The organism is Sphingomonas sp. URJC2, from assembly GCF_059803575.1.
This window is the reverse complement of record NZ_JAPFGX010000011.1, coordinates 1-53,464: the sequence shown is the minus strand read 5'-3', so window position 1 is coordinate 53,464 and position 53,464 is coordinate 1. Positions and strand designations below refer to the sequence as shown.

58 protein-coding genes are annotated in these 53,464 nt (G+C 68.6%); 25 read left to right on the top strand and 33 right to left on the bottom strand.

Annotated elements, in window-relative coordinates:
- Nucleotides 1-120: 120 nt before the first annotated feature.
- Nucleotides 121-2,241, bottom strand: coding sequence for a TonB-dependent receptor (locus tag OPU66_RS06430; RefSeq protein ID WP_498552786.1), 2,121 nt, complete (start codon nucleotides 2,239-2,241; stop codon nucleotides 121-123).
- 313 nt (nucleotides 2,242-2,554) lie between these two features.
- Here OPU66_RS06430 and OPU66_RS06425 point away from each other — a divergent pair, with 313 nt between their 5' ends.
- On the top strand, nucleotides 2,555-3,970 hold the full coding sequence (locus OPU66_RS06425; protein WP_498552785.1) for a coniferyl aldehyde dehydrogenase: 1,416 nt from the start codon (nucleotides 2,555-2,557) through the stop codon (nucleotides 3,968-3,970).
- Between the two features lie 219 nt (nucleotides 3,971-4,189).
- On the opposite strand, the gene OPU66_RS06420 is transcribed toward OPU66_RS06425, so the two are convergent.
- Entirely contained in the window at nucleotides 4,190-4,768 is a 579-nt protein-coding gene (locus tag OPU66_RS06420; protein ID WP_498552784.1) for a helix-turn-helix domain-containing protein, read from the bottom strand.
- 92 nt (nucleotides 4,769-4,860) lie between these two features.
- On the opposite strand from OPU66_RS06420, the gene OPU66_RS06415 reads away from it, so the two are divergent.
- Complete coding sequence (locus OPU66_RS06415) at nucleotides 4,861-5,310, top strand: DUF6456 domain-containing protein (protein WP_498552783.1); 450 nt, start codon at nucleotides 4,861-4,863, stop codon at nucleotides 5,308-5,310.
- A 236-nt stretch (nucleotides 5,311-5,546) separates the two neighbouring features.
- On the opposite strand, the gene OPU66_RS06410 is transcribed toward OPU66_RS06415, so the two are convergent.
- Both OPU66_RS06410 and OPU66_RS06405 read right to left on the bottom strand, forming a co-directional pair.
- Entirely contained in the window at nucleotides 5,547-6,935 is a 1,389-nt protein-coding gene (locus OPU66_RS06410) for an L-serine ammonia-lyase (RefSeq protein WP_498552782.1), read from the bottom strand.
- A gap of 115 nt (nucleotides 6,936-7,050) precedes the next feature.
- Nucleotides 7,051-8,481, bottom strand: a complete 1,431-nt coding sequence (locus OPU66_RS06405) for a Mur ligase family protein (RefSeq protein WP_498552781.1) — start codon at nucleotides 8,479-8,481, stop codon at nucleotides 7,051-7,053.
- Between the two features lie 95 nt (nucleotides 8,482-8,576).
- Here OPU66_RS06405 and OPU66_RS06400 point away from each other — a divergent pair, with 95 nt between their 5' ends.
- A complete protein-coding gene (locus tag OPU66_RS06400) occupies nucleotides 8,577-9,422 on the top strand; it encodes an LD-carboxypeptidase (RefSeq protein ID WP_498552780.1) in 846 nt (281 codons plus the stop codon).
- A gap of 17 nt (nucleotides 9,423-9,439) precedes the next feature.
- Nucleotides 9,440-9,967, top strand: a complete 528-nt coding sequence (locus OPU66_RS06395; protein ID WP_498552779.1) for a J domain-containing protein — start codon at nucleotides 9,440-9,442, stop codon at nucleotides 9,965-9,967.
- Nucleotides 9,968-10,071: 104 nt separating this feature from the next.
- Here OPU66_RS06395 and OPU66_RS06390 read toward each other — a convergent pair whose 3' ends face one another.
- From OPU66_RS06390 to OPU66_RS06345, 10 genes are all read right to left on the bottom strand, one after another.
- Nucleotides 10,072-10,494 carry a SufE family protein gene (locus tag OPU66_RS06390; RefSeq protein WP_498552778.1) on the bottom strand — a complete coding sequence of 141 codons (423 nt, stop codon included), beginning with the start codon at nucleotides 10,492-10,494 and terminating at the stop codon, nucleotides 10,072-10,074.
- 79 nt (nucleotides 10,495-10,573) lie between these two features.
- Entirely contained in the window at nucleotides 10,574-10,813 is a 240-nt protein-coding gene (locus OPU66_RS06385; protein WP_498552777.1) for a hypothetical protein, read from the bottom strand.
- 24 nt (nucleotides 10,814-10,837) lie between these two features.
- Nucleotides 10,838-11,092, bottom strand: coding sequence for a hypothetical protein (locus OPU66_RS06380; RefSeq protein WP_498552776.1), 255 nt, complete (start codon nucleotides 11,090-11,092; stop codon nucleotides 10,838-10,840).
- Between the two features lie 14 nt (nucleotides 11,093-11,106).
- Complete coding sequence (locus OPU66_RS06375) at nucleotides 11,107-11,373, bottom strand: hypothetical protein (protein ID WP_498552775.1); 267 nt, start codon at nucleotides 11,371-11,373, stop codon at nucleotides 11,107-11,109.
- 91 nt (nucleotides 11,374-11,464) lie between these two features.
- Nucleotides 11,465-11,791, bottom strand: a complete 327-nt coding sequence (locus OPU66_RS06370) for a hypothetical protein (protein ID WP_498552774.1) — start codon at nucleotides 11,789-11,791, stop codon at nucleotides 11,465-11,467.
- A 32-nt stretch (nucleotides 11,792-11,823) separates the two neighbouring features.
- On the bottom strand, nucleotides 11,824-12,114 hold the full coding sequence (locus tag OPU66_RS06365) for a hypothetical protein (protein ID WP_160592868.1): 291 nt from the start codon (nucleotides 12,112-12,114) through the stop codon (nucleotides 11,824-11,826).
- A gap of 26 nt (nucleotides 12,115-12,140) precedes the next feature.
- A complete protein-coding gene (pspC, locus tag OPU66_RS06360) occupies nucleotides 12,141-12,521 on the bottom strand; it encodes an envelope stress response membrane protein PspC (protein WP_160592869.1) in 381 nt (126 codons plus the stop codon).
- 2 nt (nucleotides 12,522-12,523) lie between these two features.
- Nucleotides 12,524-12,799 carry an envelope stress response membrane protein PspB gene (gene pspB / locus OPU66_RS06355; RefSeq protein ID WP_160592870.1) on the bottom strand — a complete coding sequence of 92 codons (276 nt, stop codon included), beginning with the start codon at nucleotides 12,797-12,799 and terminating at the stop codon, nucleotides 12,524-12,526.
- 1 nt (nucleotide 12,800) lies between these two features.
- Entirely contained in the window at nucleotides 12,801-13,472 is a 672-nt protein-coding gene (pspA, locus tag OPU66_RS06350; RefSeq protein WP_498552773.1) for a phage shock protein PspA, read from the bottom strand.
- Between the two features lie 85 nt (nucleotides 13,473-13,557).
- A complete protein-coding gene (locus tag OPU66_RS06345; protein WP_498552772.1) occupies nucleotides 13,558-13,704 on the bottom strand; it encodes a hypothetical protein in 147 nt (48 codons plus the stop codon).
- Nucleotides 13,705-13,884: 180 nt separating this feature from the next.
- Between OPU66_RS06345 and pspF the strand changes: the two genes are divergently transcribed.
- Both pspF and OPU66_RS06335 read left to right on the top strand, forming a co-directional pair.
- Entirely contained in the window at nucleotides 13,885-14,985 is a 1,101-nt protein-coding gene (gene pspF / locus OPU66_RS06340; RefSeq protein ID WP_498552771.1) for a phage shock protein operon transcriptional activator, read from the top strand.
- Between the two features lie 144 nt (nucleotides 14,986-15,129).
- Entirely contained in the window at nucleotides 15,130-15,750 is a 621-nt protein-coding gene (locus OPU66_RS06335; RefSeq protein ID WP_498552770.1) for a superoxide dismutase, read from the top strand.
- 83 nt (nucleotides 15,751-15,833) lie between these two features.
- Here the strand turns inward: OPU66_RS06335 and OPU66_RS06330 are convergent, their stop codons facing one another.
- The 7 genes from OPU66_RS06330 to cysS form a co-directional block, all read right to left on the bottom strand.
- A complete protein-coding gene (locus OPU66_RS06330; RefSeq protein WP_498552769.1) occupies nucleotides 15,834-16,472 on the bottom strand; it encodes a septation protein A in 639 nt (212 codons plus the stop codon).
- Entirely contained in the window at nucleotides 16,469-17,398 is a 930-nt protein-coding gene (gene ftsY, locus OPU66_RS06325) for a signal recognition particle-docking protein FtsY (protein ID WP_498552768.1), read from the bottom strand. Before ftsY ends, OPU66_RS06330 begins: the two co-directional genes overlap by 4 nt.
- A complete protein-coding gene (gene mtaB / locus OPU66_RS06320) occupies nucleotides 17,395-18,621 on the bottom strand; it encodes a tRNA (N(6)-L-threonylcarbamoyladenosine(37)-C(2))-methylthiotransferase MtaB (protein WP_498552767.1) in 1,227 nt (408 codons plus the stop codon). The genes ftsY and mtaB overlap by 4 nt, the downstream gene beginning before the upstream one ends.
- Nucleotides 18,622-18,649: 28 nt before the next feature.
- Nucleotides 18,650-19,453 (bottom strand): diaminopimelate epimerase, encoded by an 804-nt coding sequence (dapF, locus tag OPU66_RS06315; RefSeq protein ID WP_498552766.1) that lies wholly within the window; start codon nucleotides 19,451-19,453, stop codon nucleotides 18,650-18,652.
- Between the two features lie 281 nt (nucleotides 19,454-19,734).
- The gene (locus tag OPU66_RS06310; protein ID WP_498552765.1) at nucleotides 19,735-21,390 is read right to left on the bottom strand and encodes a putative bifunctional diguanylate cyclase/phosphodiesterase; all 1,656 of its coding nucleotides are present in this window, start codon (nucleotides 21,388-21,390) and stop codon (nucleotides 19,735-19,737) included.
- A 100-nt stretch (nucleotides 21,391-21,490) separates the two neighbouring features.
- Nucleotides 21,491-22,459, bottom strand: coding sequence for a D-2-hydroxyacid dehydrogenase (locus OPU66_RS06305; RefSeq protein ID WP_498552764.1), 969 nt, complete (start codon nucleotides 22,457-22,459; stop codon nucleotides 21,491-21,493).
- Nucleotides 22,456-23,913 carry a cysteine--tRNA ligase gene (cysS, locus tag OPU66_RS06300; protein ID WP_498552763.1) on the bottom strand — a complete coding sequence of 486 codons (1,458 nt, stop codon included), beginning with the start codon at nucleotides 23,911-23,913 and terminating at the stop codon, nucleotides 22,456-22,458. Before cysS ends, OPU66_RS06305 begins: the two co-directional genes overlap by 4 nt.
- A 263-nt stretch (nucleotides 23,914-24,176) precedes the next feature.
- On the opposite strand from cysS, the gene OPU66_RS06295 reads away from it, so the two are divergent.
- From OPU66_RS06295 to dapE, 8 genes are all read left to right on the top strand, one after another.
- Nucleotides 24,177-26,042 carry a sensor domain-containing diguanylate cyclase gene (locus OPU66_RS06295; RefSeq protein ID WP_498552762.1) on the top strand — a complete coding sequence of 622 codons (1,866 nt, stop codon included), beginning with the start codon at nucleotides 24,177-24,179 and terminating at the stop codon, nucleotides 26,040-26,042.
- Nucleotides 26,043-26,162: 120 nt separating this feature from the next.
- Nucleotides 26,163-26,297 (top strand): 50S ribosomal protein L34, encoded by a 135-nt coding sequence (rpmH, locus tag OPU66_RS06290; protein WP_160592881.1) that lies wholly within the window; start codon nucleotides 26,163-26,165, stop codon nucleotides 26,295-26,297.
- Between the two features lie 41 nt (nucleotides 26,298-26,338).
- The gene (gene rnpA / locus OPU66_RS06285) at nucleotides 26,339-26,734 is read left to right on the top strand and encodes a ribonuclease P protein component (RefSeq protein ID WP_498552805.1); all 396 of its coding nucleotides are present in this window, start codon (nucleotides 26,339-26,341) and stop codon (nucleotides 26,732-26,734) included.
- A 1-nt stretch (nucleotide 26,735) separates the two neighbouring features.
- The gene (yidD, locus tag OPU66_RS06280) at nucleotides 26,736-26,996 is read left to right on the top strand and encodes a membrane protein insertion efficiency factor YidD (RefSeq protein ID WP_498552761.1); all 261 of its coding nucleotides are present in this window, start codon (nucleotides 26,736-26,738) and stop codon (nucleotides 26,994-26,996) included.
- A gap of 44 nt (nucleotides 26,997-27,040) precedes the next feature.
- Nucleotides 27,041-28,762 (top strand): membrane protein insertase YidC, encoded by a 1,722-nt coding sequence (yidC, locus tag OPU66_RS06275; protein WP_498552760.1) that lies wholly within the window; start codon nucleotides 27,041-27,043, stop codon nucleotides 28,760-28,762.
- Nucleotides 28,762-29,457: a ribosome biogenesis GTP-binding protein YihA/YsxC gene (yihA, locus tag OPU66_RS06270; RefSeq protein WP_498552759.1), complete on the top strand. Its 696-nt coding sequence runs from the start codon at nucleotides 28,762-28,764 to the stop codon at nucleotides 29,455-29,457. The genes yidC and yihA overlap by 1 nt, the downstream gene beginning before the upstream one ends.
- Nucleotides 29,458-29,749: 292 nt before the next feature.
- Nucleotides 29,750-30,418 (top strand): glutathione S-transferase family protein, encoded by a 669-nt coding sequence (locus OPU66_RS06265; RefSeq protein ID WP_498552758.1) that lies wholly within the window; start codon nucleotides 29,750-29,752, stop codon nucleotides 30,416-30,418.
- Nucleotides 30,415-31,548, top strand: a complete 1,134-nt coding sequence (gene dapE / locus OPU66_RS06260) for a succinyl-diaminopimelate desuccinylase (protein WP_498552757.1) — start codon at nucleotides 30,415-30,417, stop codon at nucleotides 31,546-31,548. The genes OPU66_RS06265 and dapE overlap by 4 nt, the downstream gene beginning before the upstream one ends.
- 49 nt (nucleotides 31,549-31,597) lie before the next feature.
- Here the strand turns inward: dapE and OPU66_RS06255 are convergent, their stop codons facing one another.
- A complete protein-coding gene (locus tag OPU66_RS06255; RefSeq protein WP_498552756.1) occupies nucleotides 31,598-32,356 on the bottom strand; it encodes a sulfite exporter TauE/SafE family protein in 759 nt (252 codons plus the stop codon).
- A 282-nt stretch (nucleotides 32,357-32,638) separates the two neighbouring features.
- On the opposite strand from OPU66_RS06255, the gene epsC reads away from it, so the two are divergent.
- Nucleotides 32,639-33,424 carry a serine O-acetyltransferase EpsC gene (epsC, locus tag OPU66_RS06250; RefSeq protein WP_498552755.1) on the top strand — a complete coding sequence of 262 codons (786 nt, stop codon included), beginning with the start codon at nucleotides 32,639-32,641 and terminating at the stop codon, nucleotides 33,422-33,424.
- Complete coding sequence (locus OPU66_RS06245; protein WP_498552754.1) at nucleotides 33,421-33,762, top strand: DUF2794 domain-containing protein; 342 nt, start codon at nucleotides 33,421-33,423, stop codon at nucleotides 33,760-33,762. Before epsC ends, OPU66_RS06245 begins: the two co-directional genes overlap by 4 nt.
- Nucleotides 33,763-33,940: 178 nt before the next feature.
- Here OPU66_RS06245 and OPU66_RS06240 read toward each other — a convergent pair whose 3' ends face one another.
- From OPU66_RS06240 to OPU66_RS06230, 3 genes are all read right to left on the bottom strand, one after another.
- A complete protein-coding gene (locus tag OPU66_RS06240; protein ID WP_498552753.1) occupies nucleotides 33,941-34,867 on the bottom strand; it encodes an SDR family NAD(P)-dependent oxidoreductase in 927 nt (308 codons plus the stop codon).
- A gap of 117 nt (nucleotides 34,868-34,984) precedes the next feature.
- On the bottom strand, nucleotides 34,985-35,458 hold the full coding sequence (locus tag OPU66_RS06235; RefSeq protein WP_498552752.1) for a hypothetical protein: 474 nt from the start codon (nucleotides 35,456-35,458) through the stop codon (nucleotides 34,985-34,987).
- A 130-nt stretch (nucleotides 35,459-35,588) separates the two neighbouring features.
- The gene (locus tag OPU66_RS06230) at nucleotides 35,589-37,370 is read right to left on the bottom strand and encodes an ABC transporter transmembrane domain-containing protein (RefSeq protein WP_498552751.1); all 1,782 of its coding nucleotides are present in this window, start codon (nucleotides 37,368-37,370) and stop codon (nucleotides 35,589-35,591) included.
- 144 nt (nucleotides 37,371-37,514) lie between these two features.
- On the opposite strand from OPU66_RS06230, the gene OPU66_RS06225 reads away from it, so the two are divergent.
- On the top strand, nucleotides 37,515-38,735 hold the full coding sequence (locus tag OPU66_RS06225; protein WP_498552750.1) for a polyhydroxyalkanoate depolymerase: 1,221 nt from the start codon (nucleotides 37,515-37,517) through the stop codon (nucleotides 38,733-38,735).
- Nucleotides 38,736-38,829: 94 nt separating this feature from the next.
- Nucleotides 38,830-39,135, top strand: a complete 306-nt coding sequence (locus OPU66_RS06220; RefSeq protein ID WP_498552749.1) for a PilZ domain-containing protein — start codon at nucleotides 38,830-38,832, stop codon at nucleotides 39,133-39,135.
- 78 nt (nucleotides 39,136-39,213) lie between these two features.
- Here the strand turns inward: OPU66_RS06220 and accC are convergent, their stop codons facing one another.
- Genes accC through aroQ form a run of 3 tightly spaced genes read right to left on the bottom strand, consistent with a single transcriptional unit; the run spans nucleotide 39,214 to nucleotide 41,520 of the window.
- A complete protein-coding gene (accC, locus tag OPU66_RS06215) occupies nucleotides 39,214-40,560 on the bottom strand; it encodes an acetyl-CoA carboxylase biotin carboxylase subunit (protein ID WP_498552748.1) in 1,347 nt (448 codons plus the stop codon).
- Between the two features lie 4 nt (nucleotides 40,561-40,564).
- A complete protein-coding gene (accB, locus tag OPU66_RS06210) occupies nucleotides 40,565-41,041 on the bottom strand; it encodes an acetyl-CoA carboxylase biotin carboxyl carrier protein (RefSeq protein WP_498552747.1) in 477 nt (158 codons plus the stop codon).
- A 29-nt stretch (nucleotides 41,042-41,070) separates the two neighbouring features.
- Nucleotides 41,071-41,520 carry a type II 3-dehydroquinate dehydratase gene (gene aroQ / locus OPU66_RS06205; RefSeq protein ID WP_498552746.1) on the bottom strand — a complete coding sequence of 150 codons (450 nt, stop codon included), beginning with the start codon at nucleotides 41,518-41,520 and terminating at the stop codon, nucleotides 41,071-41,073.
- A 154-nt stretch (nucleotides 41,521-41,674) separates the two neighbouring features.
- Between aroQ and thiS the strand changes: the two genes are divergently transcribed.
- A complete protein-coding gene (gene thiS, locus OPU66_RS06200) occupies nucleotides 41,675-42,676 on the top strand; it encodes a sulfur carrier protein ThiS (protein ID WP_498552745.1) in 1,002 nt (333 codons plus the stop codon).
- Here thiS and cutA read toward each other — a convergent pair.
- Both cutA and OPU66_RS06190 read right to left on the bottom strand, forming a co-directional pair.
- The gene (gene cutA, locus OPU66_RS06195; RefSeq protein ID WP_498552744.1) at nucleotides 42,637-42,999 is read right to left on the bottom strand and encodes a divalent-cation tolerance protein CutA; all 363 of its coding nucleotides are present in this window, start codon (nucleotides 42,997-42,999) and stop codon (nucleotides 42,637-42,639) included. The genes thiS and cutA overlap by 40 nt on opposite strands.
- Complete coding sequence (locus tag OPU66_RS06190; protein ID WP_498552743.1) at nucleotides 42,996-44,057, bottom strand: COX15/CtaA family protein; 1,062 nt, start codon at nucleotides 44,055-44,057, stop codon at nucleotides 42,996-42,998. The genes cutA and OPU66_RS06190 overlap by 4 nt, the downstream gene beginning before the upstream one ends.
- Before the next feature lie 103 nt (nucleotides 44,058-44,160).
- Here OPU66_RS06190 and OPU66_RS06185 point away from each other — a divergent pair, with 103 nt between their 5' ends.
- The 5 genes from OPU66_RS06185 to OPU66_RS06165 all read left to right on the top strand — a co-directional run bounded on the left by OPU66_RS06185 (nucleotide 44,161) and on the right by OPU66_RS06165 (nucleotide 48,872).
- Nucleotides 44,161-44,529: a MerC domain-containing protein gene (locus tag OPU66_RS06185; protein WP_498552742.1), complete on the top strand. Its 369-nt coding sequence runs from the start codon at nucleotides 44,161-44,163 to the stop codon at nucleotides 44,527-44,529.
- 114 nt (nucleotides 44,530-44,643) lie between these two features.
- The gene (locus OPU66_RS06180) at nucleotides 44,644-45,138 is read left to right on the top strand and encodes a Fur family transcriptional regulator (protein ID WP_498552741.1); all 495 of its coding nucleotides are present in this window, start codon (nucleotides 44,644-44,646) and stop codon (nucleotides 45,136-45,138) included.
- A 122-nt stretch (nucleotides 45,139-45,260) separates the two neighbouring features.
- Complete coding sequence (gene dxs / locus OPU66_RS06175; RefSeq protein WP_498552740.1) at nucleotides 45,261-47,186, top strand: 1-deoxy-D-xylulose-5-phosphate synthase; 1,926 nt, start codon at nucleotides 45,261-45,263, stop codon at nucleotides 47,184-47,186.
- Between the two features lie 409 nt (nucleotides 47,187-47,595).
- A complete protein-coding gene (locus tag OPU66_RS06170; protein ID WP_498552739.1) occupies nucleotides 47,596-48,561 on the top strand; it encodes a sodium-dependent bicarbonate transport family permease in 966 nt (321 codons plus the stop codon).
- Entirely contained in the window at nucleotides 48,558-48,872 is a 315-nt protein-coding gene (locus tag OPU66_RS06165; protein WP_498552738.1) for a P-II family nitrogen regulator, read from the top strand. Before OPU66_RS06170 ends, OPU66_RS06165 begins: the two co-directional genes overlap by 4 nt.
- A gap of 27 nt (nucleotides 48,873-48,899) precedes the next feature.
- Here OPU66_RS06165 and OPU66_RS06160 read toward each other — a convergent pair whose 3' ends face one another.
- Nucleotides 48,900-50,084: a vWA domain-containing protein gene (locus OPU66_RS06160; protein ID WP_498552737.1), complete on the bottom strand. Its 1,185-nt coding sequence runs from the start codon at nucleotides 50,082-50,084 to the stop codon at nucleotides 48,900-48,902.
- Nucleotides 50,085-50,300: 216 nt separating this feature from the next.
- Here OPU66_RS06160 and OPU66_RS06155 point away from each other — a divergent pair, with 216 nt between their 5' ends.
- On the top strand, nucleotides 50,301-51,701 hold the full coding sequence (locus OPU66_RS06155) for a methyl-accepting chemotaxis protein (RefSeq protein ID WP_498552736.1): 1,401 nt from the start codon (nucleotides 50,301-50,303) through the stop codon (nucleotides 51,699-51,701).
- 83 nt (nucleotides 51,702-51,784) lie between these two features.
- On the opposite strand, the gene OPU66_RS06150 is transcribed toward OPU66_RS06155, so the two are convergent.
- Together OPU66_RS06150 and OPU66_RS06145 are read right to left on the bottom strand one after the other, a co-directional pair.
- Nucleotides 51,785-52,639 carry an AAA family ATPase gene (locus tag OPU66_RS06150; protein WP_498552735.1) on the bottom strand — a complete coding sequence of 285 codons (855 nt, stop codon included), beginning with the start codon at nucleotides 52,637-52,639 and terminating at the stop codon, nucleotides 51,785-51,787.
- A gap of 334 nt (nucleotides 52,640-52,973) precedes the next feature.
- The coding region (locus tag OPU66_RS06145; protein ID WP_498552734.1) for a DUF6975 family protein at nucleotides 52,974-53,464 on the bottom strand (491 nt) is incomplete at its 5' end.

Genomic DNA, 53,464 nt, shown 5'->3' with positions numbered 1-53,464 from the left:
GCACGCTTTCCTCCCTAAAAGGCCGTGAGGCCAACTGGGCCGCCTCTGTCGAGGCGGCCCGTTTTATTTGCAGGCTTTACTGGCAGCGGACGCCCCGGCACGGGCCGGGGCGTCGCCGGATCAGAACGAGGTCTTGATCGACACCCGGATGTCGCGGCCGGCGAGCGGTGCGAAATCCTTGAGGAAGCTGGCATGGCGGCGGGCGACGACATCGAAGATGTTGTTCGCCTGCAGCATCAGTTCGGGCTTTTTCGGCCCGGTGCCCCAGGGGCGCCATGCGATCTGCGCGTTGACGAGGGTGAAGCCCGCCGTCTCGGTTTCGAAATCGGTGATGCGATCCTGACGGAAGCTGCGTTCGATCTCGGCGCGGGCGGTCAGCCGGTCCGAGGTGGCGCTGACCCCGCCGAGCAGGCGCAGCGGCGGGATGCGCGGCACCGGCCCGACGCCGGGCAGGGTGGCGCGAACATAATCGGCCACGCCGTCGACCGCGATGTCCGCCCCGGCCACGCGGCCCAGCGTCGCGCCGATCTGCGCCTCGATCCCGTAGAAGCGCGCGCGCTGCTGGCGGAATTCGAAGATCGGCAGGCCTTCGTCGGGATCGACGCCGCCGGTCGCATCTTCATAGATGAAGTTGCTGAACCGGTTGTAATAGGCCGACAGTTCAAAGTTCAGCCCCTTGTCGCCGCCGCGCAGCACCGCTTCGAGGCCGAGATTGCGTTCGGTGTCGAAGGTCGGATCGCCGATCTCGAACGCCTGAGTGCCCTTGTGCGGGCCGTTCGAGAACAGCTCTTCGGCCGAAGGCGCGCGCTCGGTGCGCGACAGGTTGACGCCCAGCCGCCAGCCGGGGGTGAACTCATAGGACGCCCCGACCGACCCCGACAGCGCGGTGAAGCGGCGGGTGACGTCGAACTCGGGCGATTCGACGCTGGTGCGCTCGATGCGGCCGCCAAACTCGATCTTCCACTGGCCGCTGGTCAGCTCCTGCAGCGTGAACAGGCCAAACTGCTCGGTGCGGTTTTCGCGCAGGAACGCTTCCTCGCCGACGGCATCGAAATCGCGGATGAAGAACTGGCCGCCGACCGCGCCCTTCCAGCCGCCGCGCTGCTGCTGGACCAGCTCGACCCGGCCTTCCATCGCCTCGCTGGTGAAGGTCGTGCCGATATCGCCTTCCGGCTCGATCTCGTCATGCGTGTAATCGGCATAGCCGAACCGGCCGCGCAGCAGCTCGAACAGCCCGCCGCCCAGATTGAGCTCGCCGCGCACGTCGAGCCGCGTCTGGCGGATGTCGAGCGTGGGCGCTTCGCCCTCGCCGGTGGTCAGGTCGAAGCGCGCGGGGATGCCATAGACGCTGTCATAACGGCTGACCGCAAAGCCCAGCGAGCCGCCCGAGCCGATATAGGCCGCGCCGCCGGCCAGATCCCAGGTGCGCGCCTGGGTGTTGTCGATCCGGCCGCTGAGATCGGCCAGCTCGCGCACTTCGGGGTTGCTGCTCGCCAGCGCCTGCGTCCGCGCGCTGCGCGACAGCACCGGGCCGCCCACGCGCAGATCGTCGCCGTCCAGATAGCTGCCGTCGAAATGCACGACGATGTTGTTGCTGACCGGCACGTCGACCGACGCCGCGCCGAAAATCTGGTCCGCCGCCGAGCTGTAGCCGGCCAGCGTGTCGACATGCAGCTGCTCATCGGGCAGGCCGCGCGGCACGCGGCGATCCAGCACGTTGACGACGCCGCCGATCGCCGACGACCCGAATTGCAGCGCCGCCGGGCCGCGCAGCACCTCGATGCGCTCGGCCAGGAACGGGTTGATCGCCACCGCATGGTCGACCGAGGTGTTCGACACGTCGAAGCTGCCGATCCCGTCGGTCAGCACGCGGATGCGCTCGCCCTGAAAACCGCGCAGCACCGGGCGCGAGGCGTTGGGACCGAATGCGGTCGAGCTGACGCCCGGCAGCCGGGCCAGGGTTTCACCGATGGTCGGGCGCACTTCGCGCGCCAGCTCGGCCCCCGCCAGCACCGACACGCCGAACGGGATCGCCGCCCGGTCGCGCGCATAGGGCGCGGTGATAATGATGGTGGGCGCGCTTTCGACATGAAAATCGTCGGTCTGGCGCTGGGCCGGGGCGGGGCTGGCCCCCGATTGGCCGGCAGTCGACTGGTTGCCAGTCGATTGATTGGCGGTCGATTGAGCGGCGGCGGCGACCGGCATCAGCGCGACGCCGGCAAGCAGTGCGAAACGGATCATGTCATCCCCAATGTTTTGATGATTCGTCGCGCCGTTACGCCGAAATGTAATGTTATATCAAGCGGCCTTCGACGAGCGGCGTTCGCACAGGGGCGAGCGTGTGGCGTTGCGCCCCCCGTCGCGCCCCCCGTCGCCTCCTTGCGCTCGCGTCCCTGCCGGGGCGAAGCCGCGCCCGTTCCAAACGCTTGCCCGCGCGGCGATTTTCCTTCACCTTTGCGTCAACGGAAAGATGCGCGACCGGTCCTGCGGCCGGATCGCGCGCGGGCATGCCGCCGGCGGTTCACCCCCGGGGCCTTCAGTGGAGTGGATGGACATGGACCTGAATGCGATGCTCCAGGCGCAGCGCGCCGCGCACGAGGCCGCGCGGCCCGAAGGGCTGGAGGTGCGCCGCGACCGGCTGACCCGCGCGATCCGCATGATGGTGGACAATGCCGAGGCGTTCTGCACCGCGCTGTCGGACGATTTCGGCCATCGCAGCCGCGAACAGTCGATGGTGACGGACATCATCGCCTCGATCCGCGCGCTCAAACATGCCCGCCGCCATCTCGCGCGCTGGGCGCGGCCCGAACGGCGGCGGCTCGATTTTCCGCTCGGCCTGCTCGGCGCGCGGGCGACGGTCGAATATCTGCCCAAGGGGGTGATCGGCGTGATCGCGCCGTGGAACTTCCCGGTGCAGCTGACGATGGGGCCGCTGGCTGGCATCTTTGCGGCGGGCAACCGCGCGATGGTCAAATCCTCCGAGTTCACGCCGCGCGTGGCGGCGCTGTTCGAAGAGGTCGCGCCCCGCTATTTCGACGCCAGCGAGCTCGCCTTTGTCAGCGGCGGGGCGGATATCGGCCAGGCCTTTTCCGCGCTGCCGTTCGATCATCTGATTTTCACCGGCGCGACGCCGATCGGCCGCCACATCCTTCATGCCGCCGCCGACAATCTGACGCCGGTGACGCTGGAGTTGGGCGGCAAATCGCCGACGATCATCGGCCGCTCCGCCGATCTGGCGCAGGCGACCGGGCGGATCGCGCTCGGCAAGATGCTCAATGCCGGGCAGATCTGCCTTGCGCCCGATTATCTGCTGGTGCCCGAAGACAAGGAAGAGGCGGTGATCGCCGGGCTGACCGAGGCGGTGTCGGCCATGTATCCGCGCCTGCTCGACAATCCCGACTATACGGCGGTGGTCAATGCCCGCCATCATGGCCGGCTCAACGCCTATCTCGACGATGCGCGGGCCAAGGGCGGCGAGGTGATCGCCGTCAACCCGGCCGGTGAGGATTTCGCGGCTTCCAACGGCACCAAGATGCCGCTCTACATCGTCCGCAATCCCAGCGACGACATGCAGGTGATGAAGGACGAGATTTTCGGGCCGGTGCTGCCGGTCAAGCGCTATGCGCGGGTCGATGATGCCATCGATTATGTGAACAGCCGCGACCGGCCGCTCGGGCTTTATTATTTCGGCACCGACGCCGCCGAGGAACGCCGCGTGCTCGATCGCACCATCTCGGGCGGGGTCACGCTCAACGATGTGATTTTCCATGTGTCGATGGAGGATCTGCCGTTCGGCGGCATCGGCCCGTCGGGCATGGGGGCCTATCACGGGCTGGACGGGTTCCGCACGTTCAGCCACGCCCGCTCGGTCTATCGCCAGCCGAAGATCGACATCGCCAAGCTGGCCGGGTTCAAGCCGCCTTACGGCGCGGCGACCGCCAAATCCATCGCCCGCGAACTCAAGGTCTGATCGGGGGCTGGAGGTTTTCGTTTAGAACGAACGGCACCGGGCGTTGTTTGTTGGGAAGAACGGCACCGGCCCGCACCCCCACCCGGCCTCCCATATGATACTGCCGTTGGGAGGCCGGGTGGGGGTGCGGGCCGGTGCCGGCCGTGCGGCGTGAGCCGCACCACAAACAACTCCGCCCCCGCGGCGTGAGCCGCACTAAGAACACATTAAAACACGCCCTCAGAGCGCGCGCACCAGCCGCACGGCGCGCGCGAGCCAGGGCGGATCGGCGAAAATCTGCTGCCGGCCGCCGGCACCCAGCGGCAGCAGCTGGATGCGGCCTTCGCCCTCCGGCCCGGCGTCGCGGCCGATCAGTCGGCCAAAGGCGAAGCGCCCGGCCGGGCGGGGCACCAGCACGTCGCGGTTGAGCGCCTGGCCGAACTGCGCCGGGTCCAGCCGCTCGCACCAGATTTCGTCGCCGGTGCGATAATCGCCGATCGATCCCTCCGCGATCACCGCGATCAGCGCCGGGGCGGGCTGGGGCGGCAGCACCACTGCCGGCTGGCGCGGCGCGCGTGCGCCATCGGGGCCAAGCAGGGCTGCAACCGGCAGGTCGGGGCGCTCGGGCAGGCGAACCAGATCGGCCGCCTCCACGCCCAGCGCACCAGCGATGCGGTTCAGCCAGGCGACCGAGACGGTGCGCGTGCCGGTTTCCAGCCGGCCGATGGTCTGGGCGGTGGTCGGCGGCACACAGGCGCGCGCGACATCTTCCAGCGTCAGCCCCTTGGCCCGGCGCACCTCGCGTATGGCGGTGATCATGGGATCGATCCTTGAACCGTTGCGGTTATTTTTCTGTCCTACACCGTGCCTGACGTGCGAGGCAAGTGGCGAATCACAACAAGGAGCGGGCGATGGTGCGGGAGTTGCGGGAACAGCGTCTGGCCGGGGCGGGCAATCGCAGCGTCACGGTCAATATCGGGGAATCGGCGCTGTCATGGCTCGCCGCGCGCGGGCGCATCTCGCCGCGTCAGGCGCTGGCCGGGGACACGCTGCGCCGCGACTGGGAACGCGCCGGCCTGTCGCCGCGCGTCACTATGCGCTGGGACGATCCGCGCGGGCGGCGCGGGGCGGGCACCATCGGCGCACCCGATCCGACGACCTCGCAGATCGACGCCAAGCGCCGTTTCGACGCTGCCATCGGCCATGTCGGGCCGGGGCTGTCGGATATTTTGTGGCGGGTGGTGTGCGCCGATGAAGGGCTGGCGCTCGCCGAACGGGCGCTCGGCTGGCCGGCACGGGCGGGCAAGCTGGTGCTCGGCCTCGCGCTCGACCGGCTGGCGGATTTTTACCGCATCGGTTGAGGTGCGCGGGGCCGGGAGTTGTTTGTTTGGTCGCGGCACCAGCTTCTTTTTCGCCGCGCCTCACGGCGCGGAGGCGGCACCAGCCCGCACCCCCACCCGGCCTCCCATAGCGTATCCTGCCGTTGGGAGGCCGGGTGGGGGTGCGGGCCGGTGCCGCGACAGCAAATACGCCCGGTGCCGCCCCCGCGCCGTAAGGCGCGACACAAACAACCGCACCGCAAATACCCCGCGTCACCTCAGCATTCGACGACGTTGACGGCCAGCCCGCCCAGCGCGGTTTCCTTATATTTGTGGCTCATATCGGCCCCGGTGCGGCGCATCGTTTCGATCACCTGATCCAGGCTGACGCGGTGGGTGCCGTCGCCGAGCAGCGCCAGCCGCGAGGCCTCGATTGCCTTGATCGCGCCCACGGCATTGCGTTCGATGCACGGCACCTGCACCAGCCCGCCGACCGGATCGCAGGTCAGGCCCAGATTATGCTCCATGCCGATTTCGGCGGCGTTTTCGATCTGTGCATTGGTGCCGCCCAGCGCCGCGGTCAGCCCGGCGGCGGCCATCGAACAGGCAACGCCCACTTCGCCCTGACAGCCGACCTCGGCCCCGGAGATCGAGGCATTTTCCTTGAACAGCGACCCGATGGCCGCCGCGGTCAGCAGGAAACGGTCCGCGCCCTCGTCGTTCGCGCCGGGCACGAACCGCTCATAATAGCGCAGCACCGCCGGCACGATCCCGGCGGCCCCGTTGGTCGGCGCGGTGACGACGCGCCCGCCCGCGGCATTTTCCTCGTTCACGGCCAGCGCCCACAGATTGACCCAGTCGATGACGCTCAGCGGATCCGACAGCGCGCGTTCCTGCCGCGCGACCAGCCGGGCATGGATGTCGGGGGCGCGCCGCCTGACCTTCAGCCCGCCGGGCAGGATGCCGCTCTGCGTGATCCCCCGGTCGATACAGGCCGCCATGGTCTGGCGGATCGCCGCCAGCCGCGCGCGCACCTGATCGAGGGGCAGGCGCGCGGTCTCGTTGGCCAGCGCCAGCCCGGCAATGTCCAGCCCCGCCGCCTCGGCGCGGGCGAGCAATTCGGCCCCGGAATGAAAGGGGTGGGGCACATCGGCGAGCATCGCCGGCGGCGCGTTGCCCGCAACCTCGGCCTCGGACACGATCGCGCCGCCGCCGACCGAATACCAGATGCCCGCGCGCAGTTCCGCCCCCTCGGCATCGAACACCGCAAAGCGCATGCCGTTGGAATGGAAGGACAGGCGCTCGCGCATGTGAAACACCAGATCGCGCGCCTCGTCGAAGCGGATGTCATGCACCCCGCCCAGGTTCAGCCGCCGGCTGGCGCGCACTTCGCCGATGATGCGGTCGGCGGCATCGGGGCACAGGCTGTCGGGACGCAGCCCCGACAGGCCGAGCAGCACCGCCCGGTCGCTGGCATGGCCCTTGCCGGTCAGCGCGAGTGAGCCGAACAGTTCGGCCGTCGCGCGGGCGACGCGCGGCAGCAGCCCGTCCTGCGCCAGCCCGTCGACAAAGACGGCGGCTGCCGACATCGGCCCCATTGTGTGCGACGAAGACGGGCCGACGCCGATCTTGAACAGGTCAAACACGCTGTGCGGCACCGCCCGCATCCCCTTTCGTTTCTGGTCTGGAGTTGTCCGGACAGGCGCCGTGGCGCATGTCGCGGCACCGGCCCGGACAAACCCCTTTCCGCCGGCCCTATTCGCTTTGGGACCTGAGAAAAAGTCAGTTTTCCGCAGCGTCCGCCTGCTCGGCTGGCCGTTCACCCAGCCGCTCGACCAGCGTCGCCGCAAACTGGCTGAGCGTATCGTCGCGCGCGCCCATCACGACGATCCGGTCGCCGGGCCGGGCGAGGGCGACCAGCCGGTCGGCCACGTCCGCGCGCGCGGGCACATGTTCGGCGGTGCGCCCCGCCGCCTGCACCCCGGCGACGATGGCCGCGCTGCCGATGCTGCGGTCGACCGTGCCGCCGAAATAGACCGGGTCGGACAGGATCAGCACATCATCGGGCGCGAGCCGTTCGCCCAGCATCGTCACCAGCGCATCGCCCATCACGCGCAGCGGGCCATAGCCATGCGGCTGGAAGAAGATCAGCAGCCGCCCGGGAAAGGCGTGAAGCGCGGCAAGCGTGGCGGCGATCTTGTCGGGATTATGCCCGAAATCGTCATAGACGGCGATGCCGCGCGCGGTGCCGACCCGTTCCAGCCGGCGCTTCAACCCGGCAAAATCGCCCAGCGCCGCCGCCGCCTGACCCAGCGGCACGCCCAGCGCGACCGCAGCCCCGATGGCCGCCAGCGCATTGGCGGCATTGTGCCGCCCGGCCAGCCGCAGATGCACCTCGGCATGGTCGCCGCCTGACCGTTCGGTGACGTGGAACGACACGCCCTCGGGCCGTTCGATCACTTCATGGCCGATCAGCTGCGCCGGCCGGTCAAAGGCAAAGGTCAGCAGCCGGTCCTGATGCAGCTCGGCCGCCAGCGCCGCGACCTCGGGATGGTCGAGATTGACCACCGCCGTCGCCGCCTTGCCGATGAAATCGCCGAACAGCGCGCGCAGCTCGTCCATGTCCTTATGGTCGAGCGAGATGTTGCCGAGCACCGCGACCGAGGGATCGAACAGCGCGATCGATCCGTCGCTTTCGTCGACCTCGCTCACGAACAGCGCCGGATCGCCGACCAGAGCGCTGGCAAAGGGCGCGTTCGGGGTGACGAAGTTCTTCATCACCGCGCCGTTCATCACCGTCGGCCGCCGCCCGGCCCGGTCGAGGATCCAGCCGATCATCCCCGTCACCGTCGATTTGCCGCTGGTGCCGCCGACCGCGACCCGTGCCCCGGCCTGGTTGAACAGCTCGGCCAGCAGGCCGGCGCGGCTGATCCGCGCACAGCCCAGCTGCCGCGCCGCCGCGACATCGGGCACGCTGTCTTCGATCGCCGCCGAGGCGACGAGCATCTGCGCCGGATCGGTCAGCCCGCTGCCGTCCTGCGCGAACAGATCGATGCCAAGCCCGCGCAGATAGGCGAATTTGGGCGCGGTGCGGCCCTGATCGAGCGCCCGGTCGGACCCGGCGACGCGGTGGCCGAGCGCGCGGACAATGGCGGCGAGCGGCAACATGCCGCTGCCGCCGATCCCGCAGAAGAAATAGGATTTGGCAGCCATGACCGGAGCGCTATCACCGCTTTTGCCCGGCCAGACAAGCATGGGCACGGGACAGGCGCGGCTGGCGGAGACGAGACGGGATGGGCGGCGGGCGAATGAGGATCGGCATCACGGCCCCAAGCTGCCGGATCGACGATGCGATCCATGACCGCGTGACGGCCTTTGCCGCGCAGCATCATCCGGGGATCGAGCTGGTCTGGCACCCGCAATGCTGGCTGTCGCACGGCCATTTCGCCGGGCCAGACGACGCGCGCGCGGCGGCGCTGATCGACATGGCCAATGATCCGGCGATCGACGCGCTGTGGTTCGCGCGCGGCGGCTATGGCGCGGTGCGGATCGTCGACCGGGTGATGGCGGCGCTGGGGCCGGCGGCGCGGGCGAAGGCGTATATGGGCTATTCGGATGCCGGCACGCTGCTCGGCGCGCTCTATGCCGCCCAGATCGGCCGCGTCGCCCATGGCCCGATGCCCGCCGACATCCGCCGCGACGGCGGCGAGGCGGCACTGGGCCGCGCGCTCGACTGGCTGGCCGGGGGCAATGCGGGTGTGGAGCCGGCCGATGACGGCCATCCGCGCGCGGCGTTCAACATCTGCATCCTCGCGCATCTCGCCGGCACGCGCCATCTGCCCGATCTGGCCGGCCATGTGCTGATGATCGAGGAGGTGGGCGAATATCTCTACCGCACCGACCGCGATCTGGCGCAGATTGCCGCCGCGCTGCCGGGCCTGGCCGGGATCAGGCTGGGGCGGCTGAGCGACGTGCCCGACAACGATCCCGATTTCGGGATGGACGGCCCGGCGCTGGTGCGTGACTGGTGCGCGCGTTCGGGCATTCCGTTGCTGGGAACCGCCGATATCGGCCATGATGCGGCCAATCGCGTCGTGCCGTTCGGCCCGTTCGCCGCGCCCCCGCAGTTCGCCGCGCTTGCCCCCACCGGCTGAACCATTATCTGGGCGATATGCCGCGTTCGACCCGATCCGACGACTGGGGCTTTCCCCGCTGGCGCAGCTATGGCTCCGAACGCGGGGCGGCGCGGGTGCGGCTGTGCGACCGCGAGGGCTGTGACCGGCCCGGCGACTGCCCGGCACCCAAGGCCCCGAACAGCCCGGAACGCTGGTATTTCTGCGTCGATCACGCCGCCGAATATAACCGCAATTGGAATTACTTCGAAGGGCTGGGGGCGGAAGAAGCCGCCGCCCGGGCCGAGGGCGAGGCGCGCGGCGCCGCCGGCTATGCCCGTTCGGCACATTATGGCTGGGGCGGGCCGGGCGATGGCAGCCGTTCGCGCGACGAGATGCGCGCGCTCGAGGTGCTCGATCTCGACGCCGATGCCAGTTTCGATGCCATCAAGGCGGCGTGGCGGCGGCTGGCCAAGGCCAATCATCCCGATGTGAAACCCGGCGATGCCGAGGCGGCGGAACGGTTCCGCGCCGTGCAGGCCGCCTATGACGTGCTGCGCCGGGCCGAGGAAAGGCGCGCCGCCTGATCGGCACCCGCCGATCCTATGCAATCGGATCGGAAACCGCTCCAGGCCTTTGATTTGGCGCATTTTCCGAGTCGCCGGGTGACTCAACCCGGCTTGAAAATGCTCTAGGCGTAGCGCGCCGCGGTTTCGCGGATCAGCGCGATCATGTTGGGAATGCCCTGGGTGCGGTTGGAGCTGAGCTGGTTGCGCAGATCGAACGGGGCGAGGGCGGCGTCGATGTCGGTCGCCAGAATCTCCGCCGCGGCGCGGTCCTGCACGGTCAGCAGCACGAGCGCGATGATGCCCTTGGTGATCGCGGCGTTGGAATCGGCGAGGAAATGCAGGCCGGTGTCGGTGCGGGTCGGATAGACCCAGACCGAGGCCGAACAGCCGCGCACCAGCGTCGCATCGGTCTTGAGCGCATCGGGCATCGGTTCAAGCGCGCGGCCGAGATCGATCAGCAGCCGGTAACGGTCATCGGCGTCGAGCAGTTCGTAATCGGACTGGAGGGCGGCCAGATCGGGCGAGGCGGGGGTGGAGTCGCGCATGGCCGGCCGGATAGCCCAAGCGGCGGGCGGGGTTAAGGGGCGGCGTGCGCCCGGCCCCGGGCCGGCCCGCGTGCCGGGGTCAGAGATCGACCCCGGCGGCAATCGCTTCGAGCTTGCGGATGCGTTCCTTGAGGTCGGCCAGTTCGATCCGCGACGCCGCGCTGGGCGCGGGCTGGGGATCGAGCGGGCGGCGCTCCTGCAGTTCCAGCCGCTTCAGGTCCAGCCAGCCGCGCCAGCCGGCGAGCGCGGCCATGGTGACGATGCCGGTGCCGGCCAGGCCCATCAGGCCCATTTCCAGATAGACGATCGGGTCCATCATCCTTGTCCTCCTGCTCGGGCGCGCTCAGGCGTCGCGCGAGCGCAGCTTTTCGATTTCACGGTTGAGCGCGCGGGGCGCTTCGTCCTCGGTCACCAGCCGTTCGAGCACCGCCACCCGGTCCTTGAGCAGCGCGATTTCCTCGCGCATCCGCTCCTTTTCCGCGCGGCTGTCGGCGTCGAGCCGGATTCCGGCCTTGCCCCCGGCGGCGTATCTGGCCCTCACCACATTGCCGATCATGACGATCGCAACGATCAGGACGACCATTTCAAACGGGTTCATCGTCCTGCCTCCGGTCAGTTGAGCGGCGCGTCGCGCAGCCGTTCGATATCGGTCGCCAGATCCATGCCCCGGTCGGTGATGATCCGCTCCAGCACGCGCACCCGCTGTTCCAGCCGTTCGACCTGGGCGGCATATTGGGCGGCCTTTTCGGCGGTCTCGCTGCTCACCGCTTCCAGCTGCCGCTCCTTGAAGCGCAGGTGGCGCTTGAAGGCGTCACCCAGCACGCCGGCGACAACCGGGATCCCGACCACCACCACGAAAAACCAGACAAAACCCGGCATCCTTGCCTCCCTCGCTGCCCTTCAGCACGTCGTTCCCCTGTCCGGGCCAGCGCGTTTCGACTGAGCGCTGACCCGGATCGACCAAATGCGGTCAGTTGGTCCGCCGCAGCGCCTCGATCTCGCTCGCCACGCGGTGGCTTTCGTCGGTCACGATCCGTTCGACATTGGCGAGCCGGTCCTTGACCGAGCCGAGTTCGGCGCGGAGCTGGGCGCTTTCCTGGCTGAGCAGGCGGATGCGCTCGACCAGTTCCTCATTCTTCTGCGGATAGATCGCCTGCCCCCAGGCACCGTCGAGCGGATAGCCATGCCTGACGCGCAGCCAGGTGGTGAAGATCCAGCCGATGATGCTCATGAACCCGATCAGCAGGCCGCCGCCGATGATCCAGGGCAGGTTGGGGATGATATGGGCTTCAGCCATTGTCGGTCATCCTGTTCGGTCTGTTTGGGCGGTCAGCGCAGCGCGTCGATGGCGCGGGCGGTGCGTTCGGCGGGGTCGGTGGCGATGCGTTCCAGCACCGCGATCCGCTCTTCCAGCCGCCCGATCTGGCCCTTGAGCGCGCCATTTTCGCGCTCCAGCAGTTCCAGCTTGCGGCTGTCCTCAAGACTTGTCGTCTTGTGGACGATGTTGCCATTGCCGTCGTCGATCGGATAGCCGTGCCGGGCACGGACCCAGGTGGTGAAGGCCCAGCTCAGGCTGATCGATCCGACGATCAGCACGGGCACCAGCCAGTTCCAGTTCATGTGCGTATCTCCCCCTGAAGCCGGTATCAGCGCAGGCTGTCGATTTCGTCGGCGAGGCGACGGTTGCGGCTGGTATAGTAAAGCTCGACATCGGCGAGCCGGCGGTCAATGTCGCGGAACTTGGCGCGCACCTCGCGGGTGGAGCGGGCCGGCGAGCGGCGGACGCCCTGCCAGAACTGTTCCTCGTCCTTGTCCGAATACAGCCCCGACGGCTTGGGCTTGGCCGCCCAGGCGGCGACCAGATAGGCGATCAGCGTCCAGGGAAAGGCCCCGAACAGCGTCAGCATCACCATGCCGATGCGGACCCAGGTCACGTCCCAGCCCAGATAATCGGCAATGCCCGAGCAGACACCCATCCATTTGGCGTTCTGCTTGTCGAGATAGAAGGTCGTGCGGCGCGGGTTCATCTTCACATCTCCCTGATCTTGCGGACGTCGCCGCGCAGCTGGTCCTGGGGCTGGGGCCGCAGGCCGAGTTCCGGATTGTCCGCCGCCACGATGCGTTCGATGCTGTGCAGCCGATCGTCGAGGCGGCGGGCGGTTTCGTAAAGGTCTTCGAGCAGATTTTCGTCTTCGCGGGTGATGCCCGAGCTTTTCTTCCACTGCGTCACATAATGGAGGATCAGCCAGGGCAGCCCGATGAACAGCAGGCCGACGATCAGCGGCGGGACGATGATGTCTTCCATCTTAGCCCTCCCGCTTGGCGAGCCGCGCCTTCAGCGCTTCAAGCTCGGCATCGACCTTGTCCGACGTGCGCAGCTCGGCGATTTCGTCTTCGAGCGTCTTGGGCGCGCTGCCCATGCCGGCGGCGTCGGCGCGGCCCTCGGCCATGTCGACCCGGCGCTCCAGCACGTCGAAGCGGCTGAACGCTTCCTCGACGCGCGCACCGGCATAGGCCTCGCGCAGCTTCATCCGGTTATGCGCCGATTCCAGCCGCGCGGAGATCGAGTTCTGGCGGGCGCGGGCCTCGCGCAGCTTCTGCTGCAGCTTCTGGATGTCGGTTTCGGCCGCCTGGAGCGCGTCGTCGAGCACACCGATTTCGGCATTGAGCTGGCCGGCCATGTCGGCCGCCTTCTGCTTTTCAACGAGCGCCGCCTTGGCCAGATCCTCGCGGCCCTTCGACAGCGCCAGTTCGGCCTTTTCCGTCCAGTCGTCCTGCAGCTTTTCAAGCTTGGCGATGTGGCGGCGCATTTCCTTCTGGTCGGCGATCGTCCGGGCGGCGGAGGCGCGCACCTCGACCAGCGTCTCTTCCATTTCGAGGATGATCATGCGGACCATCTTGGCCGGGTCTTCGGCCCGGTCGAGCAGGTCGGTGACGTTGGCGGCGATGATGTCGCGGGTGCGGGAGAAAATACCCATCTGGTCGTGCTCCTGTCGAAAACTCTGGGGTGGCCGGGGCGGTGCCGTTCGGGGGGAGAGGCAGCCGCCCCGGCCGGATGCGGGATCAGGCAAGCGTGCCGATCGCCGCGCGGGGGGTGTGGGCCGAAACCGCGCCGGCCGGGCCGACCGCGCTCAGCACGCAGGTGGCGCTGAACAGGATCGCGCACAGCACCGCCGAAAGGGCCTGGCGGGGGGGAAGCGGGTTCGACATTCTGGTCCTCCTTGAACTCTTGTGTGCGGGGCCGGCTGTGATCGCCGGCGTCGCAAAGTATTTTGCAGACACCGTGCCAAATCGAAGAAATGGCGGAAAACCGCCAATATCCCGGCCGGGGATCGGGTGATTGGCATTTCCCGCTTGCCAATATTTGGGAAAATGCACCATGTTTCAGCCATGGAACGGGAAAGCGCATTCATCGGCCAGTCGCTGGCCTTTCTCGACTCGGTCGAACGCGCCAGCCGCGCCGCCGCGCTCAACCGCCCAGTGCTGGTGATTGGCGAGCGCGGCACCGGCAAGGAACTGGTCGCCGAGCGTCTGCACCGGCTGAGCACGCGCTGGGACGGGCCGCTGGTGGTGATGAACTGCGCCGCGCTGCCCGAAACGCTGATCGAGGCCGAGCTGTTCGGCCATGAGGCGGGGGCCTTTACCGGGGCCACCCGTGCGCGGGCGGGGCGGTTCGAAGAGGCCGATGGCGGCACGCTGTTTCTCGACGAGCTGGGCACGCTGTCGGCGGCCGCGCAGGAACGGCTGCTGCGCGCGGTCGAATATGGCGAGGTGACGCGGATCGGCGCGTCGCGGCCAGTGCGTGTCGATGTGCGCATCGTGGCGGCGACCAACGAGCATCTGCCGGCGATGGTCGCGCGCAATCGCTTCCGCGCCGATCTGCTCGACCGGCTGAGTTTCGAGGTCATCACCCTGCCGCCGCTGCGCGCGCGCGAAGGCGATGTGCCGGTGCTTGCCGATCATTTCGGGCGGCGCATGGCCGCCGAGCTGGGGTGGAGCCGCTGGCCGGGCTTTGCCGAAGCCACGATGGCGGCGCTGATCGGCCATGACTGGCCGGGCAATGTCCGCGAGCTGCGCAACGTCGTCGAACGGGCCGTCTACCGCTGGGACGATCCCGAACGGCCGGTCGGCGATGTCGAGTTCGATCCCTTTGCCTCGCCATGGCGGCCGCGCGGGGAAAATGCCCGCGCCGATCAAGCGGCTGCGGCGGGCGATGGGGCGAGCGGGGGGACGGGCCATGGGCAGGGCGCCGCGCCCCCGGTGTCTGCGCGCCCGGCCGAGGATCTGGACTGCAGCGATTTCCGCGCCGCCTGCGACGCCTATGAGAAAAAGCTGCTCGAGGCGGCGCTGCGCCGCTGCCGTTACAATCAGCGGCTGACCGCCAAGGCACTGGCGCTCAGCTATGACCAGCTGCGCCACGCGCTGCGGCGGCACGACATGCTCGCCGGGTTGCAGGCGCAGGCGGCCGCGCCCGCGCCTGAGGCGGGCTGAAGCCGGGGTTTCGGCAACGCCGGGCGCTCGTTGGGCGCTCCGGGTGTTGACGCCAACGGGCTTAGGCCGCAACGGCTGATCCGGGATCCCGCCGGCCGGGCCGCTGTATAAACGCCGACTCTAGAACCAAGGAGCAAAAGCGACATGGCATATGAACTTCCCGCCCTGCCTTATGAGCCGACCGCGTTCGGCGACACGATTTCGGCCGAGACGTTCGAATATCACTGGGGCAAGCATCATCGCGCCTATGTCACCAAGACCAACGAGCTGGCGCCGGCGGCAGGGCTTGGCGACCGCAAGCTGTCCGAAGTGATCGTCGCGGCCAAGGAAACCGGCAACAAGGCGCTGTTCAACAACGCCGCGCAGATCTGGAACCACAGCTTTTACTGGCAGTGCCTCAGCCCCGAAGCGCAGGCGCCGACCGGTGTGCTCAAGGACCGGATCGAGGCGACCTTCGGCTCGGTCGAGGCGCTGATCGAAAAGCTGAAGGCCGAATCGGTCGGCCATTTCGCCAGCGGCTGGGGCTGGCTGGTGCTGGAAGGTGACGAGCTGAAGGTCACGTCGCTGCACGATGCCGACACGCCGCTCGTCTATCCGGGCATGAAGCCGCTGCTCACCATCGATGTGTGGGAGCATGCCTATTATGTCGATTACCGCAACGCCCGGCCCGATTATGTGACCGCCCTGCTCGCCAAGGCGATCAACTGGGAGTTTGTCGGCCAGAATCTCGACGGCGCGGGCGCGTCGCGCGCCGATCAGGGCTGATCGCCCGGCTCCGGCCCGTCGGGGCCGGAGCGCGGAACAAAGGGGGCGGTGGCCAGATGGTCGCCGCCCCTTTTTCGTGGAGTTTACTGCTCGGGCGGCAGCGGCGTCTTGCGCGCGTCCTGCAGGCCGTGGCGCAGCAGCATCGGGATGTTGGCGATGGCGAACACCATCGTCAGCGGCACCGCGCCCCACAGCTTGAACGCTACCCAGAAATCCCAGCTCTGCGTGCGCCACACCGCCTCGTTGAGCGCGGCCATCAGCAGGAAGAAGCCGGTCCAGTTGACGGTCAGCTTGCGCCACCCGGCATCGTTCAGCCCCGGATAGCTCGCCTCGAGCAGCATCCGGAGCAGCGGCCGGCCCGAGGCGAGGCCATAGCCCAGGATCACCGCGAACATCAGATAGACGATGGTCGGCTTCATCTTGATAAAGGTGTCGTCGCGGAACCAGAGCGTCAGCCCGCCGAAGAACAGCACCAGCCCGCCCGAAATCCACAGCATCGGCGAAATGCGCCCGGCCTTGACGCGCGACACGATCATCGCCGCCGCGACCGCGATCATGAACGCCGTCGTCGCCGCCAGCACCTTCATCAGCTTGGGACCGGAGGCGAGGCTGTTGGCCGCGAAGAACACCAGCAGCGGCCCGAAATCGACCGCCATGCGCAGCCCGGGCGATAGTTCGCGCGGCGTGCCCGCCGGGGCCGGGGCAGGGGTTTCGCTGGTCATTCGTCCTCCAGTCCGGCGATCATCCGCGCCACTTCGCGCGCGTCGAACGGGCGCAGATCGTCCATGCCCTCGCCGACGCCGATGGCATGGATCGGCAGGCCGAACCGCTCCGCCGCCGCCACCAGCACGCCGCCGCGCGCGGTGCCGTCAAGCTTGGTCATTACCAGCCCGGTGACGCCCGCCACATCCTTGAACACCTCGATCTGCGCCAGCGCGTTCTGGCCGGTGGTCGCATCGAGGACGAGGATGACATTGTGCGGCGCGGCGGGGTTGAGCCGGCCGAGCACGCGGCGGATCTTGGCCAGCTCGTCCATCAGCTCGCGCTTGTTCTGCAGCCGCCCGGCAGTGTCGACGATCAGCGCGTCGATGCCCGTGCCCGTCGCCTGCTTGACCGCGTCCCACACGATCCCGGCCGGGTCGCCGCCTTCGGGGCCGGCGAGGATCGGCACCCCGATCCGTTCGGCCCAGATGCGCAGCTGCGCGATCGCAGCGGCGCGGAACGTGTCGCCCGCCGCCAGCATCACGCCATAATCCTGTTCCTGGAACCGGCGCGCGAGCTTGGCGATGGTCGTCGTCTTGCCCGACCCGTTGACGCCGATCACCAGGATCACCTGCGGGCGCGGAAAGGCATCGATGTCGAGGGGGCGGGCGACCGGGGCCAGCACCTTTTCGATCTCGTCGGCGACGATTTCCTTGACCGCGCGCGCATCCAGCCCGCGTTCGAACCGGCCCTCGGCCAGCCGGTTGCGGATGCGCTGCGCCATCGCCGGGCCGAGATCGGAGGCGATCAGCGCATCCTCGATCTCGTCAAGCGTCGCCTTGTCGAGCGCGGCGCGCGTGAACAGGCCGGTCAGATTGTCGCTCAGCCGGTCCGATGTCCGGCGGAACCCGCCCAGCAGCCGGTCGCGCCAGCTTCCCTCGCTCATGCCAAAACCCCCTGAAGCGTGTCGCCCTGCCGCTGCGTGATCCGCACATCGACGATGCTGCCGGGCGGCTGCGACCGGTCGAGCGCGATGCGCGCAAAGCCCGGCGCATGGCCGCTCAGCCCGTCCAGCTCGACCAGCATCTGCTGGGTCGTGCCGACCAAAGTGTCGAGATAGCGGGCCAGCCGGTCGCCACAGGCGGCGCGCAGCCGGGCCGCGCGCGCGCGGACGATTGCCGGATCGACCTGAGGCATGCGCGCGGCGGGCGTTCCCCGGCGCGGCGAAAACGGAAAGATGTGACCGAACACGATGTCGCATTCGTCGAGGATTTTGAGGCTGTTGGCAAATGCCGCCTCGCTCTCGGTCGGAAAGCCGGCGATCAGGTCCGCGCCGATGGCGATGTCGGGCCGGGCGGCCTTGACCTGTTCGACCAGCCGGATCGCATCGCCGCGCAGATGGCGGCGCTTCATCCGCTTGAGGATCAGATCGTCACCGGCCTGAAGCGACAGGTGCAGATGCGGCATCAGCCGGGGTTCGTGGCAGATCAGCTCGATCAGCCGCGCATCGATTTCGACCGGGTCGAGCGACGACAGCCGGATGCGCGGCAGATCGGGAACATGCCTGAGCAGCCGTTCGACCAGCAGCCCCAGCCCGTCGCCGGGCAGATCGCCATAGCTGGTGACGTCGACGCCGGTGAGCACGATCTCGCGGTGGCCGGCATCGACCAGTGCCTGCGCGCGCGCGATCACCGCGCCCGCCGGTTCGGACCGGCTCGGCCCCCGGCCATAGGGGATGATGCAGAAAGTGCAGCGATGGTCGCAGCCATTCTGCACCGGCAGAAAGGCGCGGGCATGGCGCTGGGCGGGCGGGCGCGGGGCGGCCGGCGCGGCTGGCTCGGCGGTAGGCGGGACGGGGGCGGCGGGTGCCGGCACCAGCCCGGCAAAGGCCGCCGGATCGAGCTTGGCGGCATTGGGCACCAGCGCATCGACCTCGGCCATGCCCAGCAGCATGTCACGCTCGGTCTCGGCCGCGCAGCCGGTGACGAGGATGCGCGCATCGGGCCGGTCGCGCCGCGCCCGCCGCACCGCGCGCCGCGTTTCGCGCACCGCCGCCTCGGTGACGGCGCAGCTGTTGATGACGACGACGTCGCTGCGCGCCCCGAGCATCGCACCGATGGCGGCGCTTTCGGCGATGTTCAGCCGGCAGCCGAGCGAAATCACGGTCATGCCCGGCCCTCCGGGCGGATGGCGGCGATCACCCGAACGCCTCCCAATCGGCTTCGCCGGCAAAGACATGGGTGGCGGGACCGGTCATGCGGATGGTGCCGCCGGGCGCCCAGTCGATCACCAGCGGCCCGCCGGGCAGGCTCACCTCGACCGGGCCGGACACCAGCCCCTGGCGGATCGCCGCCACCGCGGTCGCGCACGCGCCGGTGCCGCAGGCGCGGGTCAGCCCGGCACCGCGTTCCCAGACGCTGAGGCGCAGCGCCGACGGGCCGGTCACTTCGGCCACATTCACATTGATGCGGCGGGGAAACACCGGGTCGGTCTCGATCACCGGGCCGATCCGGTCGAGCGGCACGGCGGCGAGATCGGCGACGAAAAACACGATATGCGGATTGCCGACACTGACCGCATGGCCGCCCGCCAGCCCGTCCCAGCCAAGCGGCAGCGGCGCGGTGTCGAGCGGATAGGCAAGCGGGATCGCATCCCAGTCGAACCGGGGCGCGCCCATGTCGATGGTGATGCCGCCGCCATCCCGTTCGGCGACGACCGGCCCGCCCGCCGTGTCGATCCGCGTCGCCCCGGTCAGCGCGGCGACGCAGCGCAGCGCATTGCCGCATTGTTCGACCTCGCTGCCATCGGCGTTCCAGATCCGCATCCGCAGATCGGCCGTGTCCGAGGCCTCGATCAGGATCAGCTGGTCACAGCCAATGCCCCGGTGCCGGTCGGCGAGCGCACGCGCCCGCGCCGCGTCGAGCGCGACCGGCTGGCGGCGGGCATCGACGATGACAAAGTCGTTGCCGAGGCCGTGCATCTTGTCGAAGGCAAAGCGCATGGGAGCGGCGACTTAAGCAGCGCGGGCCGCCAAGTCCACTCCCGGAGATGGTTGGTGGGGGCCCCGGGAGTTTTCGTCGTCGCGGCACCAGGAGGTTGTTTGTTGTCGCGGCACCAGCCCGCTCCCCCACCCGGCCTCCCAACGGCAGTATCATATGGGAGGCCGGGTGGGGGAGCGGGCTGGTGCCGCCACCGCGCCGTGAGGCGCGCAGGAAACCCCTTGAGGCCGGGTGGGGGAGCGGGCCGGTGCCGCGACCGCGCCGTGAGGCGCGCAAAGACTCCTCAGGCGCTCAGCCGGTCGACCGGGGGCAAAGCAGGGACGTCGTCCCCGCCAGCGGCGCGGCGCGGGGCTTCGCCGCGGAGCGCCGGGAGCAGATTCTGCTCGGCAAGCAGCGCGCGCACCTGGCCGACATCCATCGGCTTGCCGAACACCCAGCCCTGCGCCTTGTGGCAGCCAAGCTCGCGCATATGGCGTTCGATGGCCGGCGTCTCGACGCCCTCGGCCGTCACCGGCAGGCCCAGGCTGTCGCTCAGCCGGGTGATCGCGTTGACGATCGCCGCGCTTTCGCTGCTGCTGCCGATCGAGGTGACGAAGCTGCGGTCGATCTTGATCCGGTCGAACGGCAGCGCGCGCAGATGCGACAGCGACGAATAGCCGGTGCCGAAATCGTCAAGCGCGATGCGCACCCCCTGATTCTTCAGGCTGCCGATGATCGACTGGGCGACACCCAGATTTTCAAACAGCGCGCTTTCGGTGATCTCCACCTCCAGCCGGCTGGCCGGAAAGCCGGTTTCGACCAGCAGCTTGACGATCTTCTGCGCCAGCCAGGGGTCTTTGAGCTGGCTGGGCGCGATGTTGACCGACAGGGTCAGCGAGGGGTCCCAGCTTTTCGCTTCCTCAAACGCCTGGCGCATCACCGACATCGACAGGTCGGCGATCAGCCCGGTTTCCTCGGCAATCGGGATGAAGATGTCGGGCGGCACGATGCCCCGGCTCGGGTGCCGCCAGCGCGCGAGCATTTCAAAGCCGTGCAGCTGGCCGGTCGCCAGATCGATCTGCTGTTCGTAGAACGGCACGAACTGGCCGAGCGGAATGCCCTCGCGCATCCCGATTTCGAGCGCGTTGCGCGTCGACAGCTCGCGCTCCATCGAGGCGTCGAACCAGCTGAAACGGTGCCGGCCGGCATTTTTCGATGCATACATGGCGATATCGGCGCGGCGCATCAGCGCATCGACGGTGTCGGCCTGATCCTCGATCACCGCCAGCCCGATCGACGCGCCGACATGGACGGCGGCCCCGCCCGTGTCCATCCGCCCGCCAAGCCGGGCGAGCAGCTGGTCGGCAAATGCCTCGGCCAGATCGGTCTGGCCGGCGGGCACCGTCATCAGCACGGCAAACTCGTCACCGCCCAGCCGCGCGGCGCGGGCATCGGGCGGCAGCTGCGCGTCGATGATCCGCGCGACAAAGGTCAGCGCGGCATCGCCGATGGCATGGCCGTTCACGTCATTGACGGTCTTGAAATGATCGAGGTCGAGGATCAGCAGCACCGCCGTCTGGCCGTGGCGGCGGGCGCGGTCGATCATCTGCGCGGCCGCCCCGAGAAAGGCGACGCGGTTGTTGAGCCCGGTCAGCGGATCCTGCGAGGCGAGCGCCTGCACCCGCGCCTCGGCAATGGCGCGTTCGCGCACCTCGCGGCGCAGATCGGCATAGCGCCGCCAGCCGAACAGCAGCAGCGCGATGTTGAGGATGAGCGCCGTCGCCAGCACCTGATCCGATCCGTCGCGGCCAAGCACATTGACCGCCTCGGACAGCACCGGGCCGCTTAAACCGACGAGCATGATCGCGGCGGCAACCGTTACCCCGCCGGCAAGCAGATCGCGGCGGGCGGTACCCAGCGCATCCATCCGCCCAACTTCCTCAAACGCCTCGTCGCGCATGGTACCGGCCTGTCATCAAAGGTCGCCAGACCCTGCCAGTGCCGAATGTAGGAAGCGTTAAATGGAAGGATTAAGGCCGCGCCGTAGCACCTGATCCGCTCTAATAGCCAAGGTCGAGATCGACCCGGTTGGCGAGCGGCTCGCCGGCGCGGTAGCGGGCGAGATTGTCGAGGAACAGCTGGCCGGCGCGCGCGAACATGCGCGTCTGGGCGCGGCCCGACAGATGCATGGTGATGAGCGCGTTGGGCGCGGTCCACAGCGGATGGCCGGGGGGCAGGGGTTCGGGATCGGTGACGTCCAGATGCGCCCCCGCGATCTGCCCGCTCGTCAGCGCCGCCACCAGCGCATCCTGATCGACCAGCGATCCGCGCCCGATATTGACCAGCCGGGCCTCGGCCTTCATCGCCTGAAGCTCGGCCGCGCCGATCATCGCGCCGGTCTCCGCCGTGGCCGGCGCGGCCAGGATCACCCAGTCGAATGTGCCCAGCCGCGCCCGCCAGTCAGCGGGGCCGATGATCTCGATGCCGTCCGTGGCGGCTTCGGCGGCGGTGGCGGCGGTGGGTGTGCGCCGCACGCCGGTCAGCTTCATCCCGAACCCGCTGAGCATCTGGCCGATCCGGCGGCCGATGGCGCCATAGCCGATGATCAGCGCCCGCCCGCCTTCCAGCTCGACCTTGCCGGGGGAATCGCGCAGCCAGTCCTGCCGGTCGGCGGCGCGCACCACGGCGGGAAAATCCTTGGCGAGCGCGAGCATGCCCAGCACCGCATATTCGGCGACCGCATTGGTGTTGACGCCGACGCCGTTGGTCAGGACGGTCCCGCGCGCCTTGAGCAGATCGAGCGGAAACGCATCCAGCCCGGCATAGATTGTCGTCACCCAGCGCAGCTTTTCGCCCAGCGCGATGGCGCGGCCGGTATCGGCGGGCACCTGCATGTCCAGCCAGCCAATCTCGGCCTCCGGGGCCATGCGATACGCATCCTCGGCGGTGCGGAACCAGCGCGGCTCGACATCGGCGGGCAGATGCGGCGCGAGCAGCGGCTGGGCAGCGGCGGGCAGCACGACGATCATGCGGTTTCTCCCTGCGCGTTGCCGATGGTCAGCATCCAGTCCCAGCCCAGCGGATCGCCGTCCATCACCTCGACGCCTGCCTGTTTCAGCGCGTCGCGGATGCGGTCGGATTCGGCGAAATCCTTCGCCGCCCGCGCGGCCTGGCGCGCGGCCATCATCGCGTCGATGGCGGCATCGTCGATCGCGGCATCGGCCGGGCGGACGCGCAGCGCGGCCCGGTCGACCGTCAGCAATTGCAGCCCGAGCGCCTCGTCCATCCGCGCCACCGCCGCGCGCCGTTCCGCCGGGTCGGCCTGTTTCATCGTCAGCACCGTCTCCAGCTGGGTGAGCGCGAGCGGGGTGTTGAGATCGTCGCTGAGCGCGGCGTCGAACGCGGTCATCGCCGCCAGCAGCGCCGGATGGCTGATCGCGGCGGCTGTGGTCTCGCCCAGCTTTGCCGCCGCCATCACCATGCGCTTCAGCCGGGTCAGCGCGGCGGCAAGGCTCGGCCAGCTGAACTCCAGCTCCGACCGGTAATGGGCCTGCAGGCACATCAGCCGGTAGGCGAGGGGGTGAAACCCCCGGTCGACAAGCAATTGCAGGCGCAGAAACTCGCCGCTCGACTTGGACATCTTGCCGCCCCGGTCGATCAGGAAATTATTGTGCATCCACATCCGCGCGCCGCTGTCATGGCTGGCGCAGCGGGCCTGATTCTGCGCGATCTCGTTGGGGTGGTGGATCTCGCGGTGGTCGATGCCGCCGGTATGGATGTCGAACGGCAGGCCCAGCTCGGCCTCGGACATCACCGAACATTCAAGGTGCCAGCCGGGCGCGCCGCGGCCCCAGGGCGAATCCCATTCCATCTGCCGCGTCTCGCCGTGCGGGGTCTTGCGCCAGATCGCGAAATCGGACGGGTGGCGCTTGCCGTCGACGCTCTCGATGCGGCCTTCCCCGGCCCCCGTTTCGGCACGCGCCAGCCGGCCATATTCGGGCACGGTCGAGGTGTCGAAATACAGCCCGCTGTCGAGCAGGTAGCAGTGCCTGTCGGCGATCGTCTCGGCAAAGGCGATCATCGCGGGGACATATTCGGTCGCAATCGTCCATTTGAACGGCTGGCGGATGTTGAGCCGTGCGATGTCGGCCCAATAGGCCTCGGTGTAATGGCGGGCGATGTCCCAGGCCGATTGCCCGGCGCGCCGGGCGGCCTTTTCCATCTTGTCGTCGCCGGCATCGGCATCCGAGGTCAGATGCCCGACATCGGTGATGTTGATGACGTGGCGAAGCTGATAGCCCTTCCAGCTCAGCACCCGGCCAAGCGTGTCGGCGAACACATAGGCGCGCATGTTGCCGATATGCTGATAGGCATAGACGGTCGGCCCGCAGGTATAGACCCGCGCCTCGCCCGGATGGACGGGGGCAAAGGCTTCGGTGCGGCGCGTAAGGCTGTTGAACAGCATGAGGGGGGCTGTCGTCATGGCCCCGGGTTATGGGCGCGCGCCCCGTTGCGTCAACCGTCCTTGCCGGGGGCTGCCGGAGGGACGATGCAACCGATTGTTCACGCCTTGCCGGCAGGATATATTCCGCATTTCCAGGTGCGGGCGCGACGCCCGGCCGGTCCGCGCCCGTCAGGCCTGCACCTGCCAGTCGCCGAATCCGCCCGCATCCGCCATGCGAGCCCGTGTCCGGAGACTGTGACCCTCATTTCTCGCCCTGTCACACAGAGCCGGCCGGGCGTGCGATGACGCCGGGCCGCGCGCGCCTGACCGATATCGCCGTGCTGGCGGGCATCACGCTCTGCCTCGCGCCGTTGCTTGCCGCCGCGATCCTGGGATCGCTGGCGCTGGGGGGCTGGACGGACGGGCCGGCGGTATTCTGGCCGCCCAATGCTATTGCGCTGTGCGCGCTGCTGCTGCTGCCGCGCCGCCGCTGGCCGGCGGTGGTTGCGGCCGTATTGCTGTCGTCGACGGGGGTGGATCTGGCGCTTGACGGGCGCAACTGGCCGCTGTCGTTCGCCTATGGCGTCATCAACGCCAGCCAGGTCTATATCGCCGGCCGATTCCTGTCGGCGCGCGGGCAGCAGCTCGACCTCGAAAGCCTTGCCGGGCTGGGGCGCTTCGTGTTCGCCGCCACCGTCGGTGGCATGTGGGGCGCGATCTGGGCCAGTCTGAGTGCGTTTGTCTGGCTGGGCGATCCGATCATGCTGACCGCGCATGACTGGTTCCTGTCGGATCTGCTCGGCCTGCTGATCGTCACGCCGACTTTGCTGATCGGCTGGACGGCGTGGCGGCGCAGCCTGTCGCTGCCGCCACGCGACCTGAGAAATGGCGGGATCGCGCTGGCCGGGCTGATTGTCGTATCGGCCATTGTGTTTGCGCAGGCGCGCTGGCCGCTGTCGTTCGTGCTGGTGCCGCTGGTCATGCACGTCACCTATTGGCTGCGCGGGTTCGGCGCGGCGGGGGCGGCCTGCATTCTCGCCGTCATCGGCACGGTGGCCATCGGCATGGATACCGGCCCGTTCGCGCTGGTGCGCGGCAGCGACGAGGAGCGGGTGCTGGTGTTCCAGCTGTTCCTCGCGCTCACCATCCTGTCCAACCTTGCGCTGGCCGCCGTGCTGGGCGAGCGCGACCGCCTCAGCGCCGGCCTGCGCCACAGCGAGCGCGAGTTCCGCACCGTTGTCGACGCGGTGTCGGACGTCATTTTCCGCACCGACTATCACGGCCGCTGGACGTTCCTCAATCCGGCCTGGGAAACGCTGACCGGTTTTTCGACGGCGGAGTCGCTTGGCCGGTCCTATCTGAGCCAGGTCGTCGCCGAAGACCGGGCGATGGTGCTCAATCGCGCGCAGGGCATGGATGCCGGGCTGTTCGATTCGCTGCGCATGCAGCTGCGCTTCCGCCGCCGCGATGGCGGCCAGCGCTGGGTGGAGGTCAACTCCCATGCGTTGCGCAACGCCGCCGGCGACGTGACCGGGACGGCGGGCACCATTGTCGACATCTCCGACCGGGTCGCGCTTGCCGCCCATGCCGACGAGGCGCGGCGGCGCGCCGAGCGCGAGGCCGAGGCCGCGCGCCTGCTGGCGGCGACCGACGATCTGACCGGGCTGGCTTCGCGGCGGGCGTTTCTTGATCTGCTCGGGCGGGCGCTGACGGAGCAGGCGGATGGCGGCCGCGAGGAGGGAGCGGATCACGACGGTGCCGCGCGCGCGCGGCCTAGCCTGGCCATCGCCCTGTTCGACATCGACTATTTCAAGCAGGTCAATGACCGGTTCGGCCATCTGGCAGGCGACGATGTGCTGCGCGCCATCGCCCGCGTCGCCCGGCGCTCGGTGCGCGACAATGATGTCGTCGGCCGGCTGGGGGGCGAGGAGTTTGCGGTGCTGATGCCCGGCGCGACCCTTGCCCAGGCGGTGGCGGTGGGCGAGCGGCTGCGCGCCGCCTGTGCTGCCGAGGCGCATCCGGCCTGTCCGGGCCTGACCGTGACCGTCAGCCTGGGCGTCACCGTCGCCCGGCCGGGCATCGATACCACCGGCCTGTTGCGTGAGGCGGATGCGGCGCTCTATGCAGCCAAAAATGCCGGGCGCAACTGCTTGCGCAGCGCGGCCTGAGCGACGGCATCTGCGGCCGCAGCGGCATTGACTCGGCGGTGCCATGCGGGTAACGCGACCGACGACGTGGCCGCCTGTGCTTGGGCGGCCTTTTTGTTCTGATTTGTTGAGGAATGAGCGATGAAGCGCACGTTTCAGCCGAGCAACCTGGTTCGCAAGCGGCGCCACGGTTTCCGCGCCCGCATGGCGACGGTCGGCGGCCGCAAGGTGATCGCGGCGCGCCGCGCCCGCGGCCGCAAGACGCTGTCGGCCTGACCGGCGACGGTTCCGGCGCGGCCGGGGCTCCGGTGCCTGAAATGTCGGGCAGCCGGGTTCAGACCCTCACGCGCCGCGCCGATTTTCTGGCTGCCAATGCCGGGCTTCGCGTGCCGATGCCCGGCTTTGTGCTGCTCGTCCGCCCGCGCGGCGATGGCGATCCTGCGATCCGCCTCGGCATCACCGTTACCAAGAAAATCGGCGGCGCGGTCGTCCGCAACCGGATGAAGCGCCGGTTCCGTGCGCTCGCCCGCGCGGCTTTGCCGGTGCTGGGCATTGCCGGAGCCGACCATGTGCTGATCGGCCGGCAGGGCGGGGTGGAGCGCGCGTTCGACCGGCTTCAGGCCGAACTCGACAAGGCCCTGGGCCGCGTCGCGCGCGGCGAGGTGCCGCCCGATGGCGGACGGCGCGGGCCGCCCCGCGGCCGGCCGCGCTGACATGGACGCCGACGACCAGCCCGATCCGCAACCGGCGGTCGGGGGCGGTGGTGCGGCGCGGGCGCTGATCCGGCTTGCCCGGCTGTGGCAGCGTTACCCCTCTGCCATCCTGCCGCCGTCATGCCGCTATCTGCCATCCTGTTCGGCCTATGCAATCGAGGCGGTTGAGCGCTATGGCGCTGCACGCGGCGGCTGGCTGGCGCTGAAACGCGTCTGCCGCTGCCACCCTCTTGGCGGGCATGGTTATGACCCCGTACCCTGACGTCCCGGTCCCCGACCGGTCCTGTTCTTGATTGGAGCGGTTGCTTGGAAAATCAGCGCAACATGATCCTGGCTCTGGTGCTGTCGGCCATGGTGCTGTTCGGCTGGAGCGCGCTGTCGGATCGGTTCTTCCCCACGGCGGCCCCCAAAAACGGCCGCCCGGCGGCGTCCGCCCCGGTGCCGGGCGCGATCCCGACGCCGGCCGTTGCCCAAGCGCTGCGCCCGCGCGAAGCGGTGCTGCGCGACAGCCCGCGCGTGCGGATCGACACGCCGGCGGTTGCCGGGTCGATCAACCTGAAGGGTGCGCGGCTCGACGATCTGGTGCTGAAGGAGCATGACGAGACGATTGCGCGCGGCGCGCCGCCGGTGCGGCTGCTGTCGCCCGAAGGGGCGGCACGCGCGGCCTTCGCGACCTTTGGCTGGACGGGCGAGGGCGCGGCGCTGCCGGGCGGCGAGACGCTGTGGCAGGCCGATGGCACGCTGCTCGCGCCCGGCCGGCCGGTCACGCTCAGCTGGACCAACGGCACCGGCCAGATTTTCCGCATCCGCCTGTCGATCGACGATCATTACATGATCTCGGCCGAACAGAGCGTCGCCAATGGCGGGGCCGGGCCGGTGGCGGTGCGCGCCTTCTCGCTGATCCGCCGCACCGGCGAGTCGGTCGATCCGGATACCTGGACGATCCATACCGGCCCGGTCGGCGTGTTCGACGGCGTCGCGCAATATGACGTCAATTATCCCGATCTCGACGCGGCCGGCAGCGGCGGGCGCAGCTTTGCGACCAGCGGCGGCTGGCTGGGCTTTACCGACAAATACTGGCTGACGGCATTGGCCCCGGCCCCGGGCGCGCGCGTCGATGCAAGCTTCCGGGCGACCGGCGGCACCGGCGCGGACAAGGGCTATATCGCCGCCTTCACCCCGGCCGAGGCGACAGTGCTGGCGCGCGGCAAGGCGGTGACGACCAGCAGCCGGCTGTTCGCCGGCGCAAAGGAAGTCGGGCTGCTTCAGGCCTATGAGCGCGATCTGAAGATCACCAATTTCGACAAGGCGATCGACTGGGGCTGGTTCGGCATTGTCGAACGGCCGATCTTCTGGCTGCTCAACTGGCTGTTCAAGGCGGTGGGCAATTTCGGTGTCGCCATCATCCTGCTGACGGTGATCGTGCGTGCGCTGATGTTCCCGATCGCCCAGCGCCAGTTCGCCTCGATGGCGGGGATGCGCGCCGTGCAGCCCAAGGTGAAGGCGCTGCAGGAACGCTTCAAGGACGACAAGCAGAAGCTCCAGCAGGAAATGCTCGAGCTGTACCGGCGCGAGAAGATCAATCCCTTTGCCGGCTGCCTGCCCATCGTGCTGCAGATCCCGGTCTTCTACGCGCTCTACAAGGTGCTGATGCTGACGACCGAGATGCGCCACCAGCCGTTCGTGCTGTGGATCAAGGATCTGTCCGCGCCTGATCCGCTGACCCCGGTCAACCTGTTCGGGCTGTTGCCGTTCACGCCGCCGGCCTTCCTCGCGCTCGGCGTGCTGCCGATCCTGCTTGGCGTCACCATGTATGTGCAGTTCCGGCTCAACCCTGCGCAGATGGACCCGGTGCAGCAGCAGGTCTTCTCGATCATGCCCTGGGTATTCATGTTCATCATGGCCCCGTTCGCGGCGGGCCTCCAGCTTTACTGGGTGGTGTCGAACGTGCTCGCGATCGCCCAGCAATGGTGGCTGTACAAGCAGCATCCGGGGCTGAAGAACCAGCCCGGCCCGGTCGCCAGCTGATGACCGGCGCGGATGAAGACGGGATTGCGGGCGGGCCGGCGGTGGATGATGCCGCCGTCCAGCCCGATCCCGAGCTGGTCGAGGCTGCGCGGCGGCTGTTCGCCGGGCCGGTCGGGTTTCTGAAATCCGCGCCCGAGCTGCGCTTCCTGCCGGGGCCGGACGCGCCCGAAGTGGCGTTTGCCGGCCGCTCCAACGTCGGCAAATCGTCGCTGCTCAACGCGCTCACCGGGCGCAACGGGCTGGCGCGCACGTCGAACACGCCGGGGCGGACGCAGGAGCTGAACTTTTTCGACGTTGGCGATCCGCTCGTGTTCCGGCTGGTCGACATGCCCGGCTATGGCTTTGCCAAGGCACCCAAGGACTTGGTCCGCAAATGGCGCTATCTGGTCAATGACTATCTGCGCGGGCGCGCGGTGCTCAAGCGGGTGCTGGTGCTGGTCGACAGCCGCCATGGGCTGAAGGACGTCGACCGCGAACTGATGCAGATGCTCGACAAGGCCGCCGTCAGCTACCGGCTGGTGCTGACCAAGGCCGACAAGGTGAAGGCGAGCGAGCTTGACGCGGTGCGCGCCGCGACCGCAGCCGAGGCGCGCCGCCACCCCGCCGCCCATCCGCAGGTGATCGCGACGTCGAGCGAAAAGGGCGGTGGCATCGCCGAGTTGCGCGCCGCGGTGCTGGAGGCGGTGAACGACTGATTGTCGGGTTTCTGGTTCTCGCCGCACCAGCCCGCACCCCCACCCGGCCTCCCATATGATACTACCGTTGGGAGGCCGGGTGGGGGTGCGGGCTGGTGCGGCCCTCGCGCCGTGAGGCGCGCAACAAACAACCGGGTGCGGGCCGGTGCCGCGACAAACCTCGAAAACCCGGTGCCGCCCCCGCGCCGTGAGGCGCGCAACAAAAACAACGCGCATCACAAGCACCCCTTCCGCCGTGCCGCGCAACAACCCCGCTCGACACCCGGCCGCCGGCCCGGCTACACCCCCGGCCATGCTCAGGCTCGTCATCGGCAACAAAGCCTATTCCAGCTGGTCGCTGCGCGGCTGGCTGGCCGTCCGCCAGTCCGGCCTTCCGTTCGAGGAAATGGTCGTCCCGCTCTACGACGATGACTGGCCGGCGCGGCGCGACGGGCCGGAGATTGCGCCGGGCGGGGGCAAGCTGCCGATCCTGTGGGATGGCGGCATCGCCATCTGGGATTCGCTCGCCATCCTCGAATATCTGGCCGACCGGGTCGGCCGGGCGCGGTTCTGGCCCGAAGACGATGCCGCGCGCGGCCTTGCCCGCGCGATGGTCGCGGAAATGCATGCGGGCTTTGCCCCGCTGCGCCGGGCGCTGCCGATGAATGTGCGCCGCACCGATCCGCCGCGCGACTGGCCGGAGGATGTGGCGGCCGACATCGCCCGCGTGCTGCATCTGTGGACCGAGGCGCGGACGCGGTTTGGCGGCGCTGGCGATTTCCTGTTCGGGGCGTTCGGGGCCGCCGACATCATGTTCGCGCCGGTCGTCACCCGCTTTGCCACCTATTCGGTGCCGCTGCCGCCGGTTGCGCGTGCCTATGCCGATGCGGTCACCGCGCATCCGTTCATGCAGGACTGGCTTGCCGCCGCCGCCGCCGAGCCATGGGTGCTCGCCCGTTACGAACGCGACGGCGCGGCATGACCGGATCCGATCCGCTTGACCTCGCGCGCGCGCTGATCGCCGCGCCGAGCGTCACCCCGGCGACCGGGCCGGTGTTCGACGTGCTGGAGGAAATGCTCGCCGCGCGCGGCTTTGTCGTCGACCGGTTTTTGGCCGGCGAGGCTCCGGACGGGCCGGTTGAAAATCTGCTCGCCTGGCGCGGCAGCGGCGGACCGCATTTCGCCTTTGCCGGGCATCTGGACGTGGTGCCGCCGGGGCAGGGCTGGACCAGCGCCCCGTTCGCGCCCGAAATCCGCGGCGATCTGCTCTATGGCCGCGGCGCCGTCGACATGAAGGGATCGATTGCCGCATTCGTCGCCGCGCTTGACGGGCTGGATGATCTGCCCGGCACGATCAGCCTGATCATCACCGGCGACGAGGAAGGCCCGGCGGTTTACGGCACTGTCGCGCTGATCGAGCGCATGGCCCGCCACGGGCTGAAGCCCGACATGTGCCTGGTCGGTGAGCCGACGTCGGTCGACCGGCTGGGCGACACGATCAAGATCGGGCGGCGCGGCTCGGTCAATATCTGGATCGAGGTGCCGGGCGTTCAGGGCCATGTCGCCTATCCGCATCTGGCCGACAATCCGGTGCCCAAGCTGGTCCGCGCGCTGGCGGCGATCGATGCGCTGGTGCTCGATTCGGGCACCGACTGGTTCCAGCCGTCGAACATCGAGATCACCGATCTCGAGGTCGGCAACCCGGCGACCAACGTCATCCCGCGCCGCGCCGCCGCGCGGATCAGCATAAGGTTCAACGATCTGCACCGGGGCAGCGATCTGGCAGCGCTGATCACGCGCACCGTCCACGCCCATGCCCCCGATGCCGTCGTGACCCCGCGCATCTCGGGCGAGGCGTTCCTGACCCCGCCGGGGCCGCTGTCGGCGCTGGTCGCCGAGGCGATCGAGGCCGAAACCGGCATTGCGGCCGAACTGTCGACGAGCGGTGGCACGTCCGACGCGCGGTTTCTGGCGGCGCTGTGCCCGGTGGTCGAATTCGGCCTGCCCAATGCGACGATGCACAAGCTCGACGAGGCAGTGGCCGTTGCCGATCTGGACCGGCTGGCGCGGATCTATCGCGGGATCGTGCGGCGCGCGCTCGCGCAGTGTTGAGCCGGTCTGAACGATCCGGCGGCGCCAAACCTGCGCGCGGCCAGACCTCTCAGGCCAAGGCCGCGTAGACCGAGACCGCGCTGGTCAGCGTCAGCAGCGTGCCGACCATCGCCATCAGCACCCGCGCCGACAGCCGCTTGACGAGCAGCGCCCCGAACGGCGCGCCGATCACGCCGCCGGCCAGGATGCCGATGGTCTGGAGGGTGAATGCCTGCCAGCCAAGCGTGGTCAGGAAGGTCGCCGAGATCGTCGCGGTCAGGAAGAACTCGGCGGTGTTGACGGTGCCGATGGTCTTGCGCGGATTGCCGCCCTGCACGAGCAGGTTGGATGTGACGATCGGTCCCCAGCCGCCGCCGCCCGCCGCATCCAGAAAGCCGCCCGCCAGCCCCAATGGCGCGACATGGCGCGGCGTGCGCGGCTCGCCCGGCCCGTGCCAGGCGCGGACCAGCAGATAAATGCCGATCCCGGCCAGATAGACCATGACGAACGGCCGCGCGACCGCCGCGTCGATCGAGCTCAGCACAAAGGCGCCGAGCACGCCGCCGATCACGCCTGGCACGGCCAGACGCAGGAACAGCCGCCAGTCGACATTGCGGTGGATGACATGGCTGATGCCCGAGGCCGCGGTGGTGAAGGTTTCGACCGCATGGACGCTCGCCGAGGCGGCGGAGGGCGACACGCCCATCGCGCTCACCAGCAGCGTCGAGTTGATGACGCCAAACGCCATGCCGAGCGCCCCGTCGACGATCTGCGCGGCAAAGCCGATCAGCGCGAAGGGCCACAGGGCGAGCAGATCGGCAAGGGTCAAGGCGTGCTCATTTCCTGCTGTGGCGGCGCTCTGCCGCTTTGCCCCGTTTGGCCGGGGCGGGGCAACCCAAGAAGCGCTTGGGCCGCCCCAAGCGCGGATGACAGCGCCCCATGACGCAAAGGGGCGTCCCGTTCCGGTGCACAGGCCGGTGCGTCGCGCGGGGCCTGACCGGCTGGCAATCCGGCGCGGCCATGCCTAACTTGGGGGCTTGGGCCGCTGACGGGCCGCGGGATCCATGTCCCCGCGGTGGCGTATGCGGCTGTTCGAGGGAGATTCCGGGCCATGCCCCGTGCACTGATCAGCTATCTGGACGCGATCCGCGCCCGCGATCCGGCGCCGCGCAGCCGGTGGGAGATCCTGCTCTATCCCGGCGTCCTCGCGCTCGGCCTGCACCGCGTCGCGCACTGGCTGTATGAGGGCGAGCTGTTCTGGCTGGCCCGCTTCGTCAATCACATTGCCCGCTTCCTGACCGCGATCGACATCCATCCCGGTGCGGTCATCGGGCGCAACCTGTTCATTGACCATGGGTTCGTCGTCATCGGCGAGACGGCGGTGATCGGCGACGATGTGACCATCTATCAGGGCGCGACGCTGGGCGGCACCAACCCCACCAACGGGATCGGCGGCAAGCGCCACCCGACCATCGGCAATGGCGTGATCATCAGCCTGGGCGCGGCGATTCTCGGCCCGATCCGGGTGGGCGACAATGCGCGCATCGGGGCCAATGCGGTCGTCACCAAGGATGTGCCCGAAGGCGCGACGATGGTCGGCATCCCGGCGCGGCCGACGCTGGTCGAGGTGAAGCCCGAGACGACCGATTTCGTCCCCTATGGCACGCCGTGCAGCGAGCGGTTCGACCCGGCGACCCAGCAGCTTGAAATCCTGAAGTGCGAGATCGAGCGGATGCAGAAGCGCATCGACGCGCTGATGGCCGAGCGCCGGCCGCGCGGCGCGCGCGATGCGGCGGCACGCGCGGCCCCTGCCGATCCCGGCGCGGCCGCCGCAACCGAGCCGGGTGAAGCGGCCCCGACGCCGCTGGATGCGGAGCGCAAAGACCTGTTCGGATGAGCAATGTCCTGCCGCTGCCGCTGGCCCGCACCCCGGCCCAGATCGGCTTTGATCGGGCGGAACTGGCCCGCATCCTCGATCTTTATGGCCGCATGGTCGCGGCGGGCCTGTGGCGCGACTATGCGATCGATCTGGGGCGCGAGGCGGCGGCGTTCAGCGCCTTTCGCCGCGCTGCCGAGCGGCCCGAATACCGGATCGAAAAACGTCCGGCGCTGCGCAATCGGCAGGGCATGTGGGCGCTGATCGGCGAGGGCGGGGCGGTGCTGCGCCGCGGCCATGACCTCGGCCCGGTGCTCGCCCCGGTCGAACGCAAGCTCATGAAGCTGGTGCAGGACTGATTTTTGTTTGGGAACAGCGGCACCGGCCCGCACCCCCAGCCGGCCTCCCATAGCGTAACCTGCCGTGGGGAGGCCGGGTGGGGTGCGGGCCGGTGCCGCCTCCGCGCCGTGAGGCGCGGCGCAAAAGAATCCGGTGCCGCGCCTGCACCGCAGGGCGCGGCACCGATACGGCACAGATTCAGCGCGTCGAGGTCGGCCCGGCGACGCCCGCCTGCTGCATCAGCGTCAGGATGCCGACCGATTGTTCGCGGCCCGATTCGGGCACGGTTTCGCCGGTGCGGTCGATGATTTCGGCCCAATGGGCGGCAATGCCCTCGGGCGTGCGTTCGGCTTCGGGCAGGAACACGCCATGGGTCATCGTCACATGCGCGGCGTGATAGCCGCCGGCACCCGCGCCGACGATCACGTTCGACGGCGCATCCTCGCTGACCAGATAAAGCGCGGCCGGCACGACATTTTCGGGCGCAAAGGCGCGGAACGCCTCCTCGGGGAACAGATCCTCGGTCATCCGCGTGCCCGCAACCGGCGCGATGGTGTTGCAGCGGACATTATACTTGGCACCTTCGAGGTGCAGCGTCTTGGTCAGCCCGGCAAGGCCGAGCTTGGCCGCCCCGTAATTGGCCTGGCCGAAATTGCCGTACAGCCCGGTCGAGGACGCGGTCATCAGGATGCGGCCATAGGCCTGTTCGCGCATCACGTCCCACACCGCCTTGGTGCAATAGGCCGAGCCGAGCAGGTGGACGCGCACCACCAGCTCGAAATCCTCCGGCTCCATCTTGGCAAAGCTCTTGTCGCGCAGGATGCCGGCATTGTTGATCAGGATATGGACGCCGCCCCAGCGCTCCTTGGCGCGGGCGACCATTTCGACCATCTGCTCATATTCGGTGACCGAACCGCCATTGGCCATCGCCTCGCCGCCCATCGCGGCGATTTCCTCGACCACCTGCAGCGCCGCATCGCTCTGGCCGCTGCCGTCGCGCGTGCCGCCCAGATCATTGACGACCACCCTGGCCCCGCGCCGCGCCAGTTCGAGCGCATAGGCGCGGCCCAGCCCGCCGCCGGCCCCGGTGACGATGGCGACACGTCCGTCGAACGAGATTGTCATGTTCAGTCAGGCTCCCCGCTTGTTCGTTGCGGGGCCTGTATTGAAAGCGCCGGCCCCCAAGCACAAGGGGGCACGCACCCGATGCCGGCACCGGCGGGCGCGTGCCCCGGCATCGGTTCAGCGGCGGCTCGGCCGGTCGCGGGCGCGGCGTTCATCCTGCCGGCAATTGTCGCGGATCTCGCGGGTGCAGCGCGGATAATCGCCGCCGGCCCGGCGGGCCATCGCGGCATTGCCATCGGCGGCCATCGGCCCGGTGCCCGTCAGTTCGCCGCTGGGGCCGGCCGTACCGGTCCAGCCCCCCGGCGGCGGGGTTTGCCGCTGCGCACCGGGGCGGCCGCCGGTCGCGGGAACGCGGCTCTGATCGGTCATCGTGCCGGCGCTGCCGTCGCGGCGGGTGCTCATCGTGTCGCCAAGTGGCGGGGCGGGGGGCATGGCGACGCCGGGTGCGCCCGGCGGCACCGGCGAAGTCGGCAGCGGCGGCGACGCGGCGTCGCCCGGGGGCGGTGTGGCGGGGGTCTTCGGGCTACTGTCGACCTGGGCGATCGCCGTGCCGGCCAACAGCGCGGCTGCGGCGAGGATAAGGCTGTTCATGCTCGGCTCCTTGGTTCCGGCGGCTCATGGCCGCCGTCTTCGTCCGCCCCGTCCCGCATGCGTGATGTGCGCGGGGGGCTGAACGCCGAACAGTCGCGTTTTTATCCCTGCGCCGCCGGGCGCGTGCCGATCAGGCGGCCAGCCCCTCGAACTGCAACCGCGCCAGCCGGGCGTAAAGGCCGCCGGCCGCGATCAGCGCGTCATGGCTGCCCTGTTCGACGATCCGGCCTTCGTCCATGACGATGATCCGGTCGGCCGCGCGCACCGTTGCCAGCCGGTGGGCGATGACGATGGTCGTGCGGTTGGCCATCAGCCGCTCGAGCGCGGTCTGCACCAGCCGTTCCGATTCGGCGTCGAGCGCGCTCGTCGCCTCGTCGAGCAGCAGGATCGGTGCGTCGCGCAGGATCGCGCGCGCAATCGCCAGCCGCTGGCGCTGCCCGCCCGACAGCCGCGCCCCGCCTTCGCCCATGAAGGTGTCGAGCCCCTGCGGCAGGGCGCGCAGGAAGGTGGCGGCATTGGCGGCCTCGGCGGCCACCCACAGCTCGTCATCGCTCGCGTCCCAGCGGCCATAGCGCAGATTGTCGCGCGCCGAAGCGGCGAAGATCACCGTTTCCTGCGGCACCATCGCGAGGCGCGCGCGCACTTCCGCAGGGTCGGCATCGGTCAGCCGCACCCCGTCCATCCGCACACAGCCGGCCTCGGGATCGTAGAAACGCTGGGCGAGCTGGAACAGGGTCGATTTGCCAGCACCCGACGGGCCGACCACGGCAATCGTCTCGCCCGGGGCGATGTCGAGCGAGAAATCGGTGAGCGCGCTCACCTCGGGCCGGGTCGGGTAGCGGAAGCTGACATGATCGAAGCTCAGCCGCCCCTCAGGCGGGCTGGGCAGGGGCTGCGGCACCGGCGGGGCGGTGATTTCCGGCCGCGCGACCATCAGCTCGGCAAGCCGCCCGGCCGCGCCGGCGCCGCGCAGCAGATCGCCATACACCTCGGTCAGCGCGCCGAGCGCGCCCGCGACCAGCCCGCCGGTCAGCACGAAGGCGGCAATCGCGCCGCCGCTGATCCGCCCGCCCGCAACGTCGAGCACGCCCTGCCACAGCACGATGGTGATCGATCCGAACACCAGCCCGATCACGATGGCGGTCATCAGCGCGCGGATGAAGATGCGCCGCCGCGCCGCGCCGAACGTCGCCTCGACAGCGGCGGCAAAGCGGCTGCGCTCACGCGCTTCCTGCCCAAAGGCCTGCACGATCTTCATCGCGCCCAGGGTTTCCGACACGATGGTGCCGACATCGGCCACCCGGTCCTGGCTGGTGCGCGAATAGGTGCGCACCCGGCGGCCGAGCACGACGATCGGCACCACCACCAGCGGGATGCCGACCATCAGGAACCCGGCGAGCTTGGGCGACAACACGAACAGATAGGCGATGCCGCCAATGCCGGTGAAGGTGTTGCGCAGCGCCACCGACACGGTGGTGCCGACAATCTGTTCGATGACCGCGGTGTCCGCCGTCATCCGCGAGGCGATTTCCGACGGGCGGTTTTCCTCGAAAAAGCGCGGGGCGAGGCCCATCAGATTGGCATGGACGGCCTTGCGCAGATCGCCGACCACGCGCTCGCCGAGCCAGGAGACGAAATAGAAGCGGAACGCCGTCGCCACCGCCAGCACCGCGACGATCATCAGCAGATAGGAAAAGGCGGTGGTGACCGCCGACGGGTCGCCGCCCGAGCTGAACCCCCGGTCGATCACCCGCTTGAAACCATAGGGAATGGCAACCGTCGCTCCCGAAGCGATCACCAGCGCCACGAGCGCACAGGCGATGCGGCCCGGATAGGCGGCGGCAAAGCGCCAGATCATCGCAAGATTGCCGAGCTTGCGCTCCTTGGGCGGTGCCGTCTCAGTGTCAGCCATCGCTGACCGGTTAGCAGCGCCGGCCCCGCCGCTCAACCGCGCTGGTTCTGGCCTGCGCTGTCATATGCGGTGATTGAGCCTCAGGGCTTTTGCGCCTAGACCGTTGACGAAGCGTTCAGGGCTGGGCGCTAGCAAGGAACCGATATGCTCTATCAGGCTTATGAACTTCAGCGCTCCTTCCTCGCGGGTGCGAGCGCGTTCGCCCATGTCGGTGCCGAGCTGTTGCAGAACCCCGCCAATCCGCTCGGCTATTTCGGGATGGGACCGCTCGTCGCCTCGGCGCTCGACGTGTTTGCCCATGCGGCGGCCCCGCGCGGCAAGCCCGATTTCGGCCTGAACGAGACGGTGATCGACGGCCGCACGGTCGCGGTGCGTGAAGAAATCGTGCTGCGCCGCCCCTTTGGCCAGCTCAAGCGCTTCGTGCGCGAGGGGGTGGAGGGATCGCCCCGGCTGCTGATCGTCGCGCCGATGTCTGGCCATTATGCGACGCTGCTGCGCGGCACGGTGGCGCGGATGCTGCCCGGCCATGATGTCTATATCACCGACTGGCGCGACGCGAAGAATGTGCCGCTGAGCGACGGGCGGTTCGATCTCGACGATTATATCGACTATCTGGTCGCCTATCTCGAGGCGATCGGGCCGGGGGCGCACATGCTCGCCGTCTGCCAGCCCTCGGTGCCCTGCTATGCGGCGGCGGCGCTGATGTCGGCCGACAACCATCCCTGCCGCCCGCGCACGCTGACGATGATGGGCGGGCCGATCGACACGCGCGAGGCGCCGACCGCGGTCAACACGCTCGCCACCCAGCGTCCGCATGCGTGGTTCCAGCAGAATGTCATCGCCACCGTGCCGATGGGCTATGCCGGCGCCGGCCGCCGCGTCTATCCGGGGTTCCTCCAGCTCGCCGGCTTCATGTCGATGAACCTTGGCGATCACCTGATGAGCCATTGGGAGATGTTCAAGCATCTGGTCGATGGCGATGGCGAGAGCGCCGACCGGACCAAGGAATTCTACGACGAATATCGCGCGGTGTGCGACATGACGGCGGAGTTTTATCTGCAGACCGTCGATCTGGTGTTCCAGACCCATGCGCTGCCGCGCGGCGAATTCGTCCATCGCGGCCGCCCTGTCGATCCGGGCGCGATCCGCGACATCGCGCTGCTGGCGATCGAGGGCGAGCGCGACGATATTTCCGGGCTGGGCCAGACGCGCGCCGCGCTCGACCTTGCGACCGCCTTGCCCGACAGCCACAAAAATTATCTTATGGCTGAAGGCGTTGGCCATTACGGCATCTTCAACGGCAGCAAGTGGCGCGACCGCATCGCCCCCGTCGTCGAACAGTGGATCGCCGCGCATAACGGCTGAGACGCATAGCGGCTGACATGGGTGCGCCCGGCCCCGTAACTTTTCGGAGCGGCGTTTAACATCCGGGTAAGCATCGCCCGCCTAGGCTTGCGCCATGGCCCGCAAGGAAGATTATTCGAGCATCGGCACCGTGCGGATCGCGCGGTCGCCGCGTCAGTCCGACCATCGCGGCAATGTCCGGGTCGAATGCGGGATCAACCAGATGGTCGGCCTGCGCTGCGACGACGGGCATTTTCTGGTCCCGGTCGGCAATGTCTCGCCCGGCGGCCTGATGCTGCGCATGCCGCGCCAGATGCGGATCGGCGAGGAAGTCCAGGTCGGCCTTGGCGGCGGATCGGTGGTTTCGGCGCGCATCTGCTGGGTCAAGGGGCAGCGCGCCGGGCTGGCGTTCAAATCCTGAGCGCGGGTTTGCAAGCGACATAGTTGCCAAAAAAAGGGGCCGGATGACCGGCCCCTTTTTTTTGGTGACGATTGCCGGTCAGGCGCTGCGCGCCAGCCATTCCTCCAGCCATTTGATGCTGTAGTCGCCGGCCTGGAATTCCGGGTCGTCGAGCAGCGCCTGATGCAGCGGGATCGTCGTCTTGACGCCGCCGATCACGGTTTCCTCGAGCGCCCGGCGCAGCCGGCGCAGCGCGCCTTCGCGGCTGTGGCCCCAGACGATCAGCTTGGCGACCATCGAGTCATAATAAGGCGGGATCCGGTAGCCCGAATAAAGCCCGCTGTCGAAACGCACATGCATGCCGCCGGGGGCGTGGAAATCGGTCACCGTGCCGGGCGAGGGGGCGAAGGTCCGCGCGTCCTCGGCATTGATCCGGCATTCGATGGCATGGCCGCGAAACTCGACATCTTCCTGACGCAGCGTAAGGTCATGGCCCTCGGCGATGCGGATCTGCTCGCGCACCAGATCAAGGCCGGTGATCGCCTCGGTCACCGGATGTTCGACCTGCAGGCGGGTGTTCATTTCGATGAAATAGAACTGCCCGTCTTCCCACAGAAACTCGATGGTGCCGGCGCCGCGATAGCCCATATCGGCCATCGCCTTGGCGACGATGCCGCCCATGCGCGCCCGCTCATCGGCCGAAATGACCGGCGAGGGCGCTTCTTCCAGCACCTTCTGGTGGCGGCGCTGAAGCGAGCAGTCGCGTTCGCCCAGATGGATGGCGTTGCCGCGCCCGTCGCCGAACACCTGAAACTCGATATGGCGCGGGCGGCCGAGATATTTCTCGATATAGACGGTGTCGTCGCCAAACGCCGCCTTGGCCTCGGTGCGCGCCTGACCCATCAGGCTTTCAAGGCTGTCGGCATCGGGCACGACCTTCATGCCGCGCCCGCCGCCGCCGGCCGCCGCCTTGACGATCACCGGATAGCCGATTTCGGCCGCGATCCGCCGTGCCTCGTCGAAATCGGTGACGCCGCCGTCCGACCCCGGCACCAGCGGCAGGCCGAGCGCACCGGCGGTGCGCTTGGCCTCCACCTTGTCACCCATCGTGCGGATATGTTCGGGCTTGGGGCCGATCCAGATCAGCTTGTGCAGCTCGACAATCTCGGCAAAGCGCGCATTTTCCGACAGAAAGCCATAGCCGGGATGGATCGCGTCCGCCCCGCTGATCTCGGCCGCCGAAATGATCGCCGGGATGTTCAGATAGCTGTCGGTCGCCGCCGGCGGGCCGATGCAGATCGCCTCGTCCGCCAGCCGCACATGCATCGCATCGGCATCGGCGGTCGAATGGACCGCGACCGTGCGGATCCCCATTTCATGCGCGGCCCGGTGGATGCGCAGCGCGATTTCGCCGCGATTGGCGATGAGGATTTTGCTGATCGCCATCGCCTTACTCGACAATGACGAGCGGCTGGTCGAACTCGACAGGCGCGCCATTGTCGATCAGCACGGCCTTGACCGTGCCGGCGCGCGGGGCGGTGATCGGGTTCATCACCTTCATCGCCTCGATGATCAGCAGCGTGTCGCCCGCGCCGACCTGCTGGCCGACCGCCGCAAACGGCTTGGCCCCCGGCTCGGGCGCCAGATAGGCGGTGCCGACCATCGGCGACCGCACGGCATTGGCGCTGGCGGCGGCGGGAGCCTCGGCCACGGGCGCGGGCGGGGCCGGCGCGGCGACCGGCGCAGCGGGCGCTGCCGCATGGGTCATCGGCGCGAATTGCGCCACCGTCGTCTGGCGGGCGACGCGGATGCGGCGTTCCCCGTCCTGAACTTCGATTTCAGTGAGCTGCGTCTGGTCGAGCAGTTCGGCGAGCTGGCGGACCAGATCAGCATCGACCTGCATCGCCCCCGGTTTCATGTCAGTCATGCCGGGGCTTTAGCGGCGGACGGCGCGGCTCACAAGCGAGCCGCGGCATCAAGCGCCATCAGATAGGAAAATGCCCCGAAGCCGGAAACGGTTCCGCGCGCGGCGGCGGCGATGAAACTGTGGTGGCGAAACGCCTCGCGCGCATGGGGATTGGACAGATGCACCTCGATCACCGGCACCCGGATCGCGCGGATCGCATCATGCAGCGCAATCGAACTGTGGGTGAAGCCGCCGGCATTGAGCAGCACGGCGCGCGCGCCCTCCGCGCTCGCCTCGTGCAGCCAGTCGATCAGATGGCCTTCGTGATTCGACTGGCGCATCTCGATCTCGACGCCCAGATCCCGCGCCCGGTCCTCCAGCATCCCGGCAATGTCGTCGAGCGTGTCGGCGCCGTAAATCTCCGGCTCGCGCAGGCCGAGCAGGTTGAGATTGGGGCCGTTGAGCACGAAGATGCGGGGCAGGGCGGGGGTGCTGGTCATCGGGGCGCGCGGTCCTCAAGGCTGGCCGCATCGCGATGCGGCGGGGGTTGATCAAGCCGCGTCAGGACGCGGCGGTGGTTGCGGGCGGGCCGCTTGGCCCATATCTGCGCCCCTGACTATCCGAACACGATCTTGCCCCCAAGGACCTTTGATCATGCACAGCGACGGCACCATCACCATCCGCGTCAATGGCGAGCATCGGCGTGTCGCCGCCGGGCTGACGCTGGCGGCGCTGGCCGGCGAACTGGGCCTGTCGCCGCAGAAGATCGCCGTCGAACGCAATCTCGAGGTGGTCCCGCGCTCGACGCTGGGCGAGGTGATGGTCGCAGACGGCGACGAGATCGAGATCGTCCATTTCGTCGGCGGCGGCGATCATGACGGCACGGGCGATGATGGCTGGAGCGTCGCCGGGCGGCGGTTCACGTCGCGGCTGATCATCGGCACCGGCAAATATAAGAGCTTCGAGGAAAATGCCGCCGCCGCCGAAGCTTCGGGCGCGGAAATCGTGACCGTCGCGGTGCGGCGGGTGAACGTGTCCGACCCCGGCCAGCCGATGCTCACCGATTTCATCGATCCCAGGCGTTACACCTATCTGCCCAACACCGCCGGCTGTTTCACCGCCGAGGATGCGATCCGCACGCTGCGGCTGGCGCGCGAGGCGGGGGGCTGGGATCTGGTCAAGCTGGAGGTGCTGGGCGAGGCCAAGACCCTTTACCCCGACATGGTCGAAACGCTGCGCGCGACCGAGATCCTGGCCAAGGAAGGCTTTCTGCCGATGGTCTATTGCACCGACGATCCGATCGCGGCGAAGCGGCTGGAGGATGCCGGGGCGGTGGCGATCATGCCCCTGGGCGCGCCGATCGGCTCTGGCCTTGGCATTCAGAACGAGGTGACGATCCGCCTGATCGTCGAGGGCGCGAAGGTGCCGGTGCTGGTCGATGCCGGGGTCGGCACCGCATCCGATGCCGCGCGCGCGATGGAGCTGGGCTGTGACGGGGTGCTGATGAACACCGCAATCGCCGAGGCGAAGAACCCGGTGCTGATGGCGCAGGCGATGCGCCATGCGGTCGCGGCGGGGCGGCTGGCCTATCGCGCCGGGCGCATGGGCAAGCGCCGCTATGCCGATCCGTCCAGCCCGCTTGCCGGGCTGATCTGAGCGGCGGTCGCCGCCGCCACCCAGTCGAGATAGGGCGGATGGACCGGCGCGGCGGCGAACGCCATCACCGCCGGCACGTCATAGCTGTGCAGTGCGGCGATGCGCGCGATCAGCGCCTCGGCCCGGACGGTCTTGAACAGGGCCGGCACCTCTTCCGCCCGTTCGGTCCGGCCTTGCCAGCGATAGATTGACCGGCATGGGCCAAGGATGTTGGCGCAGGCCGCCAGTCCTTCGTCGACCACCGCCTCGGCGATGCGTTCGGCCTCGGCCATGTCGGCAAAGACCGCATAGACGCTGGTGATCCCGGCGATGATCCCGGTCACGCGCGGCGGCCGGCTGACCCGGCTGAATGCGCGCCCCAGGCGGCGCTGGCGACCACCAGCGCGCCGACCGCCTGATGCAGCACCGCAAGCACGATGTTCACCCCCGTCATCACCGTGGCGATGCCGAGCAGGATCTGCAGGCCGAAGGCGCTGTGGATGGCGATGCTCGCCCGCCGGTCGCCGGCGCGGCGCGCCCGGCGCGACAGGATGACGAGCGCGACGACCGCCACCCAGGCCCACCAGCGATGGATCCAGTGGATGACGAACGGATCATTGGCGATTGCGGTCAACAGGCTGCCCTGCGCCTCGGGCAGCAGCCGGCCGTTCATCAGCGGCCAGTCGGTTGCCGCCAGCCCGGCATTGAGGCCGGCGGTCCACGCGCCGAACATGATCTGCACGGCCAGCACCAGCAGCAGCAGCGCATCGACCGCGGCGAGCCGCGCCGGGCGCGCCGCCGGATCGCGGGCGAGCGCCCCCAGATCGCGCGCCGTCCACACCAGCCCGCCCAGAATGAACAGCGCATTCATCAGGTGCACGGCCAGCCGGAAATGGCTGACATCGGTGCGTTCGGTAAGGCCCGAGACCACCATCCACCAGCCGATGGCACCCTGCAGCCCGCCGAGCAGCAGCAGCGCGGTCAGCCGCCAGCCATAGCCGGCCGGGATCGCCCGCCGCCATGCGAACCAGGCGAGCGGCAGCGCAAAGGCGAGGCCGATCAGCCGCCCGAGCAGCCGGTGCACCCATTCCCAGAAAAAGATGAACTTGAACGCCGCCAGGCTCATCCCCTGATTGATCTGCTGATATTCGGGCGTCGCTTTGTAGAGCGCAAAGGCCTGTTCCCAGTCCGCCTGGCTGAGCGGGGGCAGCGTGCCGGACACGGGTTTCCACTCGGTGATCGACAGGCCCGATTCGGTCAGCCGGGTGATCCCGCCGACCACGACCATCAGGAACACCAGTGCGGCGACCGACAGCAGCCACAGGCGCAGCGCCGCCGGGCGCGGCTGGCGGGCGGGCCGTCCGGCCGGGGAAAGCGAGGGATCAAGCGACGCGGCAACCATCTTTCATCACCGATGTTATAATGTGACGTGTGTAATAATATGACGTGTGTGATATTGTGACACGGGGCGGCAAGTGCCATATGCGCGCCCGAGGAGTCGTTAGTTGATCGTCAGGCTGCCAGCAACCGCAACGCTCGACCGGTGGGCCATCGGCCTGTCGGGCCTGTGCGTCGTGCACTGTGTGACCAGCGTGCTGTTCGTCACCTTTCTCGCCACGACCGGCGGGGCGCTGCTCAGCCACCATTTTCACGAAATCGGGCTGGGCGTGGCGATCCTGATCGGCGTCGTCGCGCTGGTGCGCGGGGCGGTCGATCATGGCTATACGCTGCCGTCGGCGATTGGCGGGCTGGGGCTGGGCGCGATGGCCGGGGCGCTGACGCTCGGGCATCAGGGCGATGAAGTGCTGGTGACGCTGTTCGGCGTCGCGCTGCTCGCCCTTGGCCACGATCTCAACCGCCGCGCCGCGCGCTGAAGGGTTCGCGGCACGCCGGTGCCGCGCTTGCCGTTTCCGGGGCTTGTCCCTAAATCCCTTGGGGTGCGGCCACCGGCCGCCCCGAACGCGGATGCCAGCACGGTTGCCAATGCGATGAACGCCGATACGCCCAAGCCCTCCGGCCATCCGGCCCATGACCATGCCCAGCATCAGGGCGCGGATCTGGTGCAGGCCGCGCGCCGGACGCTGGAAGCGGCGGGTGAGCAGTGGACGGCGATGCGCGAAAGCGTGTTCGCGACGCTGACCGGGTTCGATCGTCCGGCCTCTGCCTATGACATTGCCGATGCGGTGTCCCGCGCCGAGGGGCGGCGGGTGGCGGCCAACAGCGTCTACCGGATTCTCGATCTGTTCGTCGGGGCCAATCTGGTCCGCCGCGTTGAAAGCGCCAACGCCTATGTTGCCAATGCGCATCCGGGCTGCCTGCACGACTGTATCTTCCTGGTATGCGACCAGTGCGGCCAGACGACTCACATCGACGACGATCCCGTCGCCTCCAGCGTGCGGGCGGCCGCCGCGCGCACCGGATTTTCGCCCGAACGGCCGGTGATCGAGGTGCATGGCCGCTGCGCCGATTGCAGCGACGCCTGATCCCGACCTGCTGCCGCCACACCGCCGCCGGTTACTGTCTCCGCCCCGCGCCTGCGCGCCGGCCGGGCGAGGGCGGCGCGCAATCACCTTGCCTCATTCGTAACCAAGCGTAAAAAGAGCCTATGTCCAACCTGCCTGACACGCCCCTGCTCGACACGGTCCCGACACCGGTCGAGCTTCGCAAACTTGCGCCCGCCCAGCTGCGCCAGCTGGCCGATGAGCTGCGCGCCGAAATGATTTCGGCGGTGTCGGTCACCGGCGGCCATCTGGGTGCCGGGCTGGGCGTCGTCGAACTGACGGTCGCCCTGCATTATGTGTTCGACACGCCGCGCGACCGGCTGATCTGGGACGTCGGCCATCAGGCCTATCCGCACAAGATCCTGACCGGGCGGCGCGACCGCATCCGCACGCTCCGCCAGGGCGGCGGCCTGTCCGGTTTCACCAAACGCTCTGAAAGCGAATATGATCCGTTCGGCGCGGCGCACAGCTCGACCTCGATCTCGGCCGCGCTCGGCTTTGCCATCGCAAACAAGCTGGCCGGCCAGCCGGGCAAGGCGATTGCGGTGATCGGCGACGGCGCGATGTCGGCCGGCATGGCCTATGAGGCGATGAACAATGCCAAGCCCGCCGGCAACCGGCTGGTCGTCATCCTCAACGACAATGACATGTCGATCGCCCCGCCGGTCGGCGGCCTGTCCGCCTATCTGGCGCGGCTGATCTCGTCGCAGGAATATATCGGGCTGCGCAACCTCGCCAAGCGCGTGACCCGGCGGCTGCCGCGGCCGTTCCAGCATGCCGCCGCCCGGGCGGAGGAATATGCGCGCGGCATGGCGACCGGCGGCACGCTGTTCGAAGAGCTGGGCTTTTACTATGTCGGCCCGATCGACGGGCATAACCTCGAGCATCTGATCCCGGTGCTCGAAAATGTCCGCGATTCCGACGAGGGACCGGTGCTCGTCCATGTCGTCACGCAAAAGGGCAAGGGCTATGGCCCGGCCGAGGCGTCGGCAGACAAATATCACGGCGTGCAGAAGTTCGACGTGGTGTCCGGCAAGCAGGCGACCGCGCCCGCCGGCCCGCCCAGCTATACCGGCGTGTTCGCCAAGGCGCTGACCGCCGAGGCGGAACGCGACCCGACGATCTGCGCGATCACCGCCGCCATGCCCTCGGGCACCGGGCTGGACAAATTCGAGGCGCGCTTCCCCGACCGCACCTTCGATGTCGGCATCGCCGAACAGCATGCGGTGACCTTTGCCGCCGGGCTGGCGGCGCAGGGGATGCGGCCGTTCTGCGCGATCTATTCGACCTTCCTGCAGCGCGCCTATGACCAGGTGGTCCATGACGTGGCGATCCAGAATCTGCCGGTGCGCTTCGCCATCGACCGTGCCGGGCTGGTCGGCGCCGACGGCGCGACCCATGCCGGCAGCTTCGACATCGCCTATCTGGCGACGCTGCCCAACATGGTCGTGATGGCGGCGGCCGACGAGGTCGAGTTGGTCCACATGGTCCATACCTGCGCCATGTATGACGATGGCCCGATTGCGCTGCGCTATCCGCGCGGCAACGGCGTCGGCCTCGACCTGCCGGCGGTGCCGGAACGGCTGGAGATCGGCCGCGGCCGCGTCGTGCGTCAGGGCAAGACGGTGGCGATCATGTCGCTCGGCACCCGGCTGCACGAGGCGCTGATCGCCGCCGACCGGCTGGAGGCGCAGGGCCTGTCGACCAGCGTCATCGATCTGCGCTTTGCCAAGCCGCTGGACGAGGAGCTGATCCGCAAGACGCTGGCCGCGCACGAAGTGGCGGTGACGATCGAGGAAGGCGCGGTCGGCGGGCTGGGCGCGCATGTGCTGACGCTGGCGAGCGATCTTGGCCTGATCGATGCCGGGCTGAAGCTGCGCACGCTGCGCCTGCCCGACACCTTCCAGGATCATGACAAGCCCGAGCTGCAATATGCCGAAGCCGGGCTGGATGCCGATGCGCTGGTCGACACGGTGCTGAAGGCGCTGCGCAAGAACAGCGTCGGTATGGTCGAGGGCGCGCGCGCCTGAAACGGGGGCGGGGGAGCGAAGGCAGGGCCGCCCGGCGCGGCCCGGCTTGCTCCCCCTGCGCCTTGGCATGCAGCCATTCGCCCTGCGGCGGGGCGAGGAAGCTGACCGTTTAGCTGCCGGTCACGACATCGCCCGCGCCCGCGACCCCGCCAACGCGGGCGCGCAGCTTTTGGGGCGTGTCGACCTCACTTCCCGGCCATAGCCGAACCGCCGGACGCGTCTGTCGTCCGATCGGCGAATATCCCTGCGGCATGCGAAGGGGATCGGCGGGATGGGCGCCACAGCCCGGCCCGGTTTCCGGGTTTCCCTTCGTTCGCGTAACGTCCCGGTCTTGCCGGGCTGCGGTCATGCCATTATCGGCCGGGCGCGCCGTCCGGGGCAGGGCACGGACTGGATAAGGGGAGCATCTATGACCGCGCTTGATGCGCTGACCCAGCCGGTGGTGCTGTTCTTCCTGCTGGGCGCACTGGCCGCGTTCGCGCGCTCCGATCTGGCGGTGCCCGAAGCAGTCGCCAAGGGGCTGTCGCTTTATCTGATGATGGCGATCGGCCTGCGCGGCGGGGCGGAGGTCGCGCATATCGGGGCCAGCCCGCAAATGGGCCTCGCCATGGCCGCGGGCGTAGGCATGAGTTTCCTGCTGCCGCTGCCGGTGTTTTTCCTGCTCCGCGCCGCGGCCCGGCTCGACCGCACCAATGCCGCTGCGGTGGCCGCCCATTATGGCTCGGTCAGCGTCGTGACCTTTGCGACCGGCAGCGAGATCCTGCGCCAGCATGGCCTGCCGGCGGCGGGCTATATGGTCGCGGTGCTGGCGGTGATGGAAACGCCGGCGATCATCACCGGCCTGGCGCTGGCGCGCACCGGGCGCGGCGGGCGCGACGAACTCGCTCCGCGCGGCGGGCTGCTGCACGAAACCTTCCTCAACGGCTCGGTGGTGCTGCTGCTCGGCAGTTTCCTGATCGGGATGCTGGCCGGCGAACATGGGCTGGCGCCGATCCGCCCGGTCTATGACGGGCTGTTCCGCGGGCTGCTGTGCCTGTTCCTACTCGACATGGGGCTGATCGCGGCGCGGCGGCTGATGGACGGGCGGGCGCTGACCGCGCGCACGGTGGCGTTCGCGATCCTGATCCCGATCGTGCAGGGCGCGCTGGGCGTCGCGCTGGGCACGGCGCTCGGCCTTGGGCCGGGGACGAGTGCGCTGCTCGGCATTCTCGCGGGCAGTGCATCCTATATCGCGGTGCCGGCGGTGATGCGCCTGGCGCTCCCGGTCGCCGATCCGGGGCTTTATCTGGGCATGAGCCTGGCCGTGACCTTTCCCTTCAACCTGACTTTGGGCATCCCCTTCTATATCTGGATCGCGGAAAGGCTGGGCGCATGACGGGGATGGTGCGGCGCAGGCGGGTGGAAGTGCTGATCGACGAGCCGTTGCTGCCGGCGCTGGTCGAACTGGCGCAGGCGGCGGGGATCAGCCGTTACACGCTGCTGCCGGCGCTGGGCGGGGCGGGGGCGTTTGGCCGCTGGCGCGACGACCAGCTGTCGGGCGCGACCGGCAAGGTGATGTTCCTCGCCATCACCACGCGCGCGGCGGCGGATGCGTTCGCCGAACGCCTCGAGCCGCTGCTCGACAGCCATAATCTGATGCTGCTGAGCAGCGACGTCGACGTGGTGCGCGGCCCCCGCTTCGGCTGACGGGGCAGGCCGGCGCCGCCCCGATGCTCAGCCCTGTTTGCGGCTGAGCGAGCGCATCGCGTCGTCCAGCCCGGCGAGGGTCAGCGGGAACATCCGCCCGCCGATCAGTTCGCGCATCATCGCGATCGACTGGGAATAGCCCCAATGTTTCTCGGGCACCGGATTGAGCCATGCGGCCGCCGGATAGGTGTTGACCAGCCGCTGCATCCACACCGTGCCCGGTTCCTCGTTGAAATGTTCGACCGAGCCGCCGGGATGGCTGATTTCATACGGGCTCATCGACGCATCGCCGACAAAGATCAGCTTATAGTCATGGCCATATTTGTGCAGCACGTCCCAGGTCGGCGTGCGTTCGGTAAAGCGGCGACGATTGTCTTTCCACACGCCTTCATAGGGGCAGTTGTGGAAATAGAAGAATTCGAGATTCTTGAACTCCGACGTCGCGGCCGAGAACAGTTCCTCGCACAGCTTGATATGCGGGTCCATCGATCCGCCGACATCGAGGAACAGCAGCAGCTTGACGGCATTGTGGCGTTCCGGCCGCATGCGGATGTCGAGCCAGCCCTGACGCGCGGTGCCGTCGATGGTCGCATCGACGTCCAACTCGTCCGCCGCGCCTTCGCGCGCGAACCGGCGCAGGCGGCGCAGCGCGACCTTGATGTTGCGCGTGCCCAGTTCGCGGGTGGAATCGAGATTCTTGAACTCGCGCTTGTCCCAGACCTTGATCGCCTTGCCGTGCCGGCCTTCTTCCTGGCCGATCCGCACGCCTTCGGGGTTATAGCCGTGCGCGCCAAAGGGCGAGGTGCCGCCGGTGCCGATCCATTTGTTGCCGCCCTGATGGCGTTCCTTCTGCTCTTCCAGCCGCGCCTTGAGCGCCGCCATGATCTCGTCCCACGAGCCGAGCTTCTGGATCTCGGCCATCTGCTCGTCGGTCAGATACAGCTCGGCCACCTTGCGCAGCCATTCCTCGGGGATGGCGACGGTCTCGGTGCCATAGCTGGTCTCGATGCCGCGAAACACCTTGCCGAACACCTGATCGAACCGGTCGAGCAGCCCCTCGTCCTTCACATAGGTGGCGCGGGCCAGATAATAGAAATCCTCGGGCCGCTGGCCGATCACGTCGCGGTCGAGCGCCTCGAGCAGCAGCAGATGCTCCTTGAGCGAGGCCGGGATGCCGGCGAGGCGCAGCTCGTCGAGAAAGTTCAGAAACATGGGCAAAGGCTGGCATGGCCAGGCCGCCGGGGCAAGGGGGCGCTCCGCCTGGGCAGGGAGGGCGCCGCCGGGGCAAGGGGGGCGGCGCCGCCGGGGCGGGGGCGCCGGTATCCGGCCCGGTCACAGGGTTAACCGGCGATCAACCCTTGTCGGCTAACGCCCTGAAGATTGGGGTGACACGCCCGGCAACCGGCCGGGAAACGGGGCGAGAACGGGATGATCCAGGGCGCGGTGACGGCGGCTGATCCGGGGGCGATCGACATGGTCGCAAAGTCGTGTGGCGACCTGGCGGTCGGCTGCACGGCGGCGGCGATGCATGTGACGCGGGTGGCCGACAGTCTCAGCCGCCAGATGGCGGTGCTCGACGATCTGGAAAAGGTCACCGCCTCGCTCGAGGCCGATCAGCGCCGCGCCGCCGATTCGACCGACGAGGCGCGGCTGCTGGCCGAAAAGGCGCGCGCGCGGCTGAGCGAGGGGGCGAAGATCATCCGTGGCTCGATGGCCGAGTTCACCGCGCTCACCGAAATGGTCGTGCAGCTGGGCCAGCAGGTGACGAGCTTTGCCGCCGCGATGGCGCAGGTGCAGCGCGTGACCCATGGCATCGATTCGATCGCGCGGACGACCAACATGCTCGCGCTCAACGCCGCCATCGAGGCGGAGCGGGCCGGGGCCGCCGGGCGCACCTTCGCGGTCGTCGCCGCCGAGGTGAAGAAGCTGGCGCAGGACACGCGCGGCGCGACCGAGGAAATCAGCGCCACTATGGGATCGCTCGGCCATGAGGCGGAGCGGTTCATCGCCGAAATCAGCGACGGCGTCGCCAAGAGCCGCGCCGCCCAGTCGAGCTTTGCCGCCGTCAACGACACGCTGGCCGATGTCGCGCGCATCGTCGAGCTGGTCGAGCAGCAGTCGGACGGCATCGCGCGGTCGACCAGCCATATCCATGACAGCGCCATCCGCGTGCGCGACGAGCTGGCCGGCTTTGTCGGCGATGCGCGCACCAACATGGCGCAGCTGCGCGATGCGCAGGCCAAGATGGTCGAGATGGAGCTGAAGTCGAACGACATGTTCAACCAGCTCGTCCATAGCGGCTTTGCGCATGAGGATCAGGCGTTTGTCGAAGTGGCGCTGGCGGCGCGCGACGAGGTGGCGACGCTGATCGAGGCCGCGGTGGCGCGCGGCGAAATCGCCATGGCCGATGTGTTCGATACCGATTACCGGCTGATCCCGGGCTCGGAGCCGGCGCGGTATGACAACCGCTTCGCCGATTTTGCCGATCGCCATATCCAGCCGATCATCGACCGGCTGATCCGTTCGGACCCGCGCATCGAAGGCGTGGTGTGTTCGGACGTCAACGGCTATCTGCCAACGCACGAAAGCCGCCGGTCGCAGCCGCCGCGCCCCGATGATCCGACCTGGAACGAGATCAACTGCCGCAACCGCCGCATCTTCGCCGATTCAGCGACGATGCGCGCGGTGAAGAGCGATGCGCCCTTCCTGATGGCCGTCTATCAGCTCGACCGCGCGCATGATTCGGTGATGGTCAAGGACGTGTTCGTGCCGCTGTGGATCGGCGGCCGCCGCTGGGGCAATTTCGAAATCGCCTATGTGAACGCCTGATATAGAGCGGTGCGGGCCGGGCCGGGCCTGAGCCCGGCCGGCCCTGCCGCCGGCGCGTATTCAGCCTTGCGGGCGGGGCACCTTCAGCCCTGCGGGCGGCCTTGGCGCTTGGCCATGAACGCCAGCCGTTCGAACAGCATCACATCCTGCTCGTTCTTGAGCAGCGCGCCGTGCAGCGGCGGGATCGCCTTGGTCGGGTCGCGGTTCTGCAGCACGTCGAGCGGCATGTCCTCGTTGAGCAGCAGCTTCAGCCAGTCGAGCAGTTCGCTGGTCGACGGCTTTTTCTTCAGGCCCGGCACCTCGCGGATGTCGTAGAAGATGTCCATCGCGCGCTGGACGAGCAGCTTCTGGATGCCGGGGAAATGCACGTCGATGATCGCCTGCATCGTGTCCCGGTCGGGGAATTTGATGTAGTGGAAGAAACAGCGGCGCAGAAATGCGTCCGGCAGTTCTTTTTCATTGTTCGAGGTGATGACGACGATCGGCCGTTCGCGCGCAACGATCGTCTCGCGCGTTTCATAGACATGGAACTGCATCCGGTCGAGTTCGTGCAGCAGATCGTTGGGAAACTCGATATCGGCCTTGTCGATCTCGTCGATCAGCAGCACCGGCAGCTCGGGCGAGTCGAACGCCTCCCACAGCTTGCCCTTGCGGATATAGTTGGAAATGTCGTGCACGCGCGGATCGCCGAGCTGGCCGTCGCGCAGCCGCGCCACCGCGTCATATTCATACAGGCCCTGATGCGCCTTGGTCGTCGACTTGACGTTCCATTCGATCAGCGGCGCGCCCACCGCCTTGGCGATTTCCTGCGCAAGCACGGTCTTGCCGGTGCCCGGCTCACCCTTGACGAGCAGCGGCCGGCGCAGCGTGACCGCCGCATTGACCGCGACCTTCAGATCGTCGGTGGCGACATAATCGCTGGTGCCTTCAAACCGCATTCCCCGCCTCCTGCTGACCGCTTCTGTGTGGCGGCAACAGGGGATAGGTTCCGTTTACGCGAAGGGCAAGCGCGCGATGGTGTCGCGGTGTGACGAGCGTAGTTGATTGGGAAGAACGGCACCGGATGTTTTTGTTTGGGAAGAACGGCACCGGCCCGCACCCCCACCCGGCCTCCCAACGGCAGTATACTATGGGAGGCCGGGTGGGGGTGCGGGCCGGTGCCGCCCGTGCGGCGTAAGCCGCACAGCAAACAACCCGGTGCCGCCCCCGCGCCGAAAGGCGCGCAACGGACAAACCCGGCGCGAGCCCCACCACAAACAACCCCAAAAAACCTCAGGCCGCGAGCCGCGCCCGCGCTGCGCGGCGCGCTTCGAGCAGGTCCCACAGGCCGCGATGCTGGGCGAGGATCTGCTGCGCGCCAAAGCCCATGGCGCGTTCAAGCGCCGGGGTTTCGGCAAAGGCCATGGCAACGGTGCGCGTCTCCGCCTCCAGCGGCAGCCGGGCCGGCGCGATGTCGAGCATCGCACGCTGGGCTGCCGCATCGAGCACGCGGCGCACCGCACGCCAGTCGAGCGCCAGCGCGAACGCCGCCCCCAGCGCACAGCCCTGCCGGTCGGACATGGACAGCATTTCAAGCGCATGGCGCTGTTGCAGCACCGCGGCCTCGCTTTCGGCCTGGCCGGGCGTGCTCGGCAGCGGGCCGACCGCGACCGCGATGCGGGTGAGCAGCGCGCGTTCGGCGGCAAAGGCATCGCGCGCATCGGCCAGCCAGCCAAGGGCGGCGGGATGGGTGGTCCGGGTCGCGGGGGGGGGGGGGGGGGGGG

What these genes read in the sequence shown, in the direction of transcription:
- OPU66_RS06430 (WP_498552786.1), bottom strand. Translation starts at nt 2,241, where the DNA reads ATGATCCGTTTCGCACTGCTTGCCGGCGTCGCGCTGATGCCGGTCGCC.
- OPU66_RS06425 (WP_498552785.1), top strand. Translation starts at nt 2,555, where the DNA reads ATGGACCTGAATGCGATGCTCCAGGCGCAGCGCGCCGCGCACGAGGCC.
- OPU66_RS06420 (WP_498552784.1), bottom strand. Translation starts at nt 4,768, where the DNA reads ATGATCACCGCCATACGCGAGGTGCGCCGGGCCAAGGGGCTGACGCTG.
- OPU66_RS06415 (WP_498552783.1), top strand. Translation starts at nt 4,861, where the DNA reads ATGGTGCGGGAGTTGCGGGAACAGCGTCTGGCCGGGGCGGGCAATCGC.
- OPU66_RS06410 (WP_498552782.1), bottom strand. Translation starts at nt 6,935, where the DNA reads ATGCGGGCGGTGCCGCACAGCGTGTTTGACCTGTTCAAGATCGGCGTC.
- OPU66_RS06405 (WP_498552781.1), bottom strand. Translation starts at nt 8,481, where the DNA reads ATGGCTGCCAAATCCTATTTCTTCTGCGGGATCGGCGGCAGCGGCATG.
- OPU66_RS06400 (WP_498552780.1), top strand. Translation starts at nt 8,577, where the DNA reads ATGAGGATCGGCATCACGGCCCCAAGCTGCCGGATCGACGATGCGATC.
- OPU66_RS06395 (WP_498552779.1), top strand. Translation starts at nt 9,440, where the DNA reads ATGCCGCGTTCGACCCGATCCGACGACTGGGGCTTTCCCCGCTGGCGC.
- OPU66_RS06390 (WP_498552778.1), bottom strand. Translation starts at nt 10,494, where the DNA reads ATGCGCGACTCCACCCCCGCCTCGCCCGATCTGGCCGCCCTCCAGTCC.
- OPU66_RS06385 (WP_498552777.1), bottom strand. Translation starts at nt 10,813, where the DNA reads ATGATGGACCCGATCGTCTATCTGGAAATGGGCCTGATGGGCCTGGCC.
- OPU66_RS06380 (WP_498552776.1), bottom strand. Translation starts at nt 11,092, where the DNA reads ATGAACCCGTTTGAAATGGTCGTCCTGATCGTTGCGATCGTCATGATC.
- OPU66_RS06375 (WP_498552775.1), bottom strand. Translation starts at nt 11,373, where the DNA reads ATGCCGGGTTTTGTCTGGTTTTTCGTGGTGGTGGTCGGGATCCCGGTT.
- OPU66_RS06370 (WP_498552774.1), bottom strand. Translation starts at nt 11,791, where the DNA reads ATGGCTGAAGCCCATATCATCCCCAACCTGCCCTGGATCATCGGCGGC.
- OPU66_RS06365 (WP_160592868.1), bottom strand. Translation starts at nt 12,114, where the DNA reads ATGAACTGGAACTGGCTGGTGCCCGTGCTGATCGTCGGATCGATCAGC.
- pspC (WP_160592869.1), bottom strand. Translation starts at nt 12,521, where the DNA reads ATGAACCCGCGCCGCACGACCTTCTATCTCGACAAGCAGAACGCCAAA.
- pspB (WP_160592870.1), bottom strand. Translation starts at nt 12,799, where the DNA reads ATGGAAGACATCATCGTCCCGCCGCTGATCGTCGGCCTGCTGTTCATC.
- pspA (WP_498552773.1), bottom strand. Translation starts at nt 13,472, where the DNA reads ATGGGTATTTTCTCCCGCACCCGCGACATCATCGCCGCCAACGTCACC.
- OPU66_RS06345 (WP_498552772.1), bottom strand. Translation starts at nt 13,704, where the DNA reads ATGTCGAACCCGCTTCCCCCCCGCCAGGCCCTTTCGGCGGTGCTGTGC.
- pspF (WP_498552771.1), top strand. Translation starts at nt 13,885, where the DNA reads ATGGAACGGGAAAGCGCATTCATCGGCCAGTCGCTGGCCTTTCTCGAC.
- OPU66_RS06335 (WP_498552770.1), top strand. Translation starts at nt 15,130, where the DNA reads ATGGCATATGAACTTCCCGCCCTGCCTTATGAGCCGACCGCGTTCGGC.
- OPU66_RS06330 (WP_498552769.1), bottom strand. Translation starts at nt 16,472, where the DNA reads ATGACCAGCGAAACCCCTGCCCCGGCCCCGGCGGGCACGCCGCGCGAA.
- ftsY (WP_498552768.1), bottom strand. Translation starts at nt 17,398, where the DNA reads ATGAGCGAGGGAAGCTGGCGCGACCGGCTGCTGGGCGGGTTCCGCCGG.
- mtaB (WP_498552767.1), bottom strand. Translation starts at nt 18,621, where the DNA reads ATGACCGTGATTTCGCTCGGCTGCCGGCTGAACATCGCCGAAAGCGCC.
- dapF (WP_498552766.1), bottom strand. Translation starts at nt 19,453, where the DNA reads ATGCGCTTTGCCTTCGACAAGATGCACGGCCTCGGCAACGACTTTGTC.
- OPU66_RS06310 (WP_498552765.1), bottom strand. Translation starts at nt 21,390, where the DNA reads ATGCGCGACGAGGCGTTTGAGGAAGTTGGGCGGATGGATGCGCTGGGT.
- OPU66_RS06305 (WP_498552764.1), bottom strand. Translation starts at nt 22,459, where the DNA reads ATGATCGTCGTGCTGCCCGCCGCTGCCCAGCCGCTGCTCGCGCCGCAT.
- cysS (WP_498552763.1), bottom strand. Translation starts at nt 23,913, where the DNA reads ATGACGACAGCCCCCCTCATGCTGTTCAACAGCCTTACGCGCCGCACC.
- OPU66_RS06295 (WP_498552762.1), top strand. Translation starts at nt 24,177, where the DNA reads ATGACGCCGGGCCGCGCGCGCCTGACCGATATCGCCGTGCTGGCGGGC.
- rpmH (WP_160592881.1), top strand. Translation starts at nt 26,163, where the DNA reads ATGAAGCGCACGTTTCAGCCGAGCAACCTGGTTCGCAAGCGGCGCCAC.
- rnpA (WP_498552805.1), top strand. Translation starts at nt 26,339, where the DNA reads ATGTCGGGCAGCCGGGTTCAGACCCTCACGCGCCGCGCCGATTTTCTG.
- yidD (WP_498552761.1), top strand. Translation starts at nt 26,736, where the DNA reads ATGGACGCCGACGACCAGCCCGATCCGCAACCGGCGGTCGGGGGCGGT.
- yihA (WP_498552759.1), top strand. Translation starts at nt 28,762, where the DNA reads ATGACCGGCGCGGATGAAGACGGGATTGCGGGCGGGCCGGCGGTGGAT.
- OPU66_RS06265 (WP_498552758.1), top strand. Translation starts at nt 29,750, where the DNA reads ATGCTCAGGCTCGTCATCGGCAACAAAGCCTATTCCAGCTGGTCGCTG.
- dapE (WP_498552757.1), top strand. Translation starts at nt 30,415, where the DNA reads ATGACCGGATCCGATCCGCTTGACCTCGCGCGCGCGCTGATCGCCGCG.
- epsC (WP_498552755.1), top strand. Translation starts at nt 32,639, where the DNA reads ATGCCCCGTGCACTGATCAGCTATCTGGACGCGATCCGCGCCCGCGAT.
- OPU66_RS06245 (WP_498552754.1), top strand. Translation starts at nt 33,421, where the DNA reads ATGAGCAATGTCCTGCCGCTGCCGCTGGCCCGCACCCCGGCCCAGATC.
- OPU66_RS06240 (WP_498552753.1), bottom strand. Translation starts at nt 34,867, where the DNA reads ATGACAATCTCGTTCGACGGACGTGTCGCCATCGTCACCGGGGCCGGC.
- OPU66_RS06235 (WP_498552752.1), bottom strand. Translation starts at nt 35,458, where the DNA reads ATGAACAGCCTTATCCTCGCCGCAGCCGCGCTGTTGGCCGGCACGGCG.
- OPU66_RS06230 (WP_498552751.1), bottom strand. Translation starts at nt 37,370, where the DNA reads ATGGCTGACACTGAGACGGCACCGCCCAAGGAGCGCAAGCTCGGCAAT.
- OPU66_RS06225 (WP_498552750.1), top strand. Translation starts at nt 37,515, where the DNA reads ATGCTCTATCAGGCTTATGAACTTCAGCGCTCCTTCCTCGCGGGTGCG.
- OPU66_RS06220 (WP_498552749.1), top strand. Translation starts at nt 38,830, where the DNA reads ATGGCCCGCAAGGAAGATTATTCGAGCATCGGCACCGTGCGGATCGCG.
- accC (WP_498552748.1), bottom strand. Translation starts at nt 40,560, where the DNA reads ATGGCGATCAGCAAAATCCTCATCGCCAATCGCGGCGAAATCGCGCTG.
- accB (WP_498552747.1), bottom strand. Translation starts at nt 41,041, where the DNA reads ATGACTGACATGAAACCGGGGGCGATGCAGGTCGATGCTGATCTGGTC.
- aroQ (WP_498552746.1), bottom strand. Translation starts at nt 41,520, where the DNA reads ATGACCAGCACCCCCGCCCTGCCCCGCATCTTCGTGCTCAACGGCCCC.
- thiS (WP_498552745.1), top strand. Translation starts at nt 41,675, where the DNA reads ATGCACAGCGACGGCACCATCACCATCCGCGTCAATGGCGAGCATCGG.
- OPU66_RS06190 (WP_498552743.1), bottom strand. Translation starts at nt 44,057, where the DNA reads ATGGTTGCCGCGTCGCTTGATCCCTCGCTTTCCCCGGCCGGACGGCCC.
- OPU66_RS06180 (WP_498552741.1), top strand. Translation starts at nt 44,644, where the DNA reads ATGAACGCCGATACGCCCAAGCCCTCCGGCCATCCGGCCCATGACCAT.
- dxs (WP_498552740.1), top strand. Translation starts at nt 45,261, where the DNA reads ATGTCCAACCTGCCTGACACGCCCCTGCTCGACACGGTCCCGACACCG.
- OPU66_RS06170 (WP_498552739.1), top strand. Translation starts at nt 47,596, where the DNA reads ATGACCGCGCTTGATGCGCTGACCCAGCCGGTGGTGCTGTTCTTCCTG.
- OPU66_RS06165 (WP_498552738.1), top strand. Translation starts at nt 48,558, where the DNA reads ATGACGGGGATGGTGCGGCGCAGGCGGGTGGAAGTGCTGATCGACGAG.
- OPU66_RS06160 (WP_498552737.1), bottom strand. Translation starts at nt 50,084, where the DNA reads ATGTTTCTGAACTTTCTCGACGAGCTGCGCCTCGCCGGCATCCCGGCC.
- OPU66_RS06155 (WP_498552736.1), top strand. Translation starts at nt 50,301, where the DNA reads ATGATCCAGGGCGCGGTGACGGCGGCTGATCCGGGGGCGATCGACATG.
- OPU66_RS06150 (WP_498552735.1), bottom strand. Translation starts at nt 52,639, where the DNA reads ATGCGGTTTGAAGGCACCAGCGATTATGTCGCCACCGACGATCTGAAG.